Source organism: Pseudoramibacter faecis (assembly GCF_036289405.1).
Lineage (GTDB): Bacteria > Bacillota > Clostridia > Eubacteriales > Eubacteriaceae > Pseudoramibacter > Pseudoramibacter faecis.
On the sequence record NZ_JAYFFI010000020.1, the window covers coordinates 1 to 42,074 of the forward strand.

Annotated in this window: 37 protein-coding genes and 1 pseudogene; 27 read left to right on the forward strand and 11 right to left on the reverse strand. The window is 47.2% G+C overall.

The window, feature by feature from the left end; genetic code table 11:
* The first annotated feature begins 226 nt into the window (after positions 1 to 226).
* From V3C63_RS10275 to V3C63_RS10320, 10 genes are all read left to right on the forward strand, one after another.
* Positions 227 to 880, forward strand: a complete 654-nt coding sequence (locus tag V3C63_RS10275) for a VanZ family protein (protein WP_329887738.1) — start codon at positions 227 to 229, stop codon at positions 878 to 880.
* An 87-nt stretch (positions 881 to 967) separates the two neighbouring features.
* Positions 968 to 1,993 carry a UDP-glucose 4-epimerase GalE gene (gene galE / locus V3C63_RS10280; protein ID WP_329887739.1) on the forward strand — a complete coding sequence of 342 codons (1,026 nt, stop codon included), beginning with the start codon at positions 968 to 970 and terminating at the stop codon, positions 1,991 to 1,993.
* 13 nt (positions 1,994 to 2,006) lie between these two features.
* Complete coding sequence (locus V3C63_RS10285; RefSeq protein ID WP_329887741.1) at positions 2,007 to 2,576, forward strand: hypothetical protein; 570 nt, start codon at positions 2,007 to 2,009, stop codon at positions 2,574 to 2,576.
* 110 nt (positions 2,577 to 2,686) lie between these two features.
* Complete coding sequence (locus V3C63_RS10290) at positions 2,687 to 4,207, forward strand: O-antigen ligase family protein (RefSeq protein WP_329887743.1); 1,521 nt, start codon at positions 2,687 to 2,689, stop codon at positions 4,205 to 4,207.
* Positions 4,204 to 4,863 carry an LbetaH domain-containing protein gene (locus V3C63_RS10295; RefSeq protein WP_329887744.1) on the forward strand — a complete coding sequence of 220 codons (660 nt, stop codon included), beginning with the start codon at positions 4,204 to 4,206 and terminating at the stop codon, positions 4,861 to 4,863. Before V3C63_RS10290 ends, V3C63_RS10295 begins: the two co-directional genes overlap by 4 nt.
* A 26-nt stretch (positions 4,864 to 4,889) precedes the next feature.
* Positions 4,890 to 5,129 carry a hypothetical protein gene (locus V3C63_RS10300; RefSeq protein WP_329887745.1) on the forward strand — a complete coding sequence of 80 codons (240 nt, stop codon included), beginning with the start codon at positions 4,890 to 4,892 and terminating at the stop codon, positions 5,127 to 5,129.
* Positions 5,119 to 6,225, forward strand: coding sequence for a UDP-galactopyranose mutase (gene glf, locus V3C63_RS10305; RefSeq protein WP_329887747.1), 1,107 nt, complete (start codon positions 5,119 to 5,121; stop codon positions 6,223 to 6,225). The genes V3C63_RS10300 and glf overlap by 11 nt, the downstream gene beginning before the upstream one ends.
* Before the next feature lie 36 nt (positions 6,226 to 6,261).
* Positions 6,262 to 6,555 carry a type II toxin-antitoxin system HicB family antitoxin gene (locus tag V3C63_RS10310; RefSeq protein WP_329887748.1) on the forward strand — a complete coding sequence of 98 codons (294 nt, stop codon included), beginning with the start codon at positions 6,262 to 6,264 and terminating at the stop codon, positions 6,553 to 6,555.
* A 102-nt stretch (positions 6,556 to 6,657) separates the two neighbouring features.
* Complete coding sequence (locus tag V3C63_RS10315; protein ID WP_329887749.1) at positions 6,658 to 8,100, forward strand: hypothetical protein; 1,443 nt, start codon at positions 6,658 to 6,660, stop codon at positions 8,098 to 8,100.
* Positions 8,101 to 8,111: 11 nt separating this feature from the next.
* On the forward strand, positions 8,112 to 8,840 hold the full coding sequence (locus V3C63_RS10320; protein WP_329887751.1) for an acyl-[acyl-carrier-protein] thioesterase: 729 nt from the start codon (positions 8,112 to 8,114) through the stop codon (positions 8,838 to 8,840).
* Positions 8,841 to 8,908: 68 nt separating this feature from the next.
* Here V3C63_RS10320 and V3C63_RS10325 read toward each other — a convergent pair whose 3' ends face one another.
* Positions 8,909 to 10,582 carry a 2-isopropylmalate synthase gene (locus tag V3C63_RS10325; RefSeq protein WP_329887753.1) on the reverse strand — a complete coding sequence of 558 codons (1,674 nt, stop codon included), beginning with the start codon at positions 10,580 to 10,582 and terminating at the stop codon, positions 8,909 to 8,911.
* Between the two features lie 591 nt (positions 10,583 to 11,173).
* Between V3C63_RS10325 and V3C63_RS10330 the strand changes: the two genes are divergently transcribed.
* A complete protein-coding gene (locus V3C63_RS10330) occupies positions 11,174 to 12,274 on the forward strand; it encodes a metallophosphoesterase family protein (RefSeq protein WP_329887755.1) in 1,101 nt (366 codons plus the stop codon).
* Positions 12,264 to 14,666 carry an ATP-binding protein gene (locus V3C63_RS10335; RefSeq protein ID WP_329887757.1) on the forward strand — a complete coding sequence of 801 codons (2,403 nt, stop codon included), beginning with the start codon at positions 12,264 to 12,266 and terminating at the stop codon, positions 14,664 to 14,666. The genes V3C63_RS10330 and V3C63_RS10335 overlap by 11 nt, the downstream gene beginning before the upstream one ends.
* A gap of 61 nt (positions 14,667 to 14,727) precedes the next feature.
* Here the strand turns inward: V3C63_RS10335 and V3C63_RS11865 are convergent, their stop codons facing one another.
* The 4 genes from V3C63_RS11865 to V3C63_RS10350 all read right to left on the reverse strand — a co-directional run bounded on the left by V3C63_RS11865 (position 14,728) and on the right by V3C63_RS10350 (position 17,442).
* Complete coding sequence (locus V3C63_RS11865) at positions 14,728 to 15,153, reverse strand: IS3 family transposase (RefSeq protein WP_425355384.1); 426 nt, start codon at positions 15,151 to 15,153, stop codon at positions 14,728 to 14,730.
* Between the two features lie 131 nt (positions 15,154 to 15,284).
* Entirely contained in the window at positions 15,285 to 16,547 is a 1,263-nt protein-coding gene (locus tag V3C63_RS10340) for a phosphotransferase (RefSeq protein WP_329887759.1), read from the reverse strand.
* 40 nt (positions 16,548 to 16,587) lie between these two features.
* Entirely contained in the window at positions 16,588 to 17,070 is a 483-nt protein-coding gene (locus V3C63_RS10345; RefSeq protein WP_329887761.1) for a EutP/PduV family microcompartment system protein, read from the reverse strand.
* Between the two features lie 3 nt (positions 17,071 to 17,073).
* Complete coding sequence (locus V3C63_RS10350) at positions 17,074 to 17,442, reverse strand: BMC domain-containing protein (protein ID WP_329887763.1); 369 nt, start codon at positions 17,440 to 17,442, stop codon at positions 17,074 to 17,076.
* Positions 17,443 to 17,669: 227 nt separating this feature from the next.
* Here V3C63_RS10350 and prmA point away from each other — a divergent pair, with 227 nt between their 5' ends.
* The 8 genes from prmA (at position 17,670) to holA (ending at position 25,233) form a co-directional block, all read left to right on the forward strand.
* Complete coding sequence (gene prmA / locus V3C63_RS10355) at positions 17,670 to 18,617, forward strand: 50S ribosomal protein L11 methyltransferase (RefSeq protein ID WP_329887765.1); 948 nt, start codon at positions 17,670 to 17,672, stop codon at positions 18,615 to 18,617.
* On the forward strand, positions 18,617 to 19,354 hold the full coding sequence (locus V3C63_RS10360) for a 16S rRNA (uracil(1498)-N(3))-methyltransferase (protein ID WP_329887767.1): 738 nt from the start codon (positions 18,617 to 18,619) through the stop codon (positions 19,352 to 19,354). Before prmA ends, V3C63_RS10360 begins: the two co-directional genes overlap by 1 nt.
* Before the next feature lie 26 nt (positions 19,355 to 19,380).
* The gene (gene mtaB, locus V3C63_RS10365) at positions 19,381 to 20,679 is read left to right on the forward strand and encodes a tRNA (N(6)-L-threonylcarbamoyladenosine(37)-C(2))-methylthiotransferase MtaB (RefSeq protein ID WP_329887768.1); all 1,299 of its coding nucleotides are present in this window, start codon (positions 19,381 to 19,383) and stop codon (positions 20,677 to 20,679) included.
* 15 nt (positions 20,680 to 20,694) lie between these two features.
* Positions 20,695 to 21,039 carry a histidine triad nucleotide-binding protein gene (locus tag V3C63_RS10370; RefSeq protein WP_273270128.1) on the forward strand — a complete coding sequence of 115 codons (345 nt, stop codon included), beginning with the start codon at positions 20,695 to 20,697 and terminating at the stop codon, positions 21,037 to 21,039.
* Between the two features lie 132 nt (positions 21,040 to 21,171).
* The gene (gene rpsU, locus V3C63_RS10375) at positions 21,172 to 21,357 is read left to right on the forward strand and encodes a 30S ribosomal protein S21 (protein WP_006598092.1); all 186 of its coding nucleotides are present in this window, start codon (positions 21,172 to 21,174) and stop codon (positions 21,355 to 21,357) included.
* Between the two features lie 16 nt (positions 21,358 to 21,373).
* Positions 21,374 to 21,820 carry a GatB/YqeY domain-containing protein gene (locus V3C63_RS10380; protein WP_329887772.1) on the forward strand — a complete coding sequence of 149 codons (447 nt, stop codon included), beginning with the start codon at positions 21,374 to 21,376 and terminating at the stop codon, positions 21,818 to 21,820.
* A gap of 156 nt (positions 21,821 to 21,976) precedes the next feature.
* Complete coding sequence (locus V3C63_RS10385; RefSeq protein ID WP_329887773.1) at positions 21,977 to 24,172, forward strand: DNA internalization-related competence protein ComEC/Rec2; 2,196 nt, start codon at positions 21,977 to 21,979, stop codon at positions 24,170 to 24,172.
* Between the two features lie 44 nt (positions 24,173 to 24,216).
* Complete coding sequence (gene holA, locus V3C63_RS10390) at positions 24,217 to 25,233, forward strand: DNA polymerase III subunit delta (protein ID WP_329887775.1); 1,017 nt, start codon at positions 24,217 to 24,219, stop codon at positions 25,231 to 25,233.
* Between the two features lie 80 nt (positions 25,234 to 25,313).
* Here the strand turns inward: holA and rpsT are convergent, their stop codons facing one another.
* Positions 25,314 to 25,580, reverse strand: coding sequence for a 30S ribosomal protein S20 (gene rpsT / locus V3C63_RS10395; RefSeq protein WP_329887777.1), 267 nt, complete (start codon positions 25,578 to 25,580; stop codon positions 25,314 to 25,316).
* A gap of 212 nt (positions 25,581 to 25,792) precedes the next feature.
* Here rpsT and lepA point away from each other — a divergent pair, with 212 nt between their 5' ends.
* A complete protein-coding gene (gene lepA, locus V3C63_RS10400) occupies positions 25,793 to 27,601 on the forward strand; it encodes a translation elongation factor 4 (protein ID WP_329887778.1) in 1,809 nt (602 codons plus the stop codon).
* 59 nt (positions 27,602 to 27,660) lie between these two features.
* Here lepA and malQ read toward each other — a convergent pair whose 3' ends face one another.
* The 3 genes from malQ to V3C63_RS10415 form a co-directional block, all read right to left on the reverse strand.
* Positions 27,661 to 29,253, reverse strand: coding sequence for a 4-alpha-glucanotransferase (gene malQ / locus V3C63_RS10405; protein WP_329887780.1), 1,593 nt, complete (start codon positions 29,251 to 29,253; stop codon positions 27,661 to 27,663).
* A gap of 71 nt (positions 29,254 to 29,324) precedes the next feature.
* The gene (locus V3C63_RS10410) at positions 29,325 to 29,948 is read right to left on the reverse strand and encodes an HAD hydrolase-like protein (RefSeq protein ID WP_329887781.1); all 624 of its coding nucleotides are present in this window, start codon (positions 29,946 to 29,948) and stop codon (positions 29,325 to 29,327) included.
* Complete coding sequence (locus V3C63_RS10415; RefSeq protein ID WP_329887783.1) at positions 29,945 to 30,202, reverse strand: hypothetical protein; 258 nt, start codon at positions 30,200 to 30,202, stop codon at positions 29,945 to 29,947. Before V3C63_RS10415 ends, V3C63_RS10410 begins: the two co-directional genes overlap by 4 nt.
* Before the next feature lie 184 nt (positions 30,203 to 30,386).
* On the opposite strand from V3C63_RS10415, the gene uvrC reads away from it, so the two are divergent.
* From uvrC to prfA, 4 genes are all read left to right on the forward strand, one after another.
* A complete protein-coding gene (uvrC, locus tag V3C63_RS10420) occupies positions 30,387 to 32,309 on the forward strand; it encodes an excinuclease ABC subunit UvrC (RefSeq protein ID WP_329887785.1) in 1,923 nt (640 codons plus the stop codon).
* Positions 32,310 to 32,333: 24 nt separating this feature from the next.
* Positions 32,334 to 33,413 carry an HPr(Ser) kinase/phosphatase gene (gene hprK / locus V3C63_RS10425; protein WP_329887787.1) on the forward strand — a complete coding sequence of 360 codons (1,080 nt, stop codon included), beginning with the start codon at positions 32,334 to 32,336 and terminating at the stop codon, positions 33,411 to 33,413.
* A 28-nt stretch (positions 33,414 to 33,441) separates the two neighbouring features.
* Positions 33,442 to 34,308: a DegV family protein gene (locus V3C63_RS10430; protein WP_329887788.1), complete on the forward strand. Its 867-nt coding sequence runs from the start codon at positions 33,442 to 33,444 to the stop codon at positions 34,306 to 34,308.
* Between the two features lie 148 nt (positions 34,309 to 34,456).
* A complete protein-coding gene (gene prfA, locus V3C63_RS10435; protein WP_329887789.1) occupies positions 34,457 to 35,527 on the forward strand; it encodes a peptide chain release factor 1 in 1,071 nt (356 codons plus the stop codon).
* Between the two features lie 46 nt (positions 35,528 to 35,573).
* Here prfA and V3C63_RS10440 read toward each other — a convergent pair whose 3' ends face one another.
* Together V3C63_RS10440 and V3C63_RS10445 are read right to left on the reverse strand one after the other, a co-directional pair.
* On the reverse strand, positions 35,574 to 36,140 hold the full coding sequence (locus V3C63_RS10440) for an anthranilate synthase component II (protein ID WP_329887790.1): 567 nt from the start codon (positions 36,138 to 36,140) through the stop codon (positions 35,574 to 35,576).
* Positions 36,137 to 37,602 (reverse strand): annotated as a pseudogene (locus tag V3C63_RS10445) (anthranilate synthase component I family protein). The gene V3C63_RS10440 and the pseudogene V3C63_RS10445 overlap by 4 nt, the downstream one beginning before the upstream one ends.
* Before the next feature lie 460 nt (positions 37,603 to 38,062).
* Here V3C63_RS10445 and V3C63_RS10450 point away from each other — a divergent pair.
* Both V3C63_RS10450 and V3C63_RS10455 read left to right on the forward strand, forming a co-directional pair.
* Positions 38,063 to 38,662, forward strand: a complete 600-nt coding sequence (locus tag V3C63_RS10450) for a cytidylate kinase-like family protein (protein ID WP_329887792.1) — start codon at positions 38,063 to 38,065, stop codon at positions 38,660 to 38,662.
* A 278-nt stretch (positions 38,663 to 38,940) separates the two neighbouring features.
* Entirely contained in the window at positions 38,941 to 41,892 is a 2,952-nt protein-coding gene (locus V3C63_RS10455; RefSeq protein WP_329887794.1) for a vitamin B12-dependent ribonucleotide reductase, read from the forward strand.
* Positions 41,893 to 42,074: the final 182 nt, after the last annotated feature.

Below are 42,074 nucleotides of genomic sequence, written 5' to 3' on the forward strand. Positions count from 1 at the left end.
AGGTGTATAGAGAATAACTCGATTCAGGATAAATACTAATTAGGTCGGGGATAACTCCGGCCATTTTGTGATGAAAGAAAACCTGCTATTAAGAGTCAGATTTTTGCTTGACTTTTCTTGGCAGGTTTTGATGGATAGGTTGAGAGAGAGAATATGGTCACTTTGGAAACATTTAATGAAATCAGGGTATAATTTGTCATAAATCAATCACGGAGTGTGAAGCGTTTTGGTAAATGTATTTTTGACCCTTGCCCGATGGCTCAACCGGGCGTTGTTGACCCTTTCAGCAAAGATTTATCAGACGGATATGAGCGATTTAGCTGGAGATATTTGGGAGGGATATCGGCCCAATTGGACACCCGGCACGATCGGCTTGGGAATGATTATTCTGATCGTCACATTGATTGTTCTGATCGTCTTGCATCATCGAAAGAAAATTACTTTTGGCCAGGGTCTGGCGGCTATCTTTTTTGTGATTTATTTATATCTGATGTTTGGTTCTACGGTTTTTACGCGAACATCGGACGCGGTGGCACATGTGAATACGGATTTTTTATGGGAATACCGAAAAATCTTGGTGGATCACAGCTGGCACTATGTGAAAGAAGTGTTGCTTAACATGTTGATGCTTGCGCCCGTGGGATTTATGTTTCCCTTGGTTCGCGGCAAACGGGGTGTGGTGCTGGCCGTACTCTTCGGATTTGTCTGCTCGCTTGGCATTGAGGGGATGCAATGGCTCTTTAAATGTGGCCTGTTTGAATATGACGATTTGTTTAATAATACCGTTGGGGCTTTGTTAGGATATATGCTGTATCGTGTCCTGATGCCTTGGCACGGCAGAAAGAAAAAAATGGGGCGGCAATCAAAGCGTACGGCATGAAAAGCAGTTTAAAAATAAGAAAAGTGACAGTTTTTTCATTTATACTATTTGAAAATAATACGAATTTAAAAAGACGGAGGCAATGACGTGGTAATTTTATTAGCCGGGGGCGCAGGATATATTGGTTCTCACACGGCAGTCCAGCTTTTGAACGCAGGCCATCAGGTCGTGGTGATCGATAACTTTTGCAACAGCAGTCCCGAGGCGATTAAACGGGTGGAGAAACTCACCGGGAAAAAGATAGTCCTTTATCAGGGGGACGTTAAAAATCATGCGGTGGTGCGCCAGGCCCTAAAAGAAAACACGGTTGACTGTGTGATTCATTTTGCCGGGCTAAAGGCTGTTGGCGAATCAGTCGTCAAACCGGTTGCGTATTATCGCAATAATATCGATACAACTTTAACGTTATTGGAATGCATGCAAGAGGCCGATGTGCATCAAATAGTATTTTCGTCGTCGGCAACCGTTTATGGTGAAGAAAACCCAGTGCCCTATGAAGAAACCATGCCCCGGGGACGTTGCTCTAATCCTTATGGATGGACCAAAGCCATGATGGAGCAAATTTTGCAGGATGCGGCGGTGGCTGATTCGGCGTTATCGGTGGTTTTGCTGCGCTACTTTAATCCCATTGGGGCCCACCCTTCCGGTGAAATCGGGGAGGATCCTCAGGGTATTCCCAATAATTTGATGCCCTATGTTTCCCAGGTGGCGGTGGGACGTCGTGAATGCCTGACCATTTTTGGCGATGACTATGAAACCCCGGACGGCACCTGCACCCGAGACTACATTCATGTGATGGACTTGGCAGACGGCCATGTCAAGGCGGTGGTGTACGCAGCGAAACATCATGGGGTTGAAATCTTTAATCTTGGAACCGGCAAGCCCTATTCGGTTTTGGAAATGGTCAAAACGTTTGAACAGGCAAACGGAATTCACGTGCCCTATCAGATCGGAGAACGACGGGCTGGCGATTTGCCGGCATGTTGGGCCAATGTGGATAAAACTAAAACGATTTTAGGATGGGAAGCGAAAAGATCTTTGGAGGATATGTGTCGTGATTCCTGGCACTGGCAGAAGAAAAATCCCCGGGGCTATTCGGATTCGGAAGCTTAATGAATGGAGGTTGTTGATGTTAAAAAAGCATAGAAGATTAGGTTTTGCATTAGCGATAACGATGGTATACATTGGTTTGCTCAGCGCTTGCGGCAGTCAGCCGCGACAACAGAAAAATCGTTCAACAGGAGAAAAGACGTCTGAAAAAACGGCATCCGCACAGAGTGCATCAACGACGTCAGCTCAAAATTATTACACGAATACGTTGTATCAAAATATTTTTTTGCAGTTCCAAGGCTCTGTGGCAGAAAGTCAGTTGGCAAAGGAAGTAAAACAAAATCTATCGGTTCTCAACACGGATACGTTTTCGGTGAGCAAAGCCAAAGCGTCGGCATCCCATCAAGCGACCATTACCGTCACCGAGAAAGGGAAAACCGATCCGGTTGTGACATTTATCTTTAAAATGGTTGGAGATGTGCCGTCTGATGAGGACGAATGTACGGGCATTCAATACAGTAGCATTGCCAAAGCTGTGCTGGTAAACAATCAAGACGGAGCACCGACTTATTACAAAATTCAAAATGGCAAGAAGACAAAGGTGCACGCCATCGAATCATTGACGGCTTTTGTCAAAAAATGGTAGTGGCTATACAATTTTAAATGGACGTTGTATAACAAAGCGATCTTAAATCTTTTGGGATAGATCGCTTTAATTTTTGAGAAACATAAAAGGGGGCATAAAAAATATCCGACATGAAGGAAAAAGCAATTCATTGGCTCAATCATGATATTAACGATTATTTATTCTATGTGGCATACGGCCTTTATCTGGTGATTTCGATTCTTAATAATTCGCGGTTTGTCTCCACTTTTCCCAATTGGCCCATTAACAAGCTCTTGACATTGGCTATTTTATTGTTAATGTTAAAAGCGTTTTTGAATCAAACCTATGCTTATCAGGAAAGATTAGGGATTTGTTTGTCCTTTGGCATTTTGGCCTGGATTAATTTTTCAATTGGCGATGTGGTCACCAATCCGATCACTTGGATTGTTGCTTTTATTTTGAGTGCGAGGGATATTGAGTTTCAAAAAATTGTCAAAATGACGATTGTGATTTCGTCGATCATGCTGGGGTTGGTCATTTTTTGCAGTTTGCTCAAAGTGATTCCCAACGACGTCATGGGCTATCCGGACCGAACCCGTTATTTTTTGGGCTTTACCTATCCGTCATTGCCGCCAACTTTATTGTTTAATATTACGGCGCTGCTGGTGTATTTAAAACGCGATTCGCTGGGGAAGGCGGCATTGATTACATTGCTGGCGGTCAATATCCTCCTTTTTATTTTTACCGATTCGCGCAATCCATTCATTTTGGTATGTATTGCCCTGGCAACAGTGCTTTTGTTGCAGCATCGGTCATCGCTGTTGGAAAATATGCATGTGCTTGGCTGGATAATGGTTTTTTCGACGTTGATTTTCGGCGTGCTGAGCATTTATCTGGCGTATATTTACGACCCTAATGTGCATTGGCTAGCCACGCTTAACGGCTGGCTTTCAGGACGTTTGCGATTAGGACACGTGTCAATCGTAACGCGGGGCATTAAATGGTTTCCCAGGCCTTTCCCGATGTCAACTGCCGGGGGTTCCAGCAGTCCGACGTATAATTATATCGATAGTGCTTATTTGCAGGTACTTCAGGAATACGGGATTTTGCTTTGTGTAGCCTTCGAAGGTGTGCTGATCTGGGGTTATTGGAAGATCTGGAAACAAAAAGAATACTATTTGCTGATCGTGCTGACCTTTATGGCGTTGAATGCTATGATCGATCGAAATTTAATGAGATTGCATTTTAATACGTTCTGGATGGCGCTGGGCGTGGCCCTTTTTGCTTCCAGCGAGGAACGGGATTTATTAACAGCCCACACGCGCTACATACCGGTTGATCAAATTAATGCAGCGGTCAATCAATATGGTGCAAGCCCTGGAAAAGAACAGAAAGCCGCCGTTGAAAGGGCCAGGAAACAGGCCCGTGAGCGGGCGAAATCTGAAGCGGAGGGGTGGACGTCTGCTTCAAGCGGCAACGCGAATGAGGTCCGGCGAGCGAAGCAAATGGATGATCAGGCGGCGCGCATTGCCAAAGATATTTTAAAGCGGCAACGGACAAAATCATCGACTGGCCTTTTCAATGTCGACCGTGCTGCACCGAATGAAAACGCAAAGAATGGGCGGCCGGGTCACACACGACACTACCGAAGGGATAAGGAGCAATCATGATTAAAATTCAAGATTTGTTTGATTTAGAGCATTCCATGGCAAAAGATTTCCTCGAACGACTGACTTATCCTTGGGAGGCTTTGGCCGATCTTTCCGATTGGATTATGGCGACGGGAAAAAATTTGAACCCCGAATTGTATGAGGAACGTGCAGAACACGTTTGGGTGCATAAAACAGCGGAAGTGATGCCGTCTGCATTTCTGGCCCCCCCCTGCATCATCGGACCGCGCACGCAGGTGCGTCACGGGGCTTTTATCCGCGGTTCGGCACTGGTGGGCGAGGATTGCGTGATCGGCAATTCGGCGGAGCTCAAAAATGTGATATTGTTTGATAACGTAGAAACACCGCACTATAATTATGTGGGCGACAGTATCCTGGGCTTTCACGCCCACATGGGGGCCGGTTCCATCACGTCTAATGTCAAAGCAGATCGACAAAATATTATGATCAAAACAGCAGAGGGCGAATTGGAAACCGGTCTGCGGAAAATTGGCGCAATGGTGGGCGATTGGGTTGAAGTGGGCTGTAATGCCGTGTTAAATCCGGGGACGATTATCGGACCGCGCACGAATATTTATCCTACGGTTTCTCTGCGCGGGGTGATTCCGGCAGATCACATTGTGAAGGATGGTGGAACCGTGGTGCCGAAACGTTAATAGATTATGAGAACAAAAGGAGGCGATTGAATGCAAAATCTTCTTTCATTTATATTATCAGCGATTATTCTGCTTGTAGCCATCCGCATAGAACTGAAAATTGCGGGCTGCTTATTGCGAGTGCTGGTCGCGCTGGCGGCCGTCGCTTTGATCATTTGGTGTTTCGCAGCGCTCTTGACGATTTAATGGCATCGCTCATCGTTCTGTGCTATAATAATGGCGTTAATTTTAGAATATTGAGTGAGGATCAAACCAATGAAATATGATTATCTAGTGGTTGGCGCAGGCCTTTACGGCGCTGTTTTTGCGCAGGAAGCGAAAAAAGCGGGGAAATCGGTTCTGGTGATCGACAGACGGTCGCATATCGCAGGCAATGTTTATACAGAGGCAGTGGCCGGCATTCAGGTGCATCGTTATGGCGCGCACATCTTCCATACCAACAACAAAACAGTATGGCAATATGTCAGTCACTTTGCGACATTCAACCGCTTTACCAATTCGCCGGTGGCCAATTACAAAGGAGAGCTTTATTCGCTGCCCTTTAATATGTACACTTTTAATAAAATGTGGGGCGTGGTGACGCCGCAGGAAGCGGCGGATAAAATCGCCGAACAGAGAAAAGAAGCCGGCATTGCCGAACCGAAGAGCCTGGAAGAACAGGCGATCAGCCTGGTCGGGATCGATATTTATGAAAAGCTCATCAAGGGCTATACCGAAAAACAATGGGGCAGGCCCTGCACAGAGCTGCCGAGCTTTATCATCAAGCGGCTGCCGGTTCGCTTGACTTTTGATAATAATTATTTTAATGCTTTGTATCAAGGGATTCCGATTGGCGGATATACGCAGATGGTTGCAAACATCCTTGATGGCATTGATGTGCAGTTGGAGCAGGATTATTTTGATGATAAGGCCCGTTGGGATGGGATGGCCGATCAAGTGATTTACACGGGCGCCATCGATGCCTATTTCGGCTTTAAACTCGGGCATTTGGAATACCGTTCGGTGCGTTTTGAAACGGAAGAACTCAATATAGATAATTTTCAGGGCAATGCGGCGGTTAATTACACCGATCGCGAAACGCCCTGGACGCGGATTATCGAACACAAGTGGTTTGAGTTTGGCAAATCCGATCCGGGGAAAACGGTCATCAGCCGGGAATACTCTTCGGAATGGCAACCGGGCGATGAACCGTATTATCCCGTGAATGACGAAAGGAACAACGCCCTTTATGAAGCGTACCGCAAACTGGCCGAGAAAGAAGCGCATGTGGTTTTCGGCGGCCGACTGGGTGAATATAAATATTACGACATGGATGCTGTGATCGCAGCCGCTCTTGAAAAAAGCCATCAGATTTTGGCGTGAGCCTATTTTGGCTGACGGAAGTAAGAAGGAGAGAAAATGCTTAAAATATATCCAGCTGTTTATCACACTGAAGATGGAAAGGTAACTTGCCACTTCCCGGATTTGCCGGAAGTACCTGCCTTTTCTGAAGAGGACAAGGAAAGTGTGGCTGAAAAAGCTAAAGAAGTGCTGGGGCGTTACTATGTTAAAAAGTCTCAGGATCGTGAAACCATTCCGGATCCTTCAAATGCGCGTTTGATGCAGGCCGAAGGCGACGATGTGATCGAATATGTTTATACCGATATCGATCAGTATTGGGACAACACCAAAGCAAAAGAGATTTGGGTGTAAAAAAGTTTCCGCGATATAATGAGAAAGCTGCCTTTGGCAGCTTTTTTCAGGCGAATTATACCAATCAAAATGATAGGTATGATTTGAAAGAGATGATCATTAATGATGAAAGATTATTTTACAATTGAGAATATTCAACGTGCCGTATCTCCCGAAGCTTTACTGGCCGGCTCTTTTGGCATTGAGCGCGAGGGACTGCGGATGAAAGCAGACGGGGCATTGGCCTTGACATCGCACCCCGCTATTTTTGGCAATAAATTAACCAATCCGTTGATCACAACGGATTTTTCGGAAAGTCAAATTGAAATTGTCACACCGGCGTTAAGCAGTGTTGAAAAAACTTATCAGCTTTTATCCCATTTGACGGACTTGGTGGAAACTGCGTTGCCCTGGGACGAGTTCTTTTGGCCCAATTCAATGCCTTGTGTTTTGCCGCCGTTAGATCAAATTCCCATTGCGCATTATGAAGGAGCCCCCGATGCGGAAGCTTCAATGCTTTATCGCCGGGGCTTGGCCCAAAAATACGGTGCCCAGAAACAAATGCTTTCGGGGATTCACTTCAATTATTCTTTGGCGGAAGAAACGGTTAAGACGTTGTATCGTAACTCAAAACAAAAGGAGAGTTCACTTTCTTATCAAGCGTTTAAAGATGAACTTTATTTAAAAATAGCTCGAAATTATCTGCGTTATCGTTGGTTGATAATCTATCTGAGCGGTGCCACCTCGGCTGCCCATGCGACTTTCGCAAAGGAGTGTCTGCGGCTCATGCCCAACCAAGACGGTGCCCAAGGGTATTTCAGCGAGGCAGGTCCCAGTTATCGCAACGGGACCACCGGCTATAAAAATATTGATCCGCTGTATCCGCGTTACGATAGCTGTGTACATTTTGCGGATGATGTGGCCGCATTTGTGCAGGAGGGAAAACTTTCTCAGCCGAAGGAATTGTATGCGCAGGTGCGCCTGAAACCCAAGGATCCCAAAGACTGGCTGCATTCGCTGGCAAAGGACGGGATCGACTATATCGAAATGCGCACGATGGATCTCAATCCTTTTGATAAATGCGGCATCAGCCTGATTGATATGCAACTCATGCATCAAATGATGCTGTATTGTTTGCTAAAGCCAGAATCGAATACGGATTTTGCAGCCGTTCAGGTAGAAGCCTTTCACAATGAAAATCTAGCAGCCGAACGCGGATTTTGCGGTGATTTAATGCTGAGCCGGGATGGAGAAGCAGTTGGTTTTAAAACCTGGTCCCTTGAATTAATTGACGAAATGCTGGAGATGGACGATCGCTTGTCGTTAGGCCGACAGAAAATGCTTAAAACAATGAGACGTCGTGTAACCCACCCGGAAACGACCCATGCCGCTAAATTGAATGCATCCATCAAGGAGATGAGTTTTCTTGAAACAAACCTGGCACTGGCGGCAGAATATCGAATCGAAAGCAAAGTTGCGATACAATTGGGTTTGCAGAAGGGCGATGCGTGGCTTGCACAATACGACGGACCGGCACTCCCGGGACGTCGCATTGCGGCCGAATAACAGGGTGGCTTATGGGAAAGATTTTTGAGAGGCCGCAGGCCATTGCGACATACGACTGCCTGGAGGATCATCATTTGTCGCCGGTTGCCGTGATGAATTATTTTCAGCAGATTTCGCTGGAGCACAGCGCGTCTTTAAAAGCCGGGCCTTACGAGCTCAGCGCGTTGGATCTGACATGGATCGTCGTAAAGTATCATGTCGATTTTTGGCAGATGCCCCGGTTTCTGGATCAGTTGCAGCTGGGGACTTGGGCCTCGGCTTTTAAAGGGTTTACGGCTCACCGCGGATTTTTTTTGAAAAATCAATCGGGGGAGCGCATGGTGGATGGCCGGTCTCATTGGATGATGGTGGACCGTCGGCAGAATCACATTGTCCGCGTTAATGAAGTGCCGATCAATGCGGTTTATGATGTGGAAGATCAGGGGCCAAGGTTTAAAATGCCGCGGTTGGCGAGAATCAAAGATTGGGAAAATGTGCGTCAGTTTAGCGTGCGCTATTTGGATATTGACTATAACGGTCACGTCAACAATGTGTGCTATTTGGCCTGGGCGTTGACGTGTTTGCCGGCTGCGGTGCTTCAATCCAGAACGTTAAAGACGCTGGACATCGTCTTTAAAGAACAGGCCCTCTATGGAGATGTGGTTACCGTGAAGGATCGGGAGATCGCTCCGGATTGTTATCGGGTCGATATTTTCAATGCCAATGAGACATTGCTCACGCAATTACAATTGCAATTTTAAAGACAAAAAATAAAAACCACCAGATCAATGTGAGCTGGTGATTTTTATTTGTCATAGTTTTGTAATTGCTAAGCCTTTTCAGGGCCAATTTGGTTGATGGCGGAGACAAGTCCTTTGATCGACGCGACGATAATATCGTTATCAATGCCGGCCCCCCACACAATGCGCCCGTCGCCAAGGGTCAAGCCGATATAAGCCACTGCCCGAGCCTTTGAACCGCTTTCCAATGCGTGTTCGCTGTAGGCCAGGTCGACGATGGGGGTATGGATATGGCGGATGACCGTGTTGAACACCGCGTCGATACGGCCGTTTCCGTCTTCCTCATAGTCACCGATATCCCCCTCATTATTGATGGTTAAATGAGCACGAATCCGTCCGTCCTCCAACTGTTCGAAATGTGCTTTTGGAATGCCAAAGTAATCTTCTTTATTAACATAGGTGTCCATAAAGATTTGATAGATCTCGTCCGGTATGAGCTCCTTATGGGCATGGTCCGAAACGTCTTTGACCGCATATCCAAAGTTTTCGCGCATTTTTTTCGGCAGATTAAAACCGTATTTCTGTTCGAGCACATAGCCGATGCCGCCTTTGCCGGACTGGGAATTGATGCGAATGACATCTTTTTCGTACCTGCGGCCGATATCCGTGGGGTCAATGGCGAGATAGGGGACGTCCCAGGTGTTTTTATGGTCTTCTTCCCGCAGATGCATGCCCTTGGCAATGGCATCCTGATGAGAGCCGGAGAAGGCGGCAAAAACCAATTGTCCGGAATAAGGCTGGCGTTCATAAACATGCATGCGGGTATCGCGTTCGTAGGCTTCGGCCAGTTCCGGTAGATTGCTGAAGTCAAGTTTGGGATCGACCCCGTGGGTGTACATATTGAGCGCCAGGGTAATCACATCGACATTTCCGGTGCGTTCCCCATTGCCGAAAAGCGTCCCTTCGACGCGGTCAGCGCCGGCGAGAAGGCCTAATTCCGTATCGGCAACTCCGCAGCCTCGGTCGTTGTGCGGGTGAAGCGAAAGCAAAACGTTGTCGCGGTGTTTGAGGTGTTTGCTCATGTATTCAATCTGACTGGCATAAACATGGGGCATCGATAATTGAACGGTAACCGGGAGGTTGATGATGACCTTGTTATCGGGAGTGGGCTGCCATACATCGAGCACGGCGTTGCACACGTCGAGGGCGTAATCAATTTCTGTGCCGGTGAAACTTTCCGGGGAGTATTCAAATTGAAAATTGCCGTTGGTTTCCTTGGCCAGACGATCGAGGAGCTCGGCCCCATCGACAGCAATTTTTAAAATTTCGTCCTTCGGTTTGCGAAAAACCTGTTCGCGCTGAGCCTTAGAAGTGGAGTTGTAGAGGTGGACAATGGCCCTTTTGCAGCCATCCAAAGCTTCAAAAGTCTTCTTGATGATATGCTCCCTGGCCTGGGTCAGCACCTGAACGGTCACGTCGTCGGGGATCATGTCCCGTTCGATCAGCGCGCGCAAAAATTCGTATTCCGTTTCTGAAGCGGCGGGAAAGCCGACTTCGATTTCTTTAAAGCCGACCTTCACTAAGTAATTGAAATAGTCTAGTTTTTCTTCGAGGCTCATCGGGATGATCAGCGCCTGATTGCCATCGCGCAAGTCGACGGAACACCAGATAGGCGCGTGATCGATGTATTCCTTGGCAACCCAGTCATTGGACGGTTCCGGGGGCATAAAATATTGGCGGCGGTATTTTTTGTAATTCATCATTTTGGGTTCCTCCTGATAGATAAGTGGGTGGGTGGAGCCATTAAAAAACGCCTCCATGCCAAATGCATAGAGGCGAGGACACATCATTGGGATGCGGTTTCGCGGTACCACTCTATTTCGCAACGAATATTGATTGCGTGTTCGTTGCCTCATTATCGGATACGGCTTAACAAGCATTGCTAAGATTATATCCTCCCAGGATAACGGATGGGATCCGGCTTGCCTAATGATTAAAACGTTCAGCTTACCGCTCGAGGGCCAGTTCAAATTCCTTTCACAACCGCTTCACATCGGCCAGCGGCTTTCTGGATGTTTGGAGGAAATTTACTACTCCCTGTCAATACGTTGGATTTATATTAGCGTTCACATATACAATTGTCAAGAAGTTCGGCAAAAATATGCAATTAAAAAACCGATTTTTTTCAAAATCGATTAAAAAATCTTCTGTAAATAAAAGTTTCCAATTCTGCTAAAGAAAAAAAGCTATGTTATAATAAAAAGCACTAAAAAATGAGAGGGCTGAACATTTGATGAGAGGCATTTAAATGGACGGCATAATCAACACTTTAAGTGATAAGGAAAGGATGACTGATGAAAATATCCTTTATCCATACGGGAGATATTCATTTAGGGCGCCAGTTTCATTTTAAAAGCGGTGATCCGGGACTTGGTGAAAGACGACGCATGGAGCTCTGGAAAACTTTTGATAAAATCATTCAAACGGCCGAAAAAAATCATATTCATTATCTGATTATCAGCGGCGATCTTTTTGATTCGCTAGAGACGGACATCAAATTATTAAAAATGGTTTCGGAACGACTGAGCCGGCTCACCGTGTCGAAGGTGATCATTTGCCCGGGTAATCACGATTATTATAGTCCGGCGAGCCTTTATGGCTTGGTGTCCTGGCCGGAGAACGTCACGATTTTTAAAAGCGGAAAGATGGAAGACGTGTATTTTGAAGACACACAGACCCATATTTACGGGCTTGGGTGGACGCGCGACACCTATAAGCAAATGCCGTTTGATGCCGGCCATTTGCCAGTCCGAGAAGCGGATAATAATATTTTGGTCTTGCATGGAGATGCTCTCAATGTTCAAAGTCCGTTTATGCCGATCGATCTCAGCCTGTTTGATTATTTTGATTACGTGGCGTTGGGACATATTCACAAAGGCACTTTTTTAAACAAGCGCGCGGCTTATTGCGGTTGTCCCGAACCTTTGGCTTTTAAAGATGGCGGCGATTGCGGCATTGTCGTTGGGCAAATTGATCGGCATCATCTGCAGACACAAAATGTCTTGACGCAGAAGCGGCGGTTTATCACGCGGATCATTGGCGTTGAGCCGGGAATGACATTGGATGATTTGCGGCGCATTTGCACCGGCGTCGATAAGGAACCTGCGCGGATGCGTCATTTTTATCGGCTTAAGCTGGAGGGTTATCACAATGTGGATCTTTCACTCGAATGGTTGCAGGAAGAGCTGTCCCATCTTTTTTATTATTTGGAATTGGATGGGAGCGCTTTAGAGCCGGATCTTGATATCGACCGTTTGCTGGAAGAAAATGCTGATAATATTATCGGCCGTTTCATTCAGGAAATGCGGCGCAATGGGACGGATCCCGTTGCGAAAAAAGCTCTTTACTATGGGGTTGAAGGGCTGCTGCAGCACGGAGGCAACCATGAAAATTAAAACGCTGAATCTGCATGCTTTCGGTAGATTTAAAAACACAACCATCGAAGTGTTGGATGGCTTTAATTTGATTTTCGGGCCCAATGAAGCGGGAAAATCAACGATTCAAGCCTTTATCGAGGGGATGTTTTTTGGCTTCTACAAACCCTATCGCAAACGCCGGACGTATAGTGATGATTACGAACGCTATCGGCCGTTGCACAGTGATAAATATTACGGTTCTATCATTATCGAAGATAATGCCGGGCGTGAAGTTCGCATTGAACGGGATTTTTTGCAGGAGCGAGATGGTGTTCGCATTTTTGACAACATCACCGGAGAAGATATTTCGGAGACTTATCCTTACGATCCAGTAACCAAGCAGTATATACCGCTAGGATACAACGCTGTTAATTCTTCTGTGTATAATAACACGGTTAATTTTAAACAAATGGCAGCCCGTTCTGATGAAGATCTTGCAGCGGAAATCAATAGCCGGTTGGTTAACATGGCGGGTGATCAGTCCGGTGATATTTCGGTGACGGGTGTATTGGATTATCTGGCGCAGAAAAAAGAGTCCATCGGTACTTTCCGACGAAGTCAGTCCAATTATGGGATGACCGTTCGCAAGCGTGATACCTATGAAGAAGCATTGGATCTCGCACAGAAAAAGTATCAGCGGATTCGGACTAATCAAAAGCGAATTTTGCAGTATCAGGATCATTTGGCGATATTGGCAGATAAACAGGGCAAGCTGGAAACGGCTAAGCGTGATCGCGAGCAGCAGGCAGTGGACGCTCAGCGAAGAAAGGTTGAAGCAGTTCGGGCTGAAGGGAAAAAACTTCAGAATCAGATTGATGCCTTAACGGCACAAACGGCCTACTACAAACCGGAAATAGACGATCAGCTTCGATTGATGGCAAAGCATTGCGAAGATCTGGCGCGAAAGAAGACCGCAATTCAAAAAGAATTAACCGGCGCGAAAAATAAATTGGAACGGGCAACGCACCGGGAGGCGCAGCTGTCGCAAAAGCTGAGCGGCATTGACGAGGCCAGTGTCAATGATGACTGGGCTTTGTATCGGCAGTGTATGGGTCAGCCTTTAGCGGAAGATGAAGCGGCTGAAAGGAAAACGGGCCAGACTTTTGCCGGTAGTCAGGGTCTTTTGGGAATTAGTCCTTTCGTTTGGGGCGGCGTGGTATTAGTCGGAATCGTATTGCTGGTTCTCGCCTTGTTAAACCCTAATGCGATGCTCCGTTTTGGGTTGCAGGTGTTTCTTTCAGCGTTGGGATTGGCCGGAATGCTGGCCGGCGGAGGCTTCTTGCTGGTGCATCGATTGGGACAGACATCGTCAAGTGAGCATCGAATATCGCAACAGCCGAAAACAACTTCTGAGACAGATGAAGTGGACTGGCTGGTAACGCAAATCATGGCCACTTATGGCCAGCGGCATCGCGCCGGATTTGAAAAAATCATGAAACGTTTGATAAATGCTTTTGAAGAACAGAAGTTGTTGAAAAAACAGGTGACGGATCTCCACTATCAAATTGATCGGCTGTCCGATGATGCGGCGGATTGCAGTGATGTGATACAACAGGAAACGGCCGCGATTCAGGCGATTTTATCGCCGCTGGACTTGGATTCAATCGAGGATTACCGAGCCGGTGCCGGCATTCAGGAGCAGATTCGGGATCTGCAGGCAAAACGCCAGGCCAATGCGGAACTATACGAGAGTTTGTCCGGTGAAGATTATGTGCGTATGCCCAAACGGTCGGATTTGTTTGAGACAGACCGATCCGAAGATCGCAAATTAGCGCAATCGATGGAAAGTGCCAAACGGGAGATTGCGAGTTTAGAAGGCGAGAACCAGACGCTCGCAGAGGAAACCGAATCCCCGGTGGTATTGAAAGAAAAAATTGAGGCGCTCAACGATCAGATTGAAGCCTACGAAACCGAACTTAAGGCCTGCGATATGGCCGAAGCCTTTTTCAATCAATATCAAAAGGAAAGCCACTATATGCGAGCCGGCGATCTCAATCAGAAGATTGGGGATATTTTGGGGAAAATCACACACAAATATCACGAAGTCAAAGTGGATGATCAGCTGAATATTCGGGTGGTGAGCCCGGGCAGCGGGGCATTGATTGACCTGAAGCAATTATCCGGCGGGACCATCGATCAAATTTATTTTGCACTACGATTTGGCGTGCGGGATATTGTAGATCGTGGCAGAAACTTGCCTTTTATTCTAGACGATCCCTTTGTTCAATACGACGATGTTCGCAAGAAAGCGGCGATTCAATTTTTGAATCAGGTGAGCGAAGACGATCAGGTTTTGCTCTTTACTTGCAGTAGTGATGAAAAAAATATTATGGATGAAGCCGGCATATCATATGTTGGTATCGGCATTTAAAAAAGACCTTGAAAGCAGTTGATATGTACCCAAAATCCTGGACACATCATTGGAACCTAGGTTAGCAATAGATGGATGTTCTCCTGTATTTTACAGGAGGCATCCATTTTGTTTTGCTCTGGATCCGTTCGTTATTGTAGTAGTTTATATAGCTCCTTACTGCTTTGAAGAAGGAATCAAACGATTGGTATTCCTTTTCATAGCCATCATACATTTCGTTCTTAAGCCTGCCAAAGAATGTCTCTATAATGCAGTTATCATAGCAGTTCCCTTTTCTTGACACAGACTGGATAATACCGTGTTTCTTCAGCTCGCTACGACAGAAAGCCTGCTGATATTGCCATCCCTGATCACTGTGCAAAATTAGACCCTTTACGGAAGGAAATTTTCTAAATGCTCTTGTCAGCATTCGCTTAATCTGTTCCATGTTCGGGCTTACTGACAGATCACAGGAGATTATCTCATTAGTCCCCATACTTCTACGCATTTCCCCTTGAATTCATAACTGTATCGCATAAAAACACCCTCCTTACTGGTACATTTTCATGTCCAGTAAAGAGGGTACATATCAGTTGCCTTTCGGGGTTTTTTGTGTGGTACCGAGTGTAAATATGCGGTTTAGAGTTGAAAAGTGGATCGCGGATGATTCACGGCCATCATTTTTAAATAATGGGTGAAAGCGGCCATATTTGGCGGTGCGATGCGATTGGTGAATAGACCTTCAAAAATAGTCAGCATGAGCAAAGTCGGGTAGAGCCGATCTTCGCCAAGGCGTTCCAGATCGTGGCATAAAGCGGGATCCGGCAGACGGGAAGTGGCGTTGATCGCCGTGAAGAGCAATGCTTCTTTGAAATGCGCCAAGAGATAATGATCGACATCCAGATGCTGCAGAGGATAATTGATTGCCTTATTGGCTTCGACCAGTTGTCTGAAGGTTTGATCAAAGTTGTCATAAAGAGCGATCATTTGGTTGATCAAATAAGCCTGGAAGGCTGAAACGTCTTTGGGATCCGCCTGTCTATCGCCATACCAGGAGAGATAGTTGAGAACAAAGGATGCGGTAAAGCGGCCAAGATCTTGGGCGATGGGGCCAAAGCCGGCGAATTCCGTGTCGATGACTTTGATGTGTTCGGCATCAACCATGATATTTGACGCGTGAATATCCGTGTGAATTAAACATTCTTTGGCATTTAAAAAGCGGTCGGCCAATCGTTTGATTTTTTGTTGGATGGTCGGATTGCCGATAATGCGCTTGCGAAGAGGCAGCGCTTCAAGCTGCGTCGGCCGTTCCAAGGTGACGACACTGTTGCTTTGAAAGACGGAAAAAAACAAGGTGTCGTAGGCGCCGTTTTCGAAATAGTGGCAAAGTTTTTCAAAGCGGTAACGCGTCATGTTGAGGGCAGACGAGTCGAAAAGATTTCGAGCAAAAAAACTGCCCATCCGCGAAGCCAGCATTGGATATTGATGCATCCGACTGTTTTCGTAGCGCAGCATTTTCAGCGCGCTCAGATCTTCCATTACGGTGATGCCTAAGGGCTCATCATAAAGATAAATCTCCGGACAGATACCGGGAGAGACTTGATTCCAAAAAATTAAAACGGCGTTTTCGTTGCGAATGCGGGTGGGATCGATTGGTGGTTTAGCACGATCTTCCGGGCTGTCTGTGCGGCTGATGGGAATGGCGCAGACGCGTTTAACAACAACCGAATGGCCGTTAGATCCGCTGACCCGAAAAAGTTCGTTCATAAAACCCTCGGCGCTTTCTTTAACATTGCGCAAATCTTCGACGCTTAGGGTGCAGCTTTGAGGGAAAAGTTGATGGTTCTTCAGGTATTGACCGATCCAGGAGATCGTTGCGGGTTGTTTTTGCTCTTTTGCCATGGAAACTCCTTAAAAAAGCCCGGAATATCCGGGCCCAGGTTTAACGAAAAATATTGTCTTTAACATCGAGATAACGATGAATCTCTTCGGTGAGTTCGGGAATGCCCTCCCCGGAAAAGGAGGAGACTTCAAAAATTTTGTCTTTTTTAATGCCGGCGTATTCGAGATAGCGGTGGCTTCGGGCGATATCGGCTTTTTCGTCGTCTCGTCGATCGATTTTTGTGACAACGCCGATTGCGGGGACATTAAAGAACGAAATAAAATTCGGACGGATGGAGTTCATGGTGTCCACACAGGAACTGACCATGATGATCAGGGCACTGTCCAATGAAACGGAAACGGCCTGATGGGAAAAAATGGACATCTCGATGAATTCGCCCGGCGTATCGATAAAATTATCGGTGTAGGTAACCTGCTGGGTCTTGGCGTATTTCAATTCCTTTTGCTGGAGACACTGCATCAACGTGGTTTTGCCGCTTCTGATTCTGCCCATTAGAGCGACACGATTGCGATTACTGGCCATCGATTAAGAGTGGGTGATATGATCGGGGACGTCGAATCCCAAAGTGTTCTTGAGGAACTCAATGATAGCGCGAACGGCAGAGTTCACATCGCTGATGGCCCCGGTGATGACGAGAGAACCGCTGAATCGGTCGAGAAAACCGATTTGAACGGCGGCAGCCTTGGTGCCGACATCCGCTGAGATAATGGACGCCTCGCTTGGTGTGATGGTCAGGATGCCGATGGCATCGTTGCGGTCTTCTTCGAGGCCAAGCTTGACATAGACGTCGTGTTTTGGATTGGCGATCACGTGCGCAAGAGTCACTTGCTTCCCGGGGACATATTCTTGTATCGAGCGTTCAATGCCTTCGCGGTCTTTATCTAAACTGGGCATGGGGTTCTCCTTGTGTCTTAATGATTTGTTTGAATTCTACCATATTTTGGTTTCGATTACTCATGGAACGCCAATATTTTTCCCTAATAGACAAAATACTCCTAAAATGTTTTTCACGCTTGTATTTTTTTAGACGGTCGTATTATAATAGGCCTCATGAAAAAGGGCGGATGGGCCGGCCATGACTGGCAGTGTATCGAATCGGCATTAAAAGAAAGGATAGCGCGATGAATTGGAAAGAAGTCCGTGTGACAACGTCTCAGGAAGCGGAGGAAGCCGTGATCAATTTGTTTTATGAGGCAGGCGCCAAGGGAACCGCCGTAGAATCGGCAGCCAATCTTAGCGCGATTCGAGACGACAAAACCATTAATTATGTGGATAATCGGATTCTTGCCATGGATCCGGAAGCGTCTTATGTGGCTGGTTATTTTCCGGATGACGAAAACTTTGAAGCACAATTGCGACAGATTAAGCAAGGGCTGAGCCATCTTTTGGAATGGGGACTGGATCCCGGCGCGCGCACCATCATGGTGCGGGAGACAGTTGAAGAAGATTGGGCCAATTCCTGGAAACAATTTTACAAACCGACCAAAATCGGCGATAAAATTGTGATTAAACCGACCTGGGAGCCTTATACGGCACAAGTCGGTGAAATGATTGTCAATATGGATCCGGGGATGGCCTTTGGTACCGGAACACACGAAACAACACAGCTTTGCGTGCTCGCATTAGAAAAATATCTGCATCCGGATGACCTGGTGTATGATGTTGGCTGCGGTTCGGGGATTTTGTCCATTGTGGCCGGAAAATTAGGGGCGCAAAAGGTCGTGGGCGTAGATTTTGATCCGGTTGCGGTGGACGCCGCCCGATCCAATGTGGCCCTCAATGATTTGGGTGAGCAAGTCGGTATTGAAGAGGGAGATTTGCTCGAGGTCATTCCCCAGGATCATCAGGCAGATCTTGTCGTTTCAAATATTCTGGCAGAAGTGATCATTCGGCTGGCGGATTCCATTCGGCTGTATCTAAAAGACGACGGCATTTTTATCGCGTCCGGCATTATTCATGAGCATTTGAATGAAGTAAAGAATGCTTTGAAGACCAAGGCATTTGACATCGTGGCGACAGACGCGATGGGCGAATGGGACGCGGTGGTCGCGCGGAAGCTGGCCCAATAATGCATCGTTTTTTTGTAAAGCCGGAACAGATTCACGGCGATCAAATTACGATTGACGGTGAAGAATTTAAACATGCTGCTAAGGTGGTGCGCATTCGCGACAATGAGCTTTTTGAAGTGTGTGATGGCAGCGGTTTTGATTATCATTGTTTGATTGCCTGTCGGGAAAAGGAACAATTAACGGCGGCGATTCAAGAAAAACGGCCATCTGCGGGTGAATTGCCCTATGCGGTGACATTATTTCAAGGATTGCCCAAAGGTCAGAAAATGGATGAAATTGTCCAGAAAAATACGGAGTTGGGAATCAGCAGCGTGGTGCCTTTTGTTTCGACCTTTTGTATGGCCAAACTGGAGAAGCCGGATAAGGCGCCCAAGAAATGCGGCCGGTGGCAGCGCATAGCCTTTGAGGCGGCTAAGCAATCCAAACGGGGGAAAATACCGCGGGTGCACGAGCCCGTCGCCTTTCAAAGAATATGTGAGGTGACGGCAGATTTTGATTTGGTGCTTTTGGCTTATGAACACGAGATGGATAGGCCCCTTCAAACCGTGCTTAAAGGGCGGACACGGAGCCGAAACATCGCCGTGATCGTGGGATCGGAAGGCGGATTTTCCTGTGAAGAAGTCGAAAGGCTGGAGGCAGCGGGTGCAAAGAGCGTTTCGTTAGGAAAGCGCATCTTGAGAACGGAAACAGCTGGTATGGCCTTACTGGCTCAAATCAATTATGCATTTGGCCAATAAGAAGTGGATGAATAATAAAAGAGAATATGAAAAAAAAAGTCGCATTTTATAATTTGGGATGTAAAGTTAATGATTTTGATACCGAATCGATGAAAGCCTGTTTTTTAAAAGTCGGTTATGAAGTGGTTCCTTTTAATGCGGCGGCGGACGTATATGTGGTGAACACTTGTACTGTGACCCATCTCGGCGATCGCAAAAGCCGGCAGATGTTGCGCAAGGCGCGGCGAAAAAATCCCAATGCGGTTATTGTCGCTGCTGGCTGTTACGCCCAGGTTGCCCCCGAAGAAGTATCAAAAGTTGAAGAAGTGGATTTGATTTTGGGTACGGCCCATCGTAATCGTGTGGTCGATGAGGTGGTGCGGTTCCAAGAAGACCATCATCGTCAAGTTTATGTGTCGGATATTAGTGAACAGCATATTTTTGAGGATATGCCCATTGCCGAACACCGCCGGCATACGCGGGCGTTTTTAAAAGTGCAGGACGGCTGCAATCAATTCTGCACCTATTGCATTGTGCCCTACGCCCGCGGGCGCATCCGCAGTCGCAGGATCGATTCCGTTTGTGAGGAAGTCCGGCTTCTGGTCGCGGATGGGTTTAAAGAGTTTGTGCTTTCAGGCATTCACATTGCGTCCTACGGCAAGGATATGCCGGGGGGTCCCGATTTGCTTGCCTTGATTCGCGCTGTGGATGCGATTCCCGGTGTGGCGCGCATTCGTCTGGGATCCATTGAACCGCTTTTGATGACGGAGACTTTTGTTTCAGGACTCAGTGAGATTAAAAGTTTTTGTCCTCATTTCCATTTGTCGCTGCAAAGTGGCTGCGATGCCGTGCTCCAACGTATGAATCGCCATTATACGGCAGATCAGTATCTCGGAATTGTCCAACGGATCCGCCGGTATTTTTCAAAGCCGGCCATTACGACAGATGTTATCGTCGGTTTTCCAGGAGAAACCGATGAAGAATTCCAAGCGACAAAAGATTTTATGACAGCTGTTAATTTTTACAAGGTGCACGTTTTTAAATATTCTAAGCGACGTGGAACCCCGGCGGCCGATTTTGAAGGTCAAGTGGATGAAGCGACAAAGCACCGGCGCAGTCAGGGCTTAATTGCTTTGTCCCGCGAGCAAGAACAGGCATTTCTTAAAGAGAATGCGGGTGAGCGCATGCCAGTGCTGTTCGAGCAATTGCAAGCGAATCACTGCATCGAAGGACACACCCCCAATTATATTCCAGTGCGGATGTCCGCTGATGGAAAAAAAATAGGACAAATTCAAGAATTGATGTTACAATATTCAAAAGATCAATCCTATATGGTGAGTGAATAGAGGGGAGAAGGGCCCATGGCAGAAGATTGCATTTTTTGCAAAATCGCTGAAGGCGAGATTCCGTCGGAAATTGTCTATGAAGACAAAGATATTGTCGCTTTTAAGGATGTGAGTCCTCAGGCACCGATTCATATTGTGATCATTCCCAGAAAGCATTACACTTCAATTTTGGCAATTCCGGCAGGAGATGCCATCATGGGGAAGATTCAAACCGTGATCAGCCGTCTGGCGATCAAATTTGGTGTTGCGGAAGATGGATTCCGGGTTGTTAATAATTGCGGAGAGGCTGGTGGACAAACGGTGCCGCATGTGCATTTTCATTTTCTGGCAGGCAGAAATATGGCTTGGCCACCAGGCTAATTCGGTTGAACGAAGGGCAAGAAATTGCCCTTTTTTATTGACAAAATTTAAGGGTTGAAATATAATATTTATTGCCCGACCCATATCAACTGATTTCCAAGGGTAGTTTTAACCAAGGAAGGGGGGATAAGAATGTCAGAAGTTAGAGTACGTGAGAATGAATCTCTGGAAAGCGCGTTAAGACGTTTCAAAAGAAAGACGGCCATGGCAGGTGTCATGTCTGAAATTCGCAAACGCGAGCACTACGAGAAACCGAGTGTCAAGCGCAAAAAGAAATCTGAAGCGGCCAGAAAAAGAAAAATGAAGAAACACAGATAAAGGATGTGGCATAAGTTTGGCATTAAAAGAGCAGCTTCTTGCTGATCTGAAAACAGCGATGAAAGCCAAGGATAAAGTCCGCAAATCGACAATTACAATGATGCGCGCGGCGATTCTTCAGCAAGAGAAGGACCAACGTGTTGATGCATTGCCGGAAACGGATATTCAGGCCATTATCAGCAAACAGTACAAACAGCGTAAAGATGCGCTGGACGAGTTTATAAAAGCTGGACGAGATGATTTAATCGAACAGACAAGGGCCGAGATGGCAATCATTGAAGCCTACCTTCCAAAACAATTGACGCAATTGGAAATTGAAGCAATTGTTGATGAAACCATTCAGGAAGTCGGTGCCGCGAGCATGAAAGATATGGGAAATGTCATGAAAGCACTGATGCCAAAAATCAAAGGTGCAGCTGACGGGGAGATTGTCAATCAGATTGTCCGAGCAAAATTAGCCTAAGCGATAAAAGGGGAATGCAGAATTGCATTTCCCTTTTTATTTGATTTTAAAAGGATTTTTACAATAAATATAGAATCTTTTGTGGCGATGAAAGGCAGACGATGATATAATTAGAAAATAATTGAGTTTGTATTTTGAATCGTAAGGATTAAACAAATGAAAAGACCGGCCATTTGGATCATAGCAGGTATGATATTCGTGATCCTTTGTGTCGGTTTTTTTGATGGAAAATCAACGGTTTACGATGCTTATATCGGGAAAACCGTTCGAATGACTGGGGTTGTTGAAACGATCCCGACTCGTCATAGACAACAGGTGCGCTTTGTATTGGGCAAAACGGTTATCAACGGGGAACGGATTCATGGCAAGGTCATGACATCTGTGTCATGTTTTGACAGAAAAGATGATTTGAAGACGCTGCAGCCCGGAGACATCGTCAGAACCGAAGGAGCGCTGGCGCTTCCAAATGGACGTCGGAATCCCGGCGGTTTTGATTACCGGCGCTATTTAAAATCAAGGGGAATTTCAGCACAAATTTATGTGCCATATAAACATAAAGTGACCATCGCGGGGCAATGGCATTCACCGATTTTTTCGGTATTACAGCTAAGAAAAAGTTTGACAGCGGTTTGTAATCAATATTTTGATCAACGCGTGGCTCATTTATTGACGGGCATTCTTTTTGGTGATCTTCAGGGAGATACCCAATTGCGGGAAACATTTGCTGATGCTGGGATTGCGCATGTGTTGGCTGTTTCGGGGCTGCATGTTGGTTATTTATGTGCAGCCGTTTGGTGGCTGTGCAAGGCGATGGGGCGAAAAGAAGCACAAGCAATGGTGATGACCGCTGTGGCCGTTGGCTTTTATATTGTATTGACCGGCTTCGCGGTATCCGTGGTTCGGGCGGCAATCATGCTGATGATTCCGTTTTGGGGACGGGTGACAAAACGTCATGTGGATCGGCTTTCGGCTTTGTGTGTGGCAGCGATGATCATTCTTGCTGTTGCGCCGCATCAACTCTGGAGTGTCAGCTTTCAAATGAGCTTCGGGGCGGTGTTGGGAATCATTCTGCTGTACCGACCGTTGGTTTATCGCGTGACCCGCGACTTAGACATTCGGTCACGTCGCGGGAAATGGCTCGTTCAATCTATCAGCTTGACAATAGCAGCCACGATCGGCACCTTGCCGGCAACGTTATATTATTTTCAAACGGTGAATGTGATTGGACTCGTGGGAAATCTGCTTGTGGTACCGCTTGTCGGCATTTTATTAATCCTGGCCTTTGTTGTGATTCCTTTCCTGATGGTGTTTCCGGAGCTGGCACAAGTGATAGTCATTTTGCCATCGTTGCTGGCAAAGTTCATTTTCGCGTTGACTGATCGGTTGCGCGCATTGGCTTTTTTCAACTTTCACGGTGGAGCATTGTCGCTTGCGGCATTTCTTTTGATTGTCATGTTGGCGTTGCTCGCTGCGGGCTATTTTAACCTTCGGCATTATCGGCAGGTTATGGTGGTTTCGATCGGGCTGCCGCTTTTAATTTTTTTGACCTTATTGCCGGGATGGCTGCCGCAGGGGTTAAAGATTACCTATTTGGATGTGGGGCAGGGCGACGCCGCATTGATTGAAACGCCGGCCGGCGGCGCTTATCTGATTGACGGCGGCGGATATGAAGACAGGATTCCGGGGGAAAATGCAGAGCGAACGCCCATATCCGAACAGGTGCTCTTGCCGGCACTTTACAGCAAGGGAATTACGCATCTAGATGGCGCGTTTATTTCCCACAATCATGCAGATCACGTTCAAGGAATCGAAGAGCTATCTGGGAAGATCCCGATTGATCGGATTTATGTTTCGACGAAATACAATGGCTGGTTGATACGTCAAAAGAAAATTCCGGTGGCTGTGTTGTCCCAGGGCGACACGTTAAAAACGAAAGATGGCCTGCGGATGGTTGTGCTATGGCCGGAGCGCGATGTCGAGGCGGTTGCCGACGACAGACAAAATGAAGTTTCAATGATTTTGCGTCTGCAGTATGGGCGGCGGTCCTTTTTATTTACAGGCGATGCCGGTATTGAAACGGAGCCCCGATTGGATCCGCAGGCCATTGATGCCGACGTGCTGAAGGTGGGGCATCATGGGAGCGCCAGCGCAACATCGGCCGCTTTTTTAAAGTCTGTTACGCCGGCGATTGCGGTCATCTCTGTAGGGCAACACAATTGGTACGGGCATCCAACGCCGGCTGTGCTTAAAAGAATTCGTCGATCAAAGGCACAATGTTATCGAACGGATCAAAACGGTGCCGTCGAATTAACCACAAATGGGAAAGCACTTAAAATCAAAACCTACGAATGAATAAAAAGTTTCAAGAAAGATTAAACAGCATCAAAAGGAGATATATGAAATATCAAGAATTGATGAAGCAAATGCGCAGCGGCCAGCCGGCTAATATCTATTTGTTTACCGGCCCGGAAGAATACATTGCCAAAATGATGGAAAAACAGCTGATTCAAACGGTTATTCCCGAGGGACTTAACCAGCTGAACGTCATGCATTTTAAAGATAAAGATTTTGAAATCGGTGAAGTGATTGCCAGTTGCCGCCAGTTGCCGATGATGAGCGAGCATCGTGTTGTGGTGCTGCGAGAAGAGACCGGACTTTGTCACGGCTCGGACACCAAAACCGTGGATGCTTTTTGTGCGTATCTGGAGAACCCGGAGCCGTCGACGATTCTGATCGTGCACGACAGCAAACCGGATAAACGAAAAAAAGTTTATAAGACACTTGAAAAGGTCGCTGCGGTTGTCGATTATGAAAAGCTGAATATGGCAGAGCTTGAAAATTGGATTGCGATGCGCTTTAAACGCGCGCATAAAAAAATCGGCACACGCACGCTGCGAAATCTGATCGAAAGGACCCGATATCTCACCAGTGATGCCTGCGACATGGCGATGATTGATAACCGCGTGGCCCAGTTGATTGATTATCTGGGAGCTGAAGAGCTGGTACAACGCCAGGATGTAGCAGAGGTGGTGCCGGACGCCGTTGACGATAATATTTTTAAAATGATTGATCATGCGCTGGGAGGCAATATGGCCGGATCGATTGAAATGCTCGGGCGTTTTTATCTTCAGGGGGAATCGCCTTTTGGGGTTTTTGGATTATTGGCAGGGCAAATCCGGACGATGATGCAGGTGTGTTTACTGTCGCATCGGCGTATGCCGGTGAACATGATTGCCAAAAAAGTGGGGCGTCCGGTTTTTGTGGTCAAAGAGATGGCCGACCGCTCCAGAAAATACGGTCTTAACAAGCTTCGGGGGTTAATGATTGCACTCGGAGATCTGGATCTGTCGATGAAGACCGGCGCCATCGATCCGGAACTGGGCATCGAGCTGTTTATGATGCGCCTGGCATAGGAAATAGGAAAAGCGGAAAATGGACAAATAAAAAGGCGGCCGTTCGGCCGCCCGAGACACGTGTTAGGGAATAAACGAGATTAGGCAGTGACTTTGTCGAGCGCTTTTGCCAACTGGCTTTTTTTGCGCGATGCCACATTTTTGTGAATGACATGTTTGGCAACAGCTTGATCCAAACGCTTTGCAGCTGTGTTAAATGCATCCTGAGCCCTTGCTGCGTCGCCTTCTGAAACAACAGCCTTAAATTGCTTTTCGACTGTCTTTAGGTTCGTGCGGACAGCTTTGTTGCGTATGCGGGCAATTTCGTTGGTCTTTGCTCTCTTAATCGCTGATTTGATATTAGCCATTGAAGTACCGTACCTCCTCATTTATTGTTAACGTGAAAAGTATAGCACAGGCTATTATTGAAAACAAGAAAATTTTCAATCGCCCCTGGATTTACAAATGACTTTCATCAAGTGCTTTTGTGAGCAGCGGGGTATTTGCAAGCGAAAGCGGCTCTGTGTTAAGATAACAACGCCCATTCGGATGTAGAAAAAATTAAAAGAAGGATTGATACATGTCTTTGACACAACAGGAAAGAACGCGCAATTTTTCGATTATTGCACATATCGATCACGGCAAATCGACGCTGGCCGATCGGCTTATCGAAAAGACAGGGTTAATCTCGGCCCATGATATGGAAGATCAGCTTTTGGACAACATGGAATTGGAACGCGAACGCGGAATCACCATCAAGCTGCAGGCCATTCGCCTTTTGTACAAAGCAAAAGACGGCAATGAATACATTTTAAACCTGATCGATACACCAGGTCACGTTGACTTTACCTATGAAGTCTCCCGGTCACTCGCGGCTTGTGAGGGGGCCGTTTTGGTGGTGGATGCCTCTCAGGGAATTGAGGCACAAACCATTGCCAACGTCTATTTGGCATTGGACAATGATCTGGAAATTCTGCCGGTAATCAATAAAATTGATTTGGCATCGGCTGAACCGGACCGCGTTAAAGGGGAAATTGAAGATATCGTTGGTCTGCCGGCAGAAGGTGCGCCGCTGATTTCTGCAAAAGCCGATATTAATATTGACGAAGTACTCGAAGATATTGTTCACAATGTGCCGGCACCGACAGGAGATGTCAACGCCCCATTAAAGGCTTTGATTTTCGACTCGTATTACGACCAATACCGCGGTGTGATTGCCTCGGTGCGCATCGTTGAGGGAACCATCAAAGCCGGTATGCGCTGTTATCTGATGGCTGGGAATTTGCAGTTTGATGTGGAAGAAGTCGGTTTTTTTGAAAATCGATTGTATCCGGAAGATCAATTGCAGGCCGGCGACGTCGGCTATGTGGTGGCCGGCGTTAAAACCGTCGGTGATATTGGCGTCGGGGATACCATCACGGAAGCGGCGCGCTCGGCAGCAGAGCCGTTGCCCGGCTATAAAAAAGTGATTCCCATGGTGTATTGCGGGATTTATCCGGCAGATGGTGCCAAATATGAAGACCTCAAAGAAGCATTGGCAAGGCTCCAGCTCAACGACGCGTCACTGCTGTATGAAGCAGAAACGTCCATCGCTTTGGGATTTGGCTTCCGCTGCGGTTTTTTGGGACTTTTGCACATGGATGTCATTCAGGAACGGTTGGAGCGGGAATTTAATCTGGATTTAATGACGACGGCACCTTCCGTGATTTATAAAGTGCTTAAAACCGACGGAGAATTGCTTTGGGTGGATAATCCGGCCAATTTGCCGGATCCCTCGGAGATTGAACACATGGAAGAGCCGATTGTCAACGCGACGATCATGGTGCCCAGCGGTTATCTGGGGACGGTGATGGAACTGTGTCAGGATCGCCGAGGAACTTATATCAACATGGAATATCTGGAGGAAACACGGGTTTCAGTGCATTATGAATTGCCGTTGAACGGGATTATTTATGATTTTTTTGATGCGCTCAAATCGCGAACCCGAGGCTATGCCTCGCTGGATTATGAGGTGAAAGAATACCGCGAAGCCGATTTGGTGAAAATGGATATTTTGCTCAACGGAGATGTTGTGGACGCCTTGTCGTTTATTTTCCCCAAAGAAAAAGCCATTGCCAGAGGCCGCGCCATTTGCAAAAAACTCAAGGAAACCATTCCGAGACAAATGTTTGAGATTCCGATTCAGGCGGCCATCGGCAATAAAATTGTCGCACGGCAGACGCTCTCTGCTTTGCGGAAGGATGTATTGGCCAAATGCTATGGCGGAGATATCACCCGCAAACGCAAGCTACTGGAAAAACAAAAAGCCGGGAAAAAACGAATGCGGCAGGTTGGCAGCGTGGAAGTGCCCCAGGAAGCCTTTATGGCGGTGCTGAAGCTTGACAGTTAGGAATGAGAGAATAAAAAAGATCCTCTGCGATGGTCATAATGATCATCGTGGAGGATTTTTTATTGCTTCTGAGGTTTCAGGCGTTTATAGATACGATTCATTTCAAAGAGCCAATGGCTGTCGGCACTGTCCAAAGCCTCCTGAGGAATCCGGAAACACCAATTGCCGCCGGCTTCGCCCGGGCAATTCATGCGTGTGTCGGCGCCGTAGCCCAGCAGATCCTGCATGGGGACAATGGTCAGTTTTGCGGCACTCATCCACAGATGGCGGATAAAGGCATGGCAGACCGGACTTTTCGGACCACCCTGCTGCCAGGCGTCATCTTCGCAAGGATAATTGATATATTCAAAGGCGAATTGCCTGGCGCCGTCGTTGAGATCCCAGAGATAGCCCAGGAGGGTGTTATTGTCGTGAGTGCCGGTGTAAGCGACGGTGTTGGGCAAATAATTGTGGGGCCAGTGGATGCCGTCGCCGGTGTCGATAAAAGCAAATTGCATGACGCGCATACCGGGAAAACCGCTGTCTCTAAGCAGTTGAAGAACGTCGTCATCCAATACGCCGAGATCCTCCGCAATGATACGCGGCGTCGTAAAATTAAAAGCGACATAAACTTCATTGAAAAAGTCCATACCAGGGCCGGGAAGCCACCTGCCGTTCTGGGCGGTTTCTTCATCTGCGGGGACGGCCCAATAGGCAGAGAACGCCCGAAAATGGTCGATGCGAACCGTGTCGAACAACGTTAAAGCCATGCCCAGCCGATCAAGCCACCAACGATAGCGATCCTTTTTCATTGCCTGCCAGTCGTAAAGGGGGTTGCCCCAAAGTTGACCGGTTTCGGAAAAATAATCCGGCGGAACACCGGCGATGCGGCGCGGCCGACCGTTTTGATCTAAATCGAAAAGTTCTGGATGGGCCCAAACGTCGGCAGAACCCAAGGCGACATAGATGGGCATATCGCCGATAATGGCGATCCCTTTCTGATTTGCATAGGATTTGATATCTTGCCACTGCGTGAAAAAAAGATACTGCAAAAAAATTTCATAGGCAATGGCATTGGCCAATTTTTCTTTGATTGTGTCAAGCGTTTTGGGGTCGCGTTTGCGAAGCGTTCTGTCCGGCCAGTCCGTCCAGCAGGCAATGCCGAGATCTTTGGCAATCGCCGTATAAAGCGCATAGTCTTCAAGCCAAGGCTGGTCAGCGGTAAAGGCGTCGATTTGTTGCTGAAGGGCCGTGTCAACACGGGAAAAAGCTTTATGAAACAAAGCGGGGCGCGTGTCTTTAACCCAATCGTAGGCGGTAGCCCAGGGGGAACCATCATATCGGGCGTCACCGATTTCTTCCTCTGTGAGCAGCCCTGCGGTGTGCAGCGCATCAGGATCGATGAAATAAGGATTGCCGGCAAAAGCGGACAGGCTTTGATAGGGCGAATTAAATCCATCGATAGGGCCAAGGGGTAAAACCTGCCAATACGCACAGCCACAATGATCTAAAAAATCAACGAATTCTTTGGCAGATTGTCCGAGGGTGCCAATGCCGTAGGGACCGGGAAGGGAGGCAATGTGCATTAAAACCCCGGAAGCGCGGCTGAATTGCGGCGGCGTTTGAATAACTGGCTGCTTTGGAATGGAATTAATTTTATTTTTTAAAGGCATCAATGGAGTCCTCCTTTTGATGATGCGTGCGTAATTTATCTGCTGCTGATACGACAAAATTCGAAAGATCGCTAACGGACCGGGCAATAAAGAGCGGATGATATTTTTCGGCCGCTTCGTAATTGGCGAAACCGTAGCCATAGGTCACAGCGGTAAGTTTCCCAGGCGCCGATAGCATCGTAACGGCTGTCGCCGATGAGCAGCGCTTCCTGCGACTGCGTTTTTAATGTGTGAAGGGCGCGATCGATGATGGCTGCTTTTGTCAAGTTGCTTCCATCGTGCTGCACACCGTGAATACAGTTAAAATAGTGTGCAAGATGGCTGGATTCGAGTGTTTTCTGGGCGATGGCTTCGCCCTTGAGCGTTGTGACACCCAGTTTGCAGCCGACGTCTTTCAGACTTTGAAGAAAATTGGCGATGCCAGGATAAGGCGAAGCAAGCCGATAACTCTCTTGGATTTGAAACCGGCGATGCATGACGGCCGCTTGACGTCCCTCTTCCGGCGTAAGCCCAAACGTCTTAACATAAGAGTCGATCAAAGGGGGGCCGACGAGTGCACGGAGCTGCTTATCGGTCAAGGCCGGCCACTTCATGCTTTGCTGGACATGGCGAAAGGCGGCGAAGATGCCGGGGCCGGTATCCATCAAAGTGCCGTCGAGATCGAAAAGCACTATGCGGTATTGAAATGTGTTCATGCTGTTGGGAGACGCCATCTTTGCCAAGAAAAAGATTCATATTCGGTTTTCAATAATTTCTTTGCCTCTTTCAAGATCTCTTTTTCAGACAGTGGCAGACGGATGTCTCGAATCTCGATGATCTCCAGCGGATAATCGAGGACGCGCTTGGTAAGTGTGTAGCCGTCGTCATAGATTTTGGGGGTAACCTCAACTTCAAAATGATCGTCGGACACCAGTATGCTGGCACCGCGTTTGTCTATTTTTTCAAACATAATAATCTCCTTTGTGAATACCTGTCCATTATAGCAAAAATAAAAGCTGCTGCCGAAAGGTTTTGTCATTTAAGGGCAAAAAAATTTAAAAGATTGCCAAAAGGCAATTTATTGACTATATTATAAATAATTGTTTTATATAATGAAAATTAAAACAGACGAATTGAATAAAGGAAGCGATGCGATGTATAATCGTGATAATTTGAAAAATATTCCCAAGCGCCCGGGCATTTATATTATGCACAACCACGCCGGGGATATTATTTATGTGGGAAAGGCGAAAAATCTTTTCAACCGGGTGCATCAATACTTTCAGGATCCTAAGAAGCTGCCAATCAAGACGCAGATCCAAGTTTCCCATGTTGAATCAATTGAAACCATTGTGGTTGATACGGAAATGGAGGCTTTGATCTTAGAATGCAATTTGATCAAGGAGTATCGGCCGCGTTACAATATCATGCTGAAGGATGATAAAAGTTATCCCTATATTAAGGTGACGATTCAGGACAGATTTCCTAGGATTTTGATGACCCGGAATCATAAAAGAGACGGGGGAAAATATTTTGGCCCGTTCACCAATAGCATGGCGGTGCGCCAAACCATCGAAGCCCTTCAAAAGGTTTATCCGCTGCGTCGGTGCAATCGCAAACTCGCCTATGGCGTTCGCCGCGGGCGCCCCTGCATGTATTACCATATCGGGCAGTGCACGGCTCCTTGTACCGGGAAGCTCATAGAAGAAGCTTATCAAGAGAATGTGAATGCCATACTCGATATTCTCAATGGGAAAGAAAAAGAATTAATTGATCGGTTATCAAAGGAAATGAAAGCAGCCAGCGAGCGATTGGATTTTGAAACGGCGGCGAGCAAGCGTGATCAAATTCAGGGCATTCAGTTGGTGGTGTCCCGCCAGAAGATTATCTCAGAAAATGAGCAGGATCAGGACTTTATCGCCTATGCGGTGCAAGAAACGCCGAAAGAAAGTGATGCGAAAGCGGCAGAGGGGTTGGCGAGCGTTCAAGTTTTTAACGTCAGAGATGGCAAACTTTTGGGCCGGCATCCTTCGATGATGACCGGCGTAGCCGATGAATCGCCGGAGAGCATCATGACCAATATTGTTAAACAGTATTATGCGGGGACGCATTTTATTCCGAAAGAAATTGTTTTATCGGGTGATTTGGCGGCCGACGAGACAGAAACCATTCAGGCGTGGCTGTCCAACCAGCGTGGCAGCAAAGTCACTTTGACGGTACCGCAAAGGGGTAATAAACAAAGGCTGATCGCCATGGTGCAGAAGAATGCAGATCTGGCGTTGAGCCAGCATTTGCTCGAAAAGCATCAGAAAGAGGAGAAAAAGAAAAGCCGCTTGGATTCGCTGCGGGATCTATTGGATATCAAGGCGATTCCTCATCGCATCGAGGCGTATGATATTTCAAATATTTCCGGGAGTGACAACGTGGGAGGCATGGTCGTTTTTGAAGAGGGGCGCCCTCAGCGAAAGGCTTATCGGCGCTTTAAAATCAAAACGGTCGAAGGACAAAATGATTACGGCAGTATGCAAGAGATGCTGTTTCGCCGCATTGAACACGGGATTCATGAAATGAAAGAAGGAAAGGATCCCGGCGTGAGCTCTTTTCTGCCCTTTCCAGAAATTTTTATGATCGATGGCGGCAAGACCCATGTGGATGCGGCAAAGGCGATCCTCGCCATGTATCCTGAAATTAAAAGTGCCATTTGCGGTTTGGTCAAAGACGATCATCATCAGCTTCGCGGATTGGTTTATCAAGACGAGGAATACAAAGTCGGCAAGGGGACACCGTTGAGCGCATTATTGAATGAGATTTCAGAAGAAGTGCACCGGTTTGCGATCGGTTACCATCGGACGCTTCGCAAAAAGGGAATGTTGGCGTCCCAGTTGGAGAGCATTCCGGGCATCGGCAGGAAACGACGGAAAGCGTTGATGCGCTATTATGGCAATATTCAAAATATTCGCAATGCGACCGTGGAGGAAATGTGTGCCGTGGATGGGATGAACCAGAAATTAGCAGAAGCGGTCGTCGATTTTTTCAGTTGCTGGGCTGCAGAGAATCAAGCGAAGGAAGAAGAATGAACGATGGGAAAGGGAGAGTGTGACATGAGCGAAAAAAAGCCATTATGCACCATCAATGTGGATGCTTTTTGCAAAGCGCTGGAGTTGGAAAAATTATACAGTCCAAGTGAGGACTTTGATTTATGGGATTCGGGGACAAACCGGCCCGGGCTGCAATTGCACGGATACTATGAATATTTCGATGAAAGCCGGATTCAATTGGTTGGTAAGGTTGAAACATCATATTTGATATCGCTCGATCCAAGACTGCGAGAAAAACGCGTCGACGATTTGTTCAGCTATGACATCCCGTGTTTGATTGTATGCTGGGATTTGCCGGAAGCGGTGCTCTTTGAGAAGGCAGCGGCTAAATATCATCGTGTGTTGCTAAGAAGCAAGGAAAAAACGACTTCCTTGGTTTATCGTTTGGTGGATTATATCGATGATATAACGGCTCCCAAAACAGGGATTCACGGGGTATTGGTAGAAGTGCACGGCGTTGGCGTCGTGATTACGGGCGCCAGCGGTATCGGCAAAAGCGAAACGGCTTTGGAGCTGCTGAAGCGCGGCAGCAATTTTGTGGCTGATGACGTTGTGGAGATCACCTGTCATCACGGACATGAGCTCATTGGCGAAGCGCCGGAGATGTTGCGCTATTATATGGAGGTTCGCGGGATCGGCATCATTGATGTCCGTATGCTTTACGGGGCAAAATCGGTTAAGCGGGAAGTCAATATCGATTTGGTGATTCGTCTGGAAAATTGGGATGATCATTCGCCCTATGATCGGCTGGGTTTGGATGAACAAACGACGAATATTTTAGGTGTGGAAGTGCCGTTGGTGACCATTCCCGTTTCCAGCGGACGCAATCTGGCGGCAATTATTGAAACAGCAGCCATTAATGCGCGATTAAAAGACGCCGGATACCGCTCGGCACAAATTTTTGTCGATAATATTGCCAAACACAATAAAAAAGAAGGCGAAAAAAAGGAACGGGAAGCTGCTCGACAAAAAGAAAGAGAGACGATACAGAAGCTTGAAGAAAAGGCACGTGAGAAAACGGAGGACCTTCAAGCGGATTTGAAAAAGCTCGCGCAGAAACAGAGAGCCAAAGAGCATTCATAATCTGGATGGTTTAGATAAAAGGATAAATATGAAAAAAATTCACATTATAACAGATTCGGCCTGCGATCTGCCCGTAGAGCGCCTGCGTTCGTATGACGTTGAAGTATTGCCGCTGTATGTCACTCAGGGGGAGATCATCTTCCGCGATGGTATCGATATTTTGCCGGAAACCATTTACCGGCAGATGGCAGAAGGGGTTATTTATAAAACGTCGCAGATTCCTTACATGGATTATTTCCAATGTTTTGAGCGGCATGCCCAGACAAAACAGCCGGCTTTATACCTTTGCTTTTCCAGTGGACTGTCGGGGACTTTTCAAACGGCACAGCTGGCCTGTCACGATGTGTGTGAACGCTATCCGGATGCCGATATTCGCGTGATAGATACTAAGGCAGTGACCGGCGGCCTCGGGATGATTGTAGACGTGGTGGCTCTCGAAGCGCAAAAAGGGCGTTCAATGGATGAATTGATCACACTGACACAACGGTGCACCGTCCACATTCACCATATTTTTACGGTGACCAATCTGGATTATGTGTATCGCGGCGGTCGGTTGAGTAAAACATCGGCGGTATTAGGCAATGCGTTAAAGATTCATCCTTTCATGGAGGTGGACCGCGATGGCAAGTTGCAGATCACGGATAAATGTCGGGGCGAAAAGCGCTTGTTGAAGAAATTTATGTCTTATATGGAAACACATACTTATGATCTGGCTCATCAGAAAATTTATTTTGTAGACGCGGTTCAACAGCCGTTGGTCGATGCGCTGCAGGCCATGATCACGAAAAAAACCGGCAATACCAACTTTGAACAGACAACTCTGGCACCGGTGATCGGGACGCATATTGGCCCCGGCTCGATGACGGTCTTCTTTTTTGATGAAAATCCTTTGTAGCAGCGATGCGAATTGGTCGTTGGATGCACATTTATTGTTAGAAAGGCATTTGATTTTCTCGAAGAATTGATGGCAATGGGAGAAAAATGCGGACGCGCAATGTGATGAAGCAAGATAAAGGTTTTTGCTCACCGAAAAGGAGAACAAGATGTTAGAAAAATTGGATTTTTTAGAAGAAAAATATCAGAAGTTAAATCGGGAAATTTCGGATCCGACGGTGATTGCCGACCAGGCCAAGTGGCAGGATTTGATGAAAGAGCATGCCCATATTGAACCGATCATTCAAAAATACAAGGCCTATCGGGAAGCGGATCAAGCGATTGCCGACAGCAAGGAAATGTTGGCCGATAAATCCATTGATCCTGAATTCAAGATCATGTGCGAAAACGAGTTGGCCGAGCAAACGGCACAATTGGCAACATTGGAAGAAGAACTGAAGATCTTGCTCCTGCCAAAGGATCCCAATGATGAACGCAATGTTATTGTGGAAATTCGCGCCGGAGCCGGCGGCGATGAGGCAGCGTTGTTTGCGGGCGATTTATTCCGGATGTACTCTCGCTATGCCGAACGGCAGGGCTGGAAGATCGAAATTTTAAGCTCCAATATCCTGGACCTCGGAGGCATTAAGGAAATCAATTTTGCGATTCAGGGGCAGGGGGCGTACAGCCGCCTGAAATACGAAAGCGGCGTTCATCGGGTGCAACGTGTGCCGGAGACGGAATCCGGCGGGCGTATTCATACGTCAACGGCAACGGTGGCGGTGCTGCCGGAGGCGGACGATGTGGAGGTGGATCTCAATCCCAACAATATTCGCGTGGATGTGTATCGAAGCTCCGGCAACGGCGGACAATGTGTCAACACGACGGATTCGGCCGTTCGCCTGACGCATATTCCTTCCGGTCTGGTGGTAACCTGTCAGGATGAAAAGTCCCAGATTAAAAACAAGGCGAAGGCGATGAAAGTGCTCAAAGCGCGATTGTACGATTTGGAAATGCAAAAGCAGCAGAGTGCGATTTCAGAGGAACGCAAAAGCCAGGTAGGGACCGGCGACCGCAGTGAACGTATCCGGACCTATAATTTTCCGCAGGGGCGCATCACCGATCACCGCATCGGGCAAACCGTGCATCAGTTGGAGGCTTTTCTCGACGGTGAGATTGATGAAATGATCAATGCACTGATCACGACGGATCAAGCCAAAAAATTAGAACAAGCCGGATAAAACATGCAATTAAAAAGGCAGTTGTTTACAGCGGCCTCTTTTGTGTTCAAAGTTTGCAGATAAAGTTTTCCATGATGGTATTGCCATCCGGCGTCAAAATGGATTCCGGATGAAATTGGACGCCAAAGACGGGATGCTCCTGATGGCGGACGGCCATCACTTCCCCCAGATCATCGGTAGCAGTGACGATAAGTTCTTTTGGTAAATGATCTGCGATAAGCGAATGATATCGGGCCGCTTTAATGATGTTCGGCAGGCCGACAAACAAAGGATCGTCGTTAACCTTTATTTGAATCGCACTTTGTTTCCCGTGCATGAGTTGTTTGGCGTGACGGATGGTCGCGCCATAGACCTCGCAGATGGCCTGATGTCCCAGACAAATGCCCAGAATGGGAATTTGCGGACCGAACCGGCGAATGACAACTTCACAGATGCCGGCCTCCGACGGATATTTGGGCCCCGGGGACAGCACGATTTTGGCTGGTGCGAGCTGCTCAACGGCGTCAAGCGTTATGGCGTCGTTGCGATAGACGACAATATCCTTGTTTAAAGCTGCGATTTGTTGGTACACGTTATAGGAAAAAGAATCATAGTTATCAATGAGCAAAATCATTGTTGGTCAACCTCCCAGGCGTGCTCGATGGCGTCAATGACGGCCCTGGCTTTATTGGCACTTTCCATAAATTCATGATGCGGTACAGAGTCGGCGACGATACCGCCGCCGGCCTGGACTGTGACCACACCGTTTTTCTTGGACGCCATGCGAATAGCGATGCAGGTATCCATGTTGCCGGTGAAATCCAGATAGCCCAATGCGCCGCCGTAAATGCCGCGGGGCGTCTTTTCAAGAGTCTCGATGATTTCGCAGGCACGGATTTTCGGCGCACCGGATAAAGTACCGGCGGGCAAGATGGACAAAATGGCGTCGCAGGCGTCGAGATCCTCTCGCAGGTCGCCTTCCACCTGGGAGCAGATGTGCATGATTTTGGAATAGCGGTGGATCATCATGTATTTGGTAACCATGACCGAGTTGATTTTGGCGATGCGGCCGATATCGTTGCGGCCAAGATCGACAAGCATGTTGTGCTCAGACAATTCTTTCTCGTCGCTTAGCAGTTCCTTTTCGAAAGCGAGGTCCTCTGTTCGGGTTTTGCCTCGGGGGCGCGAACCGGCGACGGGGAAGGTGGTCAGATGCCCGTCTTGAAGCCGTACCAGGGTTTCGGGAGACGAGCAGATGATCTCGTCACCGTCGATACTCATGAAAACCATATAAGGAGAAGGATTGGTCGTGCGCAGCACGCGATAGGCGCTGAGTAAGCTGCCGCGATAAGGACTTGAAAAGGGCCGGCTTTGAACGGCCTGAAAAATATCGCCGTCTCGAATCAATGCTTTGGTCCGCTCGATCATCTGTGTATAATCGGCCTCGGAGACAGGACATTCAAAATAAACGTGACGATCGGGATGCGCTTTGGGCAGGGGCGACACATCGTAGACCAGTTTTTTCATCTTTTCGATTTCGGCACAAGCCTGGCCATAGGCAGCCATGATATGATCGGTTTGCATATTGACAATCAGCTGAATCTTTTGTTTTAAATGATCGTAGGCGATGATTTTATCAAAAAGCAGAAGATCGTAATCATTCCAGGCGCTGTTTTTGATTTGAAGCGTCGATTCGCTGTAGCCGATCATGGCGTAAGCAAAGTAGCCGACAAAACCGCCGGTAAAAGGCGGCAAACCTTCAATGCGCGGTGATCGGTGAGCGCCGAGGATTTGACGAATGGCGGCCATGGGGTCTGTTGCCGTTTCCGAATGTACCTCTCGCTTAGCATAATCTTCAACTGTGATCTGGTGATTTTTTAATCGAATGCGTATTTTCGGATCAAAGCCTAAGAAGGAATAGCGTCCCCAGGTTTCGCCGCCTTCCACGCTTTCGAGAAGAAAAAACGTTGGGATTGAGCCTGAATGCGACGTAGCAGGGTAATAGGCGTAATAATATCTGCATAGATTTCGCAACATAGGGGAATGGTGGTGTATTCCCGCGATAATTTTTCGATTTGTTCGACACTGGGAATCATTGGGATGAAATCTCTCTTTCATAAATGTTGATTTCGGACAAAGAAAAAAGCCTTTGTCCGATGTTTTACAAGGGACAAAAGCTCAAAAAATCAAAAATCGGCTTCTGCGGTGCCACCCAAATTGGTATTCAAAAAATACCCGCTCAGCAGCGTGCCAACACACGCTTTCCCGTGATAACGGCGGGAAGCCCGTTCATCTTACAACGACAATATCGCTTCAGATGACCCTCACAGGTCCATTGGGAAACGCTTCACATTCTGCCTTACACCAGCCGGCAGTTCTCTGTCATGCACGCACGCTCTTACTTACTCCTGATCGTCAGTTTAATTACGATTACAGTAGACTTTTCGAAAACAAATGTCAAGTTTTTTCAGTAGAACATAATAAAGAAAATCATTAATGAAAAAGTTTACGAATTGTGTTATAATAATTTAAATTTAGTAGATAGGAGGCGGCATTATGGGTAAAGTCATAACAATCGGAAGGGAATTCGGCAGCAATGGCCGCGCAATTGCCCGGGAATTGTCGGAAGCGCTCGGAATCCAGTTTTATGACAAAGAACTCATTGAGATGGCAGCTAAAAAAAGCAAGTTATCAGATGAGGATCTGGCAGAAATTGATGAAACGCGCGCCAATCCTTGGATTTATTCTTCGGTGGGGTATCAGGTTGGCAGCGGCTACACAACAGTCGAGCCCATTAACGATTTGCTTTATCAGGCAGAGGCTTCGGTAATTTGCGATGTGGCAGAATCAGAAGATTGTATTATTGTCGGCCGATGCTCGGATTACGTGTTAAAAGATAAAATTGACAGTCGCCATGTTTTTGTCTATGCACCCCTCAATTATCGTTTGAGCGTGGTGATGAACCGCGATAATCTGGATGAAAAAAAAGCTCGGAGCGTCATCAAAAAAGTCGATAAGCGACGTCGGTTATATTATAATTTTTACACAGATCGTAATTGGAACGATTTGCGAAATTATGATCTGTCACTCGACAGCTCCATTTTCTCAATGCAAGATATTATTGGCATTTTGACAGAAGTTTATGAAACAATGTAACATGATCATTATTTTTATAAAGGCGCCGATATCGGCGCCTTTTTGTATGCCGAAAACCACGCGTTTGACGCGTGGATGGATTATAATATCTGAGATTTTAACGAGAATATTTTTTGGTGATTTACATCAATCGCTTTCCGTGATAAGATATAGAAGCTTTCAGCAACAAGATATTGTGTTTTATAAACTGAAATATACAATTCTGGCCAAATAGAAAATTAAGATAATATATTGTTGAGGCAAGAGAAATCTAAAGAATAAAAGATAGGGAGGTAATAGTGAAACAAATTTCGGATTTATTTATGCGTCATTTTACAGGTGATTTGGCGAATAGCACCAAAACGGTTTACGACTTGTTTGAATGGCAAACAGTTGACGTGGTGATGACCAATTATCGAACGGGAGAAACCCTCTTGGAAATGAATGATTTGGAGTTTCCAGCCAATTATTCTCAAAACGCCTGCAATATCATTGCCAGTAAATATTTTCGCAAAAGTGGTGTGCCCGGACGCGGTTATGAATATTCAATGCGCCAGGTTGCGGATCGCATGGTGGGGTTTTGGGCAGATGCCCTTAAAGAAGAGGGCTTGATCGAAACGAACGATCAGTGGCAGACATTTTACGATGAACTGGTTTTTGCATTGTTGGCACAAATGTGGGCGCCCAATTCGCCCCAGTGGTTTAACACCGGCATTGAACGCAATTATCACATTGGTGCGGAATCCGATGCCCTTTATTATTACGACCCGGCTGCGGAAAAAGTGGTAGAATCTCGAGATCGTTACACAAGAACGCAGGCATCGGCGTGTTTTATCTTGTCGATCAAGGATCAGCTTCTGGGACATCGTTCCATATCGGACCATTATGTTTCAGAAACGAAATTATTTAAAGGCGGCTCCGGTGTCGGCACGAATTTTTCACCCCTGCGGGGAGAAAATGAAGCTTTGTCTTCCGGAGGGAAATCTTCCGGGATGATGAGTTTTCTCCAAGGGCTCGATCGGAATGCCGGCGCGATCAAATCTGGTGGGACAACCCGCCGAGCGGCTAAGATGGTGATCGTTGATGTTGATCACCCAGAGATTGAAGATTACATCAATTGGAAAGTCAAAGAAGAAGAAAAAGTGCGCGCGCTGGGGAAAATGGGCTACGACATGGGCATGGATGGCGAAGCCTACCAGACGGTTGCCGGTCAAAATGCGAATAATTCGGTGCGCGTTAACCGCGAATTTATGGATAAAGTGATGTATTTGGCTGAAGATCCGGAAGCCATGATCACCTTGACGGGCCGAAAGGATCACAAGGTTGATCGTGAGATCAAGGTGAGCAAATTGTGGATTGAAATCAACGAGGCCGCCTGGGCATGTGCAGATCCCGGACTCCAGTTTGACAACATCTTTAATAATTGGCACACCTGTCCGGCGGGGGAAGACGGAGATGTCGGGGCGAAACACAACCGCATCAATGCGACGAATCCCTGTTCGGAATACGCTTTTCTTGACGACACGGCATGCAATCTTGCATCCATTAATATTTTTCGCTTTTTTGATCCAAAAACGAAAAAGATTGACATTGAACGTTTTAGCCATCTGGCGGGGCTCATTCAGTTAGTTTTGGAAGCCTCCATTTATTGGGGGCAGTTCCCCACAGAAGACGTGGCGGAGAAGAGTTATAAATTCCGGACGACAGGGCTTGGCATCGCCAACACCGCTTCTTTGATTCTGGCGTTGGGTTATCCTTACGATTCAGATGAAGCGCGTAATCTGACGGCAGCCCTTGCCGGACTGATGACCGGCCATTCCTATTTTGTTTCGGCACTGATGGCGAGCAAAGTCGGAGCTTTCGAATGTTACAAGATCAACGAACCCTATATGATGCGGGTGATGCGCAATCACGCCCGGATTGCCGGCACGCTGACCGATGATTTTGACGGACTGGATTATGATCCCTATATTATTGATCACCCGATTTTAAACCGCATGGGCTTTAAAAATCTGTCGATGCGCATCAAGGATGCCTGGCAGGAAGCTCTTGACTATGGGGATACCTATGGGTATCGCAATGCGCAGGTGTCTGTGATTGCTCCGACGGGAACGATTTCTTTCGCGATGGACTGCGGTGCGACATCCATCGAGCCCTTTTACAGCCACGTGGTTTTTAAGAAGCTGGTTGGCGGCGGATCGATGGAAATCGTCAATCCGGTGATGGAAATGGCGCTTCAGAATCTGGGCTATACCCAATCTCAGATTCAAGACATCATGGCCTATATGCTTGAAAAAGATGAAAACGGCATGACCTTGCACCAAGGACTTGCAGATGCTCCTCATATTAAAAGGGAGCATCTGCCAATTTTTGACACAGCCAATACCATCCGTCCGGAAGGCCATGTGCTGATGGTCAGTTCTATTACACCGATGATTTCCGGTTCGGTGAGCAAAACGGTCAATTTGCCCAATGTGGCCACGGTGCAGGATATTGCCGATATCCATTTGCTGGCATACCGCACCGGCGCCAAGGCCATTGCCACCTACCGCGACGGCTGCAAGGCAGCACAGCCGCTGTCGAGCGGCAGTGACAACCAGGATGACCGTGACCTTGAAGACTTGACCTATCAGGAGCTGCTGGCCTATGCCAAACAGCGGGAAATCGGCGTGCCGGAGCGTAGAAAGCCGCGGGGCATTCGCAACAGTCGCACCCACACGGCCAAAATCGGCGACATCGAGCTTTACATCACTATTTCATTTTATGATGACGACCGCATTTCGGAGCTTTTCGTTTCGACCGATCGGGAAGGCACGGTGATCAAAGGATTATTGGCTTCGTTATCCAAATCGATTTCGCACATGCTGCAATACGGCATTTCACCCCAGGATATCGCGACGATGCTCCGCGGCCAGAAGTATGAGCCTTCGGGATTCGTGTCTCGCCATCCGTATATCAAAAATGCGAACTCAATCTCGGATCTGATCTCGAAGATTATCGACATCGAATGCGGGGATTATTCTCGTTGTCAGGTGAAGCCGGCACATCATTATAAGCGTTCCGAAAGCCAGCCTCACCAAATCGAAATGGCGCAGGTGGCGCAGATTGCAGAAGCACCGATTGATCTGGACGATGAATCGCTGGAGCATGTGTACGGCGAAATCTGTTCAAGTTGCGGCTCTGACCGTTTGGTTCGCAACGGGACTTGCAAGGTTTGTCTGGACTGCGGCACAACCACCGGCTGCAGCTGATTACTTCAGAATAAAATAAAACAAAAGAACAAGGGCTCGGGCTTGATATGTACCCTCTTTACCGGAGATGAAAATGCAGCAGTAAGGAGGGTGTTTTTATGCGATACAGTTATGAATTCAAGGGGAAATGTATAGAAGTATATCGTCAGGGGAAATGGCCGGCCACCCCGGATAACATCAAG

What these genes read in the sequence shown, in the direction of transcription:
- V3C63_RS10430 (WP_329887788.1), top strand. Translation starts at nt 33,442, where the DNA reads ATGAAAAAAATTCACATTATAACAGATTCGGCCTGCGATCTGCCCGTA.
- V3C63_RS10330 (WP_329887755.1), top strand. Translation starts at nt 11,174, where the DNA reads ATGAAAATATCCTTTATCCATACGGGAGATATTCATTTAGGGCGCCAG.
- prmA (WP_329887765.1), top strand. Translation starts at nt 17,670, where the DNA reads ATGAATTGGAAAGAAGTCCGTGTGACAACGTCTCAGGAAGCGGAGGAA.
- V3C63_RS10315 (WP_329887749.1), top strand. Translation starts at nt 6,658, where the DNA reads ATGATGAAAGATTATTTTACAATTGAGAATATTCAACGTGCCGTATCT.
- V3C63_RS10415 (WP_329887783.1), bottom strand. Translation starts at nt 30,202, where the DNA reads ATGTTTGAAAAAATAGACAAACGCGGTGCCAGCATACTGGTGTCCGAC.
- lepA (WP_329887778.1), top strand. Translation starts at nt 25,793, where the DNA reads ATGTCTTTGACACAACAGGAAAGAACGCGCAATTTTTCGATTATTGCA.
- V3C63_RS10320 (WP_329887751.1), top strand. Translation starts at nt 8,112, where the DNA reads ATGGGAAAGATTTTTGAGAGGCCGCAGGCCATTGCGACATACGACTGC.
- rpsT (WP_329887777.1), bottom strand. Translation starts at nt 25,580, where the DNA reads ATGGCTAATATCAAATCAGCGATTAAGAGAGCAAAGACCAACGAAATT.
- V3C63_RS10325 (WP_329887753.1), bottom strand. Translation starts at nt 10,582, where the DNA reads ATGATGAATTACAAAAAATACCGCCGCCAATATTTTATGCCCCCGGAA.
- uvrC (WP_329887785.1), top strand. Translation starts at nt 30,387, where the DNA reads ATGTATAATCGTGATAATTTGAAAAATATTCCCAAGCGCCCGGGCATT.
- V3C63_RS10385 (WP_329887773.1), top strand. Translation starts at nt 21,977, where the DNA reads ATGAAAAGACCGGCCATTTGGATCATAGCAGGTATGATATTCGTGATC.
- V3C63_RS10345 (WP_329887761.1), bottom strand. Translation starts at nt 17,070, where the DNA reads ATGGCCAGTAATCGCAATCGTGTCGCTCTAATGGGCAGAATCAGAAGC.
- hprK (WP_329887787.1), top strand. Translation starts at nt 32,334, where the DNA reads ATGAGCGAAAAAAAGCCATTATGCACCATCAATGTGGATGCTTTTTGC.
- V3C63_RS10340 (WP_329887759.1), bottom strand. Translation starts at nt 16,547, where the DNA reads ATGGCAAAAGAGCAAAAACAACCCGCAACGATCTCCTGGATCGGTCAA.
- V3C63_RS10290 (WP_329887743.1), top strand. Translation starts at nt 2,687, where the DNA reads ATGAAGGAAAAAGCAATTCATTGGCTCAATCATGATATTAACGATTAT.
- rpsU (WP_006598092.1), top strand. Translation starts at nt 21,172, where the DNA reads ATGTCAGAAGTTAGAGTACGTGAGAATGAATCTCTGGAAAGCGCGTTA.
- V3C63_RS10450 (WP_329887792.1), top strand. Translation starts at nt 38,063, where the DNA reads ATGGGTAAAGTCATAACAATCGGAAGGGAATTCGGCAGCAATGGCCGC.
- V3C63_RS10410 (WP_329887781.1), bottom strand. Translation starts at nt 29,948, where the DNA reads ATGAACACATTTCAATACCGCATAGTGCTTTTCGATCTCGACGGCACT.
- V3C63_RS10295 (WP_329887744.1), top strand. Translation starts at nt 4,204, where the DNA reads ATGATTAAAATTCAAGATTTGTTTGATTTAGAGCATTCCATGGCAAAA.
- malQ (WP_329887780.1), bottom strand. Translation starts at nt 29,253, where the DNA reads ATGCCTTTAAAAAATAAAATTAATTCCATTCCAAAGCAGCCAGTTATT.
- V3C63_RS10350 (WP_329887763.1), bottom strand. Translation starts at nt 17,442, where the DNA reads ATGCCCAGTTTAGATAAAGACCGCGAAGGCATTGAACGCTCGATACAA.
- V3C63_RS10335 (WP_329887757.1), top strand. Translation starts at nt 12,264, where the DNA reads ATGAAAATTAAAACGCTGAATCTGCATGCTTTCGGTAGATTTAAAAAC.
- glf (WP_329887747.1), top strand. Translation starts at nt 5,119, where the DNA reads ATGAAATATGATTATCTAGTGGTTGGCGCAGGCCTTTACGGCGCTGTT.
- prfA (WP_329887789.1), top strand. Translation starts at nt 34,457, where the DNA reads ATGTTAGAAAAATTGGATTTTTTAGAAGAAAAATATCAGAAGTTAAAT.
- mtaB (WP_329887768.1), top strand. Translation starts at nt 19,381, where the DNA reads ATGAAAAAAAAAGTCGCATTTTATAATTTGGGATGTAAAGTTAATGAT.
- V3C63_RS10360 (WP_329887767.1), top strand. Translation starts at nt 18,617, where the DNA reads ATGCATCGTTTTTTTGTAAAGCCGGAACAGATTCACGGCGATCAAATT.
- V3C63_RS10440 (WP_329887790.1), bottom strand. Translation starts at nt 36,140, where the DNA reads ATGATTTTGCTCATTGATAACTATGATTCTTTTTCCTATAACGTGTAC.
- V3C63_RS10310 (WP_329887748.1), top strand. Translation starts at nt 6,262, where the DNA reads ATGCTTAAAATATATCCAGCTGTTTATCACACTGAAGATGGAAAGGTA.
- V3C63_RS11865 (WP_425355384.1), bottom strand. Translation starts at nt 15,153, where the DNA reads ATGCGTAGAAGTATGGGGACTAATGAGATAATCTCCTGTGATCTGTCA.
- V3C63_RS10370 (WP_273270128.1), top strand. Translation starts at nt 20,695, where the DNA reads ATGGCAGAAGATTGCATTTTTTGCAAAATCGCTGAAGGCGAGATTCCG.
- holA (WP_329887775.1), top strand. Translation starts at nt 24,217, where the DNA reads ATGAAATATCAAGAATTGATGAAGCAAATGCGCAGCGGCCAGCCGGCT.